The sequence below is a fragment of the Streptomyces aureus genome (assembly GCF_000725495.1).
Lineage (GTDB): Bacteria > Actinomycetota > Actinomycetes > Streptomycetales > Streptomycetaceae > Streptomyces > Streptomyces aureus_B.
Window position 1 is genome coordinate 1 of record NZ_JNZD01000001.1, and the last position, 56,814, is coordinate 56,814.

A 56,814-nucleotide genomic window follows, 5' to 3' on the forward strand; every position below is an offset into this window, starting at 1 on the left:
GCCGCGCGGGGGGGGGGGGGGGGGGGGGGGGGGGGGGGGGGGGGGGGACACCGGGGATCAGGGGACGGAACGCGGCGTGCTGGAGCTCCGGAACGCGGGGCCGGGGGGCCGCGAGGGGGCGAGGCCAGGGGCGGGAGGGCCGGGCAGGGGGCAAGGAGCGGAAAGGGAACGCTCCGGAGCAAACCGGAGCCGAGCCGCATCCGCGGCGCCCCGGCCGAGCGGCGTCCACGGCGTGCCCCGAAGGTGTGAACCCGGCGGCCGGTACGTACGTGTCACAAGAGGGCAGACTCCTGCGGAACCGCGTGGTCTCGCACAGGGCTGCGAGGCCGTCCCGCGCGCTGCGGGAGGACCACCGGGGCCTCCGGCCGGACCGGCGACCCTCATAGGTCTAAACCAATTTCGGGTCGGCCCTTGTCACCGGGCTCCCGGTCTGATGAGCTGTGGCCTGGGACACAACGGACACCCTGGGAAAGGGAGATGTCGTGAGCAACGAAAGCCTGGCCAACCTGCTGAAGGAAGAGCGCAGGTTCGCGCCGCCCGCCGACCTGGCGGCGAACGCCAATGTCACCGCGGAGGCGTATGAGCAGGCCAAGGCTGACAGGCTCGGCTTCTGGGCCGAGCAGGCCCGTCGGCTGACCTGGGCCACCGAGCCGACCGAGACACTGGACTGGTCCAACCCGCCGTTCGCGAAGTGGTTCGCCGACGGGAAGCTGAACGTCGCGTACAACTGCGTGGACCGCCATGTCGAGGCCGGGAACGGCGACCGCGTCGCCATCCACTTCGAGGGTGAGCCGGGCGACAGCCGGGCCATCACCTACGCCGAGCTCAAGGACGAGGTCTCGAAGGCCGCGAACGCCCTCACCGAGCTCGGGATCGGCAAGGGCGACCGGGTCGCCGTCTACCTGCCGATGATCCCCGAGGCCGTCGTCGCGATGCTGGCCTGCGCCCGTATCGGCGCCGCCCACTCGGTGGTCTTCGGCGGGTTCTCCGCCGACGCGATCGCCACCCGCATCCAGGACGCCGACGCCAAGCTGGTCATCACCGCCGACGGCGGTTACCGGCGCGGCAAGCCGTCCGCGCTCAAGCCCGCCGTCGACGACGCGGTGAGCCGGGTCGACGGCGTCGACAAGGTGCTGGTCGTGCGCCGCACGGGCGAGGACGTCGACTGGACCGAGGGCTGCGACGTGTGGTGGCACGACATCGTCGACCGCCAGTCGGCCGAGCACGCCCCCGAGGCGTTCGACGCCGAGCAGCCGCTGTTCATCCTCTACACCTCCGGGACCACCGGGAAGCCGAAGGGCATCCTGCACACCTCGGGCGGCTACCTCACGCAGGCCTCGTACACCCACAACGCCGTCTTCGACCTCAAGCCGGAGACCGACGTGTACTGGTGCACGGCCGACATCGGCTGGGTCACCGGGCACTCGTACATCACGTACGGGCCGCTCTCGAACGGCGCGACGCAGGTCATGTACGAGGGGACCCCGGACACGCCCCACCAGGGCCGGTTCTGGGAGATCGTGCAGAAGTACGGGGTGACGATCCTCTACACGGCGCCCACGGCCATCCGCACGTTCATGAAGTGGGGCGACGACATCCCCGCGAAGTTCGACCTCACCTCGCTGCGGGTGCTCGGGTCGGTCGGCGAGCCGATCAACCCCGAGGCGTGGATCTGGTACCGCAAGCACATCGGCGGGGACCGGACCCCGATCGTCGACACCTGGTGGCAGACCGAGACCGGCGCGATGATGATCTCGCCGCTGCCCGGCGTCACCGAGACGAAGCCGGGCTCGGCGCAGCGGGCGCTGCCCGGCATCTCGGCCACGGTCGTCGACGACGAGGCGAACGAGGTGCCCGACGGCGGTGGCGGCTACCTCGTGCTGACCGAGCCGTGGCCGTCGATGCTCCGCACGATCTGGGGCGACGACCAGCGGTTCCTCGACACGTACTGGTCCCGCTTCGAGGGCAAGTACTTCGCCGGTGACGGCGCCAAGAAGGACGACGACGGTGACGTCTGGCTGCTCGGGCGCGTCGACGACGTGATGCTCGTGTCCGGGCACAACATCTCGACGACCGAGGTCGAGTCGGCCCTCGTCTCCCACCCGGCGGTCGCCGAGGCGGCCGTCGTGGGCGCCGCGGACGAGACCACCGGACAGGCCATCGTCGCCTTCGTCATCCTGCGCGGGACGGCTTCCGCCGAGGACGAGGGACTGGTGGCGGAGCTGCGCAACCACGTGGGCACCACCCTCGGTCCCATCGCCAAGCCGAAGCGGGTCCTTCCGGTGGCCGAGCTGCCGAAGACCCGGTCCGGGAAGATCATGCGCCGTCTGCTGCGTGACGTCGCCGAGAACCGTGAACTCGGTGACGTCACGACGCTGACCGACAGCACCGTCATGGATCTGATCCAGGCGAAGCTGCCGGCCGCGCCCAGCGAGGACTGAGGCGGGACCATCCCGCCGGCCCGGCCCTGAGGGGTGCGGGAGCACGCCCACCGTGCTCCCGCACCCCTCACCCTTTTCCGGGCGCGCTCGCGCCCCCGCACTCCTCCTCAGATTCCGCGGCCCCCGTGCTCCCGCACCCCTCCTCCGATTCCGCGGCCCACCCCCACCCCACCGAACACCAGGGCCCATCCCCGCAGCCCGCAGTCCGCGGCCAGCGCCCCGCGGCCGCCCCGCAGCCCGGAAACCCACCCGCGCCCCCACACCCCGCACCCCCCACGGCCGCGCCGCCCCGCCTCCCCCTCCGCCGGACGGCCCCTCCCGCAGGCCCCGCCGCCGGTTCCGTCGTAGCGTGAAGATCCCCCACCGAGCCGGCCGCATCATGGGTAAAGTGAGCAAAGCGTCAAAGACGCGACAAGATCGTTCATGGTGTGCCGGGAAGTCTGGTCGGCGAGTGCTTCGCCCTGCCTGCTCGACCGGAGGTTCTCCCCGTGGCCGCGCCCCCCAGCACCACCCCGCGCAAGTTCCTCGGCCTGATGTCCCTGCCGGAACGGAACTTCGTGGCGGACGCGCTGCGCACCGAGACCGTGGGCGGAGTACTCCTGCTGATCGCCGCGGTCGCCGCGCTGATCTGGGCGAACACCCTTCCGCACAGCTATGAGGCCGTCTCCCACTTCCACTTCGGACCGGCCGCCCTCGGACTCGACCTGTCCGTGGAGCACTGGGCGGCCGACGGACTGCTGGCCATCTTCTTCTTCGTCGCCGGCATCGAGCTGAAGCGCGAACTGGTGGCCGGGGACCTCAAGGACCCCAAGGCCGCCGCGCTGCCCGTCGTCGCCGCCGCCTGCGGCATGGCCGTTCCCGCGTTCGTCTACGTCCTGACGAACCTGTCCGGCGGCGGCTCGCTCGAGGGCTGGGCCGTCCCCACGGCCACCGACATCGCCTTCGCACTCGCCGTGCTCGCCGTGATCGGGACGTCGTTGCCGTCCGCCCTGCGGGCCTTCCTGCTCACCCTCGCCGTCGTCGACGACCTGTTCGCGATCCTGATCATCGCGGTCTTCTTCACCTCCTCCATCAACTTCGCGGCGCTCGGCGGCTCCGTCGTCGGCCTCGGCCTCTTCTGGCTGCTGCTGCGCAGGGAAGTGCGCGGCTGGTACGTGTACGTCCCGCTGGCGGTGGTCATCTGGGCCCTGATGTACAACAGCGGGATCCACGCCACGATCGCCGGTGTCGCCATGGGCCTGATGCTGCGCTGCCATCAGCGCGAGGGCGAGGAGCACTCCCCGGGCGAGCACATCGAGCACGTCGTACGACCCGTGTCGGCGGGGCTCGCCGTCCCGCTGTTCGCCCTGTTCAGCGCCGGCGTCTCGGTCTCGGGCGGCGCGATCCACGACGTGTTCACCCGGCCGGAGACGCTCGGCGTGGTGCTCGGGCTCGTCGTCGGCAAGGCGGTGGGTATCTTCGGCGGAACCTGGCTGACCGCGCGGTTCACCCGGGCCTCGCTCAGCGACGACCTGGAATGGGCGGACGTCGTCGCCGTCGCCACCCTCGCCGGGATCGGCTTCACCGTCTCCCTGCTCATCGGCGAGCTGGCCTTCGCGGGCAACACGAGCCTCACCGACGAGACCAAGGCCGCCGTCCTCATCGGCTCGTTCATCGCGGCCGTCCTCGCCACGGCGCTGCTGAAGATACGCAACGCCAAGTACCGCGCGCTGTGCGAGGCCGAGGAGCTCGACGAGGACCACGACGGCATCCCCGACATCTACGAGCGGGACAACCCGGCGTACCACCTGCGCATGGCCGCCATCCACGAGCGGAAGGCCGCGGAGCACCGCAGGCTTGCCGAAGTGGCGGGTGGGGCAAGCGAGGGGGACGACGGTCCGGCATGATCTGACAGGACCGTACAAACTCATGCAGAAGAGGGAGACCGCGATGAGCGCACCCGACGGGACGCCGGTCGGTGCCGAACGCAGTATCGGCCAGTTGGTCGCCGCGGCGACGACCGAGATGTCCGCGCTGGTGCACGACGAGATCGCGCTGGCGAAGGCTCAGCTCAAGCAGGACGTCAAGCGCGGCGCGGTCAGCGGCGGCGCGTTCTCGGCGGCCGGAATGGTGCTGATCTTCTCCCTGCCGATGCTCAGCTTCGCCCTCGCGTACGGCATCCGGACCTGGAGCGACTGGAATCTCGCGATCTGCTTCCTGCTGTCGTTCGCGGCGAACGTGCTGGTCGCGGTGGTGCTGGCGCTGATCGGACTGCTCTTCGCGAAGAAGGCCAAGAAGGGCCAGGGGCCGCAGAAGGTGGCCGCCTCGATGAAGGAGACGGCGGGTGTTCTGCAGAACGCCAAGCCGCACCCCCGGCCCGAGCCGGTCGAGGACGCCGTCAAGGCTGTGGCACGCTCATCCTCATGACGGACCCCGCCACACCTTCGGCGCAACCCACCTCGGTCGTACGGATCGACCTTCCCGGCGGCAGAAAAGTCACGCACCGGGACGTGGCCGCCAATGGCGCGCGCTTCCACATCGCCGAGCTCGGCGACGGGCCGCTCGTGCTGCTGCTGCACGGCTTCCCGCAGTTCTGGTGGGCCTGGCGCCACCAGCTCGTCGCGCTCGCCGACGCCGGTTTCCGGGCCGTGGCCATGGACCTGCGGGGCGTCGGGGGCAGTGACCGCACCCCGCGCGGTTACGACCCCGCCAACCTCGCGCTGGACATCACCGGGGTCGTGCGTTCGCTCGGCGAGCCCGACGCCGCCCTGGTCGGACACGACCTCGGCGGCTATCTGGCGTGGACGGCGGCCGCCATGCGGCCCAAGCTCGTCCGCCGGCTCGCGGTGTCGTCCATGCCGCACCCGCGGCGCTGGCGTTCGGCGATGCTCTCCGACGTCCGGCAGACGACGGCGGGCTCGTACATCTGGGGATTCCAGCGCCCCTGGATCCCGGAGCGTCAACTCGTCGCCGACGAAGCCGCTCTGGTGGGCCGTCTGGTCAGCGACTGGTCGGGGCCCCGGCAGCCCGACGAGGAGGTCCTGGAGACCTACCGCCGGGCCATGCGGATCCCCTCGACCGCGCACTGCTCCATCGAGCCGTACCGCTGGATGGTGCGGTCCATGGCGCGCCCCGACGGCATCCAGTTCAACCGGCGCATGAAGCGGCCGGTGCGGGTGCCGACGCTGCATCTGCACGGCTCTCTCGATCCGGTGATGCGGACGCGGAGCGCGGCGGGATCCGGGGAGTACGTCGAAGCTCCGTACCGCTGGCGGCTGTTCGACGGGCTCGGCCACTTCCCGCACGAAGAGGATCCGGTCGCTTTCTCGACCGAACTGATCAACTGGCTGAAGGATCCGGAACCGGATCGATGAGACTCCGGTCACCCCGGTGTGACCGCGCGATCGCGCCCGGTGCACCGCCCGGAACGGAGACCGCGAACACCTGTACTACGAACGGCCACTTGCCCGGCGCATAGGCCAATTGACGGGCCGGGGCGAGGTTATCGACCTTCGGGCAGGGGCAGACGTCGGGGTATGGGCTGGACGCACGACTACAGTGACGCAGCACGCGATCGCCGCTCGGCCACGGGGCCGGGCTCTCGCCGAGGGGGCTCCCCGCAATGGGCGGGAACGGATCCGCGTGTGGGCATTCCGCACATCCTGCGGCGCCGGGCCCGCTGGGTCTCCGTACGGCTGCGCCATCCGCGCGGCTGAGACCCCACCACCCACTCCCGCCGGCGGCCGGAACCCCGTCCGTCGGCCTGGAACAGGGCTGCCGCCGTCCCGGCGGCGGAGACACCGCTCCCGTCAGAGTGCGCAGCTGTCGCTGTTCACCTGCTGGTTCGCCGTACGCCCCTTGGCGATGTCCTGACGGACCTCGTCCGCGGTGAGGGCGTAGCCGGTCTCGGCGTCGTCGAGCGACTTCGCGAAGACCACGCCGTACACCTTGCCGTCGGGGGTCAGCAGCGGTCCGCCGGAGTTGCCCTGACGGACCGTCGCGTACAGCGAGTAGACGTCGCGGCGGACGGTCTTGCGGTGGTAGATGTCCGGTCCGTTGGCCGTGATGCGGCCCCGGACGCGCGCGGGCTGGATGTTGTACGAGCCGTTCTGCGGGAACCCGGCGACGATCGCGCTGTCGCCGCTGGCCGCGTCGGTGCTGCTGAACCGCAGCGCGGGCGCCTTCAGGTTCGGCACGTCGAGTACGGCGATGTCGCGCTCCCAGTCGTACAGGACGACCTTGGCGTCGTACTTCTTGCCCTCGCCGCCTATCTGGACGGTGGGTTCGTCGACTCCGCCGACCACGTGCGCGTTGGTCATGACGCGGCGGTCGCTGAAGACGAAGCCGGTGCCTTCGAGGACCTTGCCGCAACTCTGGGCGGTGCCCATGACCTTGACGATGGAGTGCTGCGAGCGGGTGGCGACGGGGCTGGCGGCGAGCTGGGGGTCGGGCGGCCGGACCTCGGTGATGGGCTCGTTGGCGAACGGGCTGAAGACCTGCGGGAAGCCGTTCTGGGCGAGGACCGAGGAGAAGTCGGCGAACCAGGTGTTGGCCTGGTTGGGCAGCGCGCGGGAGACCCCGAGGAGCACCTTGGAGTTGCGGACCTCCTTGCCCAGCGTCGGCAGCGTGGTGCCGGCGAGGGCCGAGCCGATCAGCCAGGCGACGAGCAGCATCGCCACGACGTTCACCAGGGCGCCGCCGGTCGCGTCCAGGGCTCTGGCCGGGGACCACGTGATGTACCGGCGGAGCTTGTTGCCGAGGTGGGTGGTGAGGGCCTGGCCGACGGATGCGCAGACGATCACGACGACGACGGCGACGACGGCGGCCGTCGTGCTCACCTTGCTGTCGTCGGTCGTCCAGCTCCAGACGACCGGGAGCAGATAGACGGCGACGAGACCACCGCCCAGGAATCCGATCACCGACAGGACGCCGACGACGAAGCCCTGGCGATAGCCCACGATCGCGAACCACACGGCGGCGACCAGCAACAGGATGTCCAGCACATTCACGAAGGTCACCTTGTCACGAGCGCCAGTCGAGCGGGACCTGCTTCTCGCGGTCCCACGGACGCTCCCAGCCCGCGAAGTGAAGGATCTTGTCGATCACTCCGGCCGTAAAACCCCAGACCAGGGCCGATTCGACCAGAAATGCCGGGCCTCTGTGACCGCTGGGATGCACGGTGGTCGCGCGATTGGCGGGGTCCGTGAGATCCACCACGGGGACGGTGAAGACCCGGGCCGTCTCACCTGGGTCGACGACTCCGACGGGCGTCGGGCGGCGCCACCAGCCGAGGACCGGTGTGACCACGAAACGGCTCACCGGGATGTACAGCCGGGGCAGGACGCCGAAGAGCTGGACTCCGCTCGGGTCGAGGCCGGTCTCCTCCTCGGCCTCGCGCAGGGCCGCGTTCAGCGGCCCGTCGGTGGCCGGGTCGCCGTCCTCCGGGTCGAGGGCGCCCCCGGGGAAGGAGGGCTGTCCGGCGTGCGACCTGAGGGTGCCCGCCCGCTCCATGAGCAGCAGCTCGGGACCGCGCGGGCCCTCGCCGAACAGGATGAGCACCGCGGACTGTCGGCCCGCGCCGTTGGCCGGCGGCAGAAAGCGGCTCAGCTGGAGCGGCTCCACGGTCTCCGCGACCTGCGCGACCGGCCCCAGCCAGCCGGGCAGCCCGTCCTTGCTGAGCATCGGCCCGCCCTGCGTGTTGCCCGTGTCCTGTGTGTCGCCCGCGTGCTTCATCGCCACCCCCGTTCTGCTCTTCCCAACGCCCGCCGGGACCGTGTTCGTTCCGTCATCCGGCGCCCAACGGGGGCGCGGGCCTGCCGCCGGCGTCCAGATAGGACTGCGGGGGATTGAGGCGCTGTCCGGGGAACCCGCCCTTCTCGTACTTCAGGAGCTTCGTCGCCTTCTCGGGGTCGGTCTCGCCCTCCCCGTACGCCGGGCAGAGCGGCGCGATGGGGCAGGCGCCGCAGGCGGGCTTGCGGGCGTGGCAGATGCGGCGGCCGTGGAAGATCACGTGGTGCGACAGCATCGTCCACTCGCTCTTCGGGAAGAGCTCGCCCACGGCCTTCTCGATCTTGTCCGGCTCGGTCTCGGCAGTCCACTGCCAGCGGCGCACCAGCCGCTGGAAATGGGTGTCGACGGTGATCCCCGGCCGCCCGAAGGCGTTGCCGAGGACGACGAAGGCGGTCTTGCGGCCCACTCCGGGCAGTTTCACGAGGTCTTCGAGGCGACCGGGCACCTCGCCCCCGAAATCGTCCCTCAGGGCCCTGGAGAGCCCTATGACGGACTTGGTCTTGGCCCGGAAGAACCCGGTCGGGCGCAGGATCTCCTCGACCTCCTCCGGGTCGGCCGCGGCGAGGTCCTCGGGGGTCGGGTACCGGGCGAAGAGCGCCGGAGTCGTCTGGTTCACCCGCAGGTCGGTCGTCTGCGCGGACAGGACCGTGGCGACGACGAGCTGGAAGGGGTTCTCGAAGTCCAGCTCGGGGTGGGCGTACGGATACACCTCGGCGAGCTCGCGGTTGATGCGGCGGGCCCTGCGGACGAGCGCGGTACGCGACTCGTTGCGCGGCGGCGCGGGGGCGGCTGGCACCGTCTTCTTGGCGGCCTTCCTGGCCGCGCCCGCACCGCTCGCCGCACTCTTGGACGCGCCCTGGCCGGCCACCGCCTTCTTGGACGCCCTGGCACCGCCGACCGCCTTCTTCGACACGGCTTTCTTCGACACGGCTTTTTCCGACACAGCTTTCTTCGACGCAGCCTTCACGGGAACGACCTTCTCGGCAGCGGCCTTCGTCGCCGGCGAAGCCTTCTTGGCGGGCGTCACCTTCTTGGCGGGTGTCACCTTCTTGGCGGTTCGGCCGGCGGTCTTCTTCGCGCCGCTCCCCCTCGGTGCGCCGGACGACGCCGGTGCAGCCTCGGACGCCGCTCCGGGCAGCGCTTCCACCGCTGCCGGCTTCGTTGCTTTTGTCGGCTCTTCGGCTCCGTCGGGGGCCTGTTCGCCCACAGCGGAATCGCGACGTACGGCCACCCGCCCAGCCCCCTTGGCCTGTGCTCTCACCGGCGATTTGGACACCCGGCCAGCCTAAAGCCCGGCACGGACATCCGCCCCGGACCCTGAAGATCGGCCCCCAATTGGCCCCCTGCCGCACTCGTTGGGACGCCAGTGCGGCAGACTTGTGACTGATCACACTGTTTGGACCGTCCGGCAAGATGGGGAACACGGTCCCCTGGTACCAAGGGGGAGCAAGATCCCCTGAGCAGGCCGACAAGGAGAGAACTCGTGGACGACGTTCTGCGGCGCGCCCCGCTCTTCGCGGCGCTCGATGACGAGCAGGCCGCGGAGCTCCGCGCCTCCATGAGTGAGGTGACACTCGCGCGAGGCGACGCCCTCTTCCATGAGGGCGACCCCGGCGACCGCCTCTATGTGGTCACCGAGGGCAAGGTGAAGCTCCACCGCACCTCCCCCGACGGGCGCGAGAACATGCTCGCCGTCCTCGGCCCCGGCGAGCTGATCGGCGAGCTGTCGCTGTTCGACCCGGGCCCGCGCACGGCGACCGCCACCGCGCTGACCGAGGTCAAGCTGCTCGGCCTCGGCCACGGCGACCTCCAGCCCTGGCTGAACGCGCGGCCCGAGGTGGCCGCGGCCCTGCTGCGCGCCGTCGCCCGGCGCCTGCGCAAGACCAACGACCAGATGTCCGACCTGGTCTTCTCGGACGTGCCCGGCCGTGTCGCGCGCGCCCTTCTCGACCTGTCGCGCCGCTTCGGCGTGCAGTCCGAAGAGGGCATCCACGTCGTGCACGACCTCACCCAGGAGGAGCTGGCCCAGCTCGTCGGCGCCTCCCGGGAGACCGTCAACAAGGCGCTCGCCGACTTCGCCGGCCGCGGCTGGCTCCGCCTGGAGGCCCGCGCGGTGATCCTCCTGGACGTGGAGCGGCTCGCCAAGCGCTCGCGCTGACGCCTCAGCCCGTACGACGACGGGGTCCCTCCTCCCACGAGGCGGGACCCCGTCGTCGTGTCCCCGCCCTCCCGCACCCCGGCTCGTCACCCGTCACCCGTCCGGAGCAGCGCCCACCGACGGACTCACGCCCCAGCCCCACAACTCACCACCCCGTGCGGCCCTCCCTTCCCTCCCGCCTCCCGCCTCCCGTAAATGATCAGCGGGACGGCACCCCGGCCCGGCAGAGTGGCCGGATGACCGCACAGGGGCGGGGCCGAGGGCTCGACGCAGAGGGATACATCGAACGCGAGGGATCACTCGCGCGCGTGCCGGAGGCATTCCGGCCCGTCGTCGCGGCGGCCCGGGACCGCCTCCGTGACGTCTTCGGTGCGCGGCTGGACGGCGCGTACGTCTACGGCTCGATCCCGCGCGGCACCGCGCGGGAGGGCCGCTCCGACCTCGACCTGCTGCTGTCCCTGCACGACGGGCCGACCGAGGCGGACCGCGCCGACGCCCGCGTGCTGGAAGCGGCGCTGGATCAGGAGTTCGCGGAGATCGACGGCGTGGGAACGCTGCTGTTCAGCCGTGCGCGGCTGCTGAGCGACCTGGAGAGGCACGATCTCGGCTGGTTCGTCGCCTGCCTGTGCACGCCGCTCCTGGGCGAGGACCTGGCCGGGCGTCTTCCCCGCTACCGTCCCGACGCCCTGCTGGCCCGCGAGACGAACGGCGACCTCGCCCTCCTGCTGCCCCGCTGGCGCGAGCGGATCGCCGCGGCCGAGGACACCGACGAGGCCAGACGCCCGCTGGTCCGCTCGATGTCCCGGCACCTCGTTCGCACCGGCTTCACCCTCGTCATGCCGCGCTGGAACGGCTGGACCAGCGATCTCGGGGAGATGGCCGGGGCGTTCGGCGCGTACTACCCGGAGCGGGCCTCCGAGATGCGCGAGGCGGCCACGGCAGGACACGAGCCGACCGGCGACCCGGCCGTGCTCCACTCGTACGCGCACGACCTGGGCCCTTGGCTCGCCAGGGAGTACATACGCGTGCACGGCGTAAAGGCACCCCGCCCCTGAGGACCCGCTCTGGCCCCCCAGAACGCCACCCAGGACTACCGCGCCCGCCCCGTCCCCCCGGGATCAGCCGTCCCCTTTGATGAGCCTTAGATGAGCCCGTGCTCGCGCAGATAGTCGATCTGCGCCCGTACGGACAGCTCGGCCGCGGGCCACAGCGACCGGTCCACGTCCGCGTAGACGTGGGCGACGACCTCTTCCGGAGCCCGTAGGCCGTTCTCGACGGCGGTCTCGACCTGGGCGAGCCGGTGGGCGCGATGGGCGAGATAGAACTCGACCGCGCCCTGTGCGTCGTCGAGGACCGGCCCGTGACCGGGCAGCACGGTGTGCACGCCGTCGTCGACCGTCAGCGAGCGCAGCCGCCGCAGCGAGTCGAGGTAGTCGCCCAGACGCCCGTCAGGATGGGCCACCACGGTCGTACCGCGCCCCAGGACGGTGTCCCCGGTCAGCACGGCCCGATCGGCCGGGAGATGGAAGCACAGCGAGTCCGCGGTGTGCCCGGGCGTCGACACGACCCGCAGTTCGAGCCCGCCGAGGCTGATCACGTCTCCGGCGGCCAGTCCTTCGTCCCCGAGCCGCAGCGCGGGGTCCAGGGCGCGCACGGCCGTCCCCGACAGCTCGGCGAAGCGTGAGGCGCCCTCCGCGTGATCGGGGTGCCCGTGCGTGAGCAGGGTCAGCGCGACGCGCTTGCCGGCCTTCTCGGCCGTGTCCAGGACGGTGCGCAGGTGTCCGTCGTCCAGGGGGCCGGGGTCGATGACGACCGCGAGCTCGGAGTCCGGCTCGGACACGATCCAGGTGTTGGTGCCGTCGAGGGTCATCGCGGAGGCGTTGGGGGCGAGGACGTTCACCGCGCGGGCGGTGGCCGGACCGGAGAGGACCGCGTCTCGCGGCTGGCCGGGAAGGGCTGCTGCGTCGGTCATCCGGATGCACCGCCGGTCGGGATGTGCTTGGTGAACTCGTCGTGCCCGGGCCAGGTCAGGACGACCTCGTCGCCCTCCAGGCGCGCCTCGGCGAGGACCGGGGTCATGTCACGGGCGGCCGCGCCGGCGAGGGCGTCGGCGGAGCGCTCGTACTCCACGAGCCCGCGCAGGGTGGCGATGGTGGGCGGCATCATCACCAGCTCGCCCTTGTCGTAGCCGGCCGCCGCGTCGGCGGGGCGGATCCACACCGTGCGGTCGGCCTCCGTGGAGGCGTTCCGGGTGCGCTGGCCCTCCGGGAGGACGGCCAGGAAGAACCACGTGTCGTAGCGCCGGGACTCGAACTCAGGGGTGATCCAGCGGGCCCAGGCTCCGAGCAGGTCCGAGCGGAGCACGAGCCCCCTGCGGTCGAGGAACTCGGCGAACGAAAGGTCCCTGGCGACCAGGGCCGCCCGGTCCGCCTCCCAGTCCTCGCCCGTGGTGTCGCCGACCACGCTGTCCGGGCTGGGGCCGGCGAGCAGGACGCCCGCCTCCTCGTAGGTCTCCCGTACGGCCGCGCAGACGATGGCCTGGGCGGAGTTCTCGTCCACACCGAGCCGCTCTGCCCACCACGCGCGCGTGGGCCCGGCCCAGCGGATCTGCTGCTCGTCGTCGCGCGGGTCCACGCCGCCGCCCGGATACGCGTACGCGCCTCCGGCGAAGGCCATGGAGGCGCGCCGGCGCAGCATGTGGACCACCGGGCCGGCCTCGCTGTCCTTGACCAGCATCACCGTGGCGGCGCGCCGGGGTACGACCGGCGTCAGCGTGCCCTCGGCGAGCGCCCGAATCCGCTCCGGCCACTCTGCCGGAAACCACTGCCCATTCCCCATGGCCGGAGGCTATCCCGAGCCGGGCGGATGTTCGAGGCCCCACCGCCCCACAAGCACTTTTCGCCCCCGCAGCCCCCACCCGACCCGGACCGGGCGGCTCTGCCGGAGGGGCTGACATCACGCCGGTGAGGGACTGAACTCAAGCCACCGCGCACCTGCACCCGGGATCCGGCGCGAGGGGCTGAAACCCAGCCACGATCCACCGGCACCCGGCGATCCGGCGCGCAGCCCACGGCGTCAACCACCATGCACCCGCAGTCGGCCGCGCTCGCGAGGGGCCGTGCCGGTGCATCGATGCCCGTCGCCACCGACGTCCACCACTACGTCCGACGGCGACGGGCTGATGCACCGGCACGGCCCCGACCCACCCACCGGACCGGTGGCAGGGCCGGGGCCGCCCGACAGACCTACGCCTGAGTGAGCTCCACCTGGATCTCGACCTCGACCGGCGCGTCCAGCGGAAGCACCGCCACGCCGACCGCGCTGCGCGCGTGCACACCCTTGTCGCCGAGGACCGCGCCCAGCAGCTCACTCGCACCGTTCAGCACACCCGGCTGCCCGGTGAAGTCCGAAGCCGAGGCCACGAACCCCACGACCTTGACGACACGCGCGATGCGGTCGAGGTCGCCCACGACCGACTTCACCGCCGCCAGGGCGTTCAGCGCGCACGTACGGGCCAGTTCCTTGGCCTCCTCGGCCGTGACCTCGGCCCCCACCTTCCCGGTGACCGGAAGCTTCCCGTCCACCATAGGAAGCTGCCCGGCGGTGTACACGTACACGCCCGACTGCACGGCGGGCTGGTACGCGGCCAGCGGCGGAACGACGCCGGGAAGGGTCAGTCCCAGCTCGGCGAGCTTCGCCTCGACAGCCCCGCTCATGCGGACTTCTCGCGCTTCAGGTAGGCCACGAGCTGCTCGGGGTTGTTGGGGCCGGGCACGACCTGGACGAGCTCCCAGCCGTCCTCGCCCCAGGTGTCCAGAATCTGCTTCGTGGCGTGGACGAGCAGCGGCACGGTGGCGTATTCCCATTTGGTCATGTGGCCGACTGTATCCGCTGCCGACCACAGCCTCTTGCCCTGCCACCCACCCGAGCCGACCACGTGAACCGACCGGCGTCCGCACCCATCCCGACCACCCTCTCCGTCCGGATCCGACCGCCCCGCCCACCCGCCGCCACGCCGCAGACGGCACCACTTGTCCACAGCCTCCTGCTTACTCCGGCGGCGGACTGGTTAGGCTCGAATACGTGAGCAGGCTCCAGGTCGTCAGCGGCAAGGGCGGTACCGGCAAGACCACGGTGGCCGCGGCCCTCGCGCTCGCCCTCGCGACCGAGGGCAAGCGCGCCCTTCTGGTCGAGGTCGAGGGCAGGCAGGGCATCGCGCAGCTCTTCGAGACAGAAGCGCTGCCCTACGAGGAGCGGAAGATCGCCGTCGCTCCGGGGGGCGGGGAGGTGTACGCCCTCGCCATCGACCCCGAACTGGCGCTGCTGGACTACCTCCAGATGTTCTACAAACTGGGCGGCGCTGGCCGCGCCCTGAAGAAGCTGGGCGCGATCGACTTCGCGACCACGATCGCGCCCGGTCTGCGGGACGTGCTCCTGACCGGCAAGGCCTGCGAGGCGGTGCGCCGCAAGGAGAAGAGCGGCCGCTTCACGTACGACTACGTGGTGATGGACGCGCCCCCCACGGGCCGCATCACCCGCTTCCTGAACGTGAACGACGAGGTCGCCGGCCTCGCGAAGATCGGCCCGATACACAATCAGGCCCAGGCCGTCATGCGCGTCCTCAAGTCGCCGGAGACGGCGGTCCACCTGGTGACGCTGCTGGAGGAAATGCCCGTACAGGAGACCGCGGACGGGATCGCGGAGCTGCGTGCCGCGAAGCTCCCCGTGGGCCGGATCATCGTGAACATGGTGCGCCCGGCACTCCTGGACGGCGTCGACCTGAAGCTGGCCGAGACCGCCTCCCGTTCGGCGATCGCGAAGTCGCTCTCCTCGGCCGGCCTCGGCGGAGCGCGCCGCGGCGGGCTCGCCGAGCGCCTGGTGGACCCGCTCCTCCAGCAGGCCGGGGAGTACGCCGAGCGGTACACCCTGGAGACCGAGCAGCGGAGCGTACTGGCCGAACAGGCCCTGCCGCTGCACGAACTCCCGCTGCTCGCCGAGGGCATGGATCTGGCGGGCCTGTACGAACTGGCCGCACAGCTGCGTAAGCAAGGGATGTCATGAGTCTGGACCCGGCCCGCGTCCTCGATCTCGACCCGCTGCTCGACGACCCGCAGACCCGCATCGTGGTGTGCTGCGGCTCGGGCGGCGTCGGCAAGACGACCACGGCGGCGGCCCTCGGGCTGCGGGCCGCGGAGCGCGGCCGCAAGGTGGTCGTGCTCACCATCGACCCCGCGCGCAGGCTCGCGCAGTCGATGGGGATCGACTCCCTCGACAACACTCCGCGCCGGGTGAAGGGCGTGGAGGGGAGCGGCGAGCTGCACGCCATGATGCTCGACATGAAGCGCACCTTCGACGAGGTGGTCGAGGCGCACGCGGAAGGGGACCGGGCGGCGGCCATCCTCAACAACCCGTTCTACCAGTCGCTTTCGGCGGGCTTCGCGGGCACGCAGGAATACATGGCGATGGAGAAGCTGGGCCAGTTGCGGGCGCGCGACGAGTGGGACCTGATCGTGGTCGACACACCGCCGTCCAGGTCCGCGCTGGATTTCCTGGACGCGCCGAAGCGGCTCGGTTCGTTCCTCGACGGGCGGCTGATCCGGCTGCTGACGGCGCCGGCGAAGCTGGGCGGCCGGGCGGGCATGAAGTTCCTGAACGTCGGGATGTCGATGATGACGGGCACCCTGGGCAAGCTGCTCGGGGGCCAGCTCCTCAAGGACGTGCAGACGTTCGTGGCGGCCATGGACACCACCTTCGGCGGCTTCCGGACCCGGGCGGACGCCACGTACAAGCTGCTCCAGGCGCCCGGTACGGCGTTCCTGGTGGTGGCGGCGCCCGAGCGGGACGCGCTGCGCGAGGCCGCGTACTTCGTGGAGCGGCTGGCCGCGGAGAAGATGCCGTTCGCCGGTCTGGTGCTGAACCGGGTGCACGGCAGCGGGGCCGCGCAGCTGTCCGCCGAGCGGGCGCTCGCCGCCGCGGAGGACCTCGATTCCGTCGAGTCGGAGCATCCCGACCCGGCCGCCACGGAGAACGCGGAACCCGGCACCGCCGAGAACGCCGACTCCACCACCGCGGAGAACGCCGAGGCCGACACCGCGGACGCCGCCGCTCCGGACGACGTGGACGACCCCGATTCCGCCACCGCAGAAAATCTTGCCGGCGCCCGCATTGTGGATCAGGCGGACGGGAAAGCTGGACTTCGTAACTCTCCCGGCACGTACGGCAGTTCAGAATCACCGACTTCCGGTGCATCAGCTCCTGACGAAGGCTCCCCCGCCATCACGGACAGGACAGCCGGTACGGGCCGCACCACCGCAACGGACCACACGACCGCTACGGACAAGCCCGCCGCCACGGACCCCGAGCGTTCCATCGACCAGCTCACCGCGGGCCTGCTGAGGCTCCACGCCGAGCGCATGCAGCTGCTCTCCCGCGAGCAGCGCACGCGTGACCGCTTCGCCGCGCGGCACCCCGAGGTGCCGGTGGCGGAGGTCGCCGCGCTGCCCGGCGACGTGCACGATCTCGCGGGGCTGCGGGACATCGGGAACCGGCTCGCGGCCCACCGGCCGGAGCTTCCCGAAAGCTGACGGAGCCCCTGAAGGAGCACCTGCGAGGACACCCACCGAGACGAACCGCGACAGGGCATCCGAGCAGACCGCAGAAAGCCCTCGGAGACCGGAGAAACCCTCCGGAGCCCGGAGAAGGATCAGCAGCCCGAAGAAGGCTCAGGAGCGCGCGAGCGGGGATGCTCGACGGAGCCCCTGAGGCGACGCCTCACGCCCCGCTCGGCCCCGCGACCGCCGGACGGGCCCGTCCAGGGGCCCGCACGCGTCCGAGGGGCCCGAGAGCGGCGTCCTGGCCGCGGTGGGCGAACTCCCCTCAGCCCACGGCCGCGTAGCGCTCGTACACCTCTTCCTCGTCGAGAGGCAGCAGGCCCGCTCCGCGCTCGTACTCCGTACGCGCGGTCTCGAGCAGGCGCCGCCACGAAGTGACGGTCGGTCGCCGGCGCAACAGCGCCCGGCGTTCGCGCTCGGTCATGCCACCCCACACACCGAATTCGACGCGGTTGTCGAGCGCGTCGGCGAGGCACTCCGTGCGAACCGGACATCCGGTGCACACTGCCTTCGCCCTGTTCTGCGCTGCTCCTTGAACGAACAGTTCATCCGGATCGGTAGTGCGGCAGGCCGCCTGCGCACTCCAGTCGGTTACCCAGCCCATACCGGCGCCGTCCTCTCCCGAATCGAGGCTCCCCCACGGCGGCAGCGGCATATTCACCGCCGCCAGTTGAGGACGTTACGGAAGGTGGGCACAGCGCAACACCCCCTTCGGGCCCAATCTTGAATGGCCCGAACGGACTATGCGTAAGCGGCAGATCACCCGGGGGAGTGAGCCGAGGACATGCGTGACCATCCCGGCAATCCGGGACATTTGGGTCGAGTCACATCGGGCGTCACGTGACACACGAGGTTGATTCGGACACGTGCTCCACAGGAGCGCGGAACCTCCGGAACGATTCGGGGTCGCCGGACGTATTGATACGTGGTCGCACTGCTGTGACAGTTGAGAGCAGCTTAGGCCAAGGCATATACGCGTGTCCGGCGAATGAGAACGTAGGCTGCCCTCATGCCAAAGAAGCGCTCGGGCGGTGGTCTGACCACCACGCAGCAGGCCGCCAAGTTCCTCGGTGTCAGCGTGCTCGCGGGTGCCGTCATGGCCGGAATCGCGCTGCCCGCCGCGGGCGCGCTCGGTCTGGCGGCCAAGGGGTCGGTCCAGGGGTTCGATGACATTCCGGACAATCTGAAGAGTCCGTCGCTGAGCCAGCGGACGACGATCCTGGACAGCAAGGGCGGTCAGATCGCGACCGTCTACTCGCGCGACCGCACGGTGGTCGACCTCAAGGACATCTCGCCCTACATGCAGAAGGCGATCGTCGCGATCGAGGACTCGCGCTTCTACCAGCACGGCGCGATCGACCTGAAGGGCATCCTGCGCGCGGTCAACCAGAACGCGCAGAACGGCGGCGTGGCCCAGGGTGCCTCCACCCTGACCCAGCAGCTGGTGAAGAACTACTTCGTGGAGGAGGCCGGCGACGACCCGACCAAGGTCGCCCAGGCCACCCAGCAGACCATCGGCCGCAAGGTCCGCGAGCTCAAGTACGCGATCCAGCTGGAAGAGAAGCTGGGCAAGAAGAAGATCCTCGAGAACTACCTGAACATCACGTTCTTCGGGGAGCAGGCGTACGGCATCGAGGCGGCCTCCCAGCGCTACTTCTCCAAGCCCGCCAAGAAGCTGAAGCTCCAGGAGGCGGCGCTGCTCGCGGGCATCGTCCAGTCGCCGAGCCGGTACGACCCGGTCAACGACGAGGAGGAGGCCCTCAAGCGCCGCAACACCGTGCTGCAGCGCATGGCCGAGGTGCACGACATCTCCCAGGAGCAGGCCGACGCCGCCAAGGAGACCAAGCTCGGGCTGCACGTCAGCCAGCCGAAGAACGGCTGCATCACGGCCATCAAGGGCGCCGCGTTCTTCTGCAAGTACGTGGAGAAGGTGTTCCTGAGCGATCCGGTCTTCGGCAAGACCAAGGAGGACCGGGCCAAGGTCTGGAACCAGGGCGGCCTGACGATCCGTACGACGCTGGACCCGCAGTCCCAGGCGTCGATCCAGTCGTCCCTGAAGCAGCACGTCTACAAGTCCGACAAGGTCGCCGCGGCGGCCACCCTGGTCGAACCCGGCACGGGCAAGATCCTCGGGATGGGCCAGTCGAAGCCGTACGGCTACGGCAAGAACGAGACCGAGTACAACTACTCGGTCAACTACGACATGGGCGGCTCGAACTTCGGCTTCCCGACCGGTTCGACGTTCAAGCCGTTCGTGGCCGCGGCCGCGCTGGAGCAGGGCCGGCCGGCGACGCAGCAGTACTCCTCGCCGAACTCGATGCTGTACCCCAGCCCCGTGCAGACCTGCAGCAGCAAGCCCTGGACGAACCAGTACAACGAGCGGGTGCCGAACGAGAGCGAGTCCGAGAAGGGCCCGTACCAGCTGAAGGAGGCGATGGCCAAGTCGGTCAACACCTACTTCGTGCAGATGATCTCCGACATCGGCCTGTGCCCGGTGATGAACCAGATCCAGAAGCTCGGTGTGGTCCAGGGCAACGGCGACAAGCTCCCCGAGGTGCCCTCCATCGCCCTGGGTGCCAAGGGCATCTCGCCGCTCACCATGGCCACGGCCTACGCGGCCTTCGCCTCCCGCGGCATGTACTGCACGCCGGTCGCCATCGAGTCGATCAGCCAGCAGATCGGCGGCCACGAGAAGTCCCTGGACGTGCCCAAGTCGACCTGTTCGCGGGCCATGTCCGAGACGACCGCGGACACCGTCAACAGCCTCCTGAGCGGCGTGATCGACTCCGGTACGGGCCAGCAGGCCGGTCTCACCGACCGCGCCAACGCCGGTAAGACGGGTACGACCGACGAGCGCAAGAACGCCTGGTTCGTCGGCTACACCCCGAACCTCTCCGGCGCCGTCTGGGTCGGCAGCGCCACCCAGCGGGTCCACATGGTGAACATCCAGATCGGCGGCGTCTGGCAGGCGAAGGTGTACGGCGGTCAGGTCCCCGGACCGATCTGGCGGGACCTGATGACCGGCGCCCTCTCGGGCAAGGACGCCCCGTCCTTCAACCTGGTCAACATCCCCGACCCGGACAAGAACCAGGACAAGGGCCAGGACGACGACGGCAACAACGGCCGCGGGCGCCACGGCGGCCGGGGGAACAACAACACCACCAACGGCGGCACGATCAGCGGCCAGTCCGACGGCGGGGTGACGTTCCCGACGCCTTCCTTCTCGTTCCCCGACGGCTTCATCCAGGGCAACACGAACAACGGCAACGGGAACGGCGGCCAGCGCTGACCCCGACGCCGGGAGCGCCGACGCGAACACCGGAACGCCCCGTGGGCCAGGACTCGATCCTGGCCCACGGGGCGTTCGGCGTTTGGGTGGTGCGGCATACCGGCTCGGTGGCGCGCCGGTACGCGGGTGATCGCGTCGCGCGGCGGTGACGCCACGGGCCCGGTCGGGGTCCGCCAGAGCCCACCGGGGTCTCCCTGACCCTGCCGGGGCAGCCGGTGCGTTCCGGGGTGGGCCGTCAGCCCGCGAGCAGCTGCTTCACGGCTGCGGCGACGCGGCCGCCCTCGGCCTGCCCGGCCACCTTCGGGTTCACGATCTTCATGACGGCACCCATCGCGCGCGGGCCCTCGGCACCGGCCGCCTTGGCCTCTTCGACGGCCTGGGCGACGATCGCGCGAAGCTCGTCGTCGGACAGCTGCTTGGGCAGGTAGACGGCGAGGATCTCGCCCTCCGCCTTCTCCCGCTCGGCCTGCTCGGCACGCCCGCCCTGCGTGAAGGCCTCGGCCGCCTCACGACGCTTCTTGGCCTCGCGGGCGATCACCTTCTGCACCTCGTCGTCGGAGAGTTCGCGCTTGGTCTTGCCCGCGACCTCCTCGTTGGTGATGGCGGAGAGGGTGAGCCGGAGCGTCGAGGAGCGGAGCTCGTCGCGCCCCTTGATCGCGGCGTTGAGGTCTTCCTGCAACTTCGACTTGAGCGTGGTCATGCCGCCAAGTGTCGCAGGTGCGGTGACACGGACGCCTGTTGATTTCGCGGTGTGCCCGGCGGGGCCCCGGGAACCGCCCGGAACCGCTCCTTCCCCCAGGGCCCCGTGCGGGCTTCCGGGCTGTCCACAGCCGGGTGAGAGCGCTCGCCGGAGTCTGACACGATGGGCGTATGCGCGCGCGATACGGAGTACCCCTGGGAATCACGGCGGTGGGCGCCGCCGGTCTGCTGTACTCGGCGGGGTTCGAGGCCCGTTCCTTCCGCCTGCGGCGGGTGACCGTCCCGGTCCTGCCGCCGGGGATGCGGCCGCTGCGCATTCTCCAGGTCTCCGACATCCACATGGTGAGCGGACAGCGCAAGAAGCAGCGCTGGCTGCGCTCGCTGGCCGGGCTGCGCCCCGACTTCGTGATCAACACCGGGGACAACCTCTCGGACCCGGAGGGCGTGCCGGAGGTGCTGGACGCGCTCGGCCCCCTGATGCAGTTCCCGGGCGCCTACGTCTTCGGTTCGAACGACTACTACGGCCCCACGCTCCGTAACCCCGCCCGGTACCTGTTCGAGAAGGCAGCGGGCCGGCACGGACTGAACGGCAACAAGCCGGTCGTGGGCGCCGTCCACAACCCGTGGGAGGACCTGCGGGACGGCTTCGACACCGCGGGCTGGCTGAACCTGACCAACACCCGGGGCACACTGAAGATCGACGGCGCGGCGATCGAGCTGACCGGCGTCGACGACCCGCACATCAAGCGTGACCGCTACGCGCGCGTGGCCGGCGGCCCGTCCGAGTCCGCCGACTTCTCGATGGGCGTGGTGCACGCCCCGTACCTGCGCAGCCTGGACGCGTTCACCGCCGACGGTTACCCCCTGATCCTGGCCGGCCACACCCACGGCGGCCAGATCTGCCTCCCCTTCTACGGCGCCTTCGTCACCAACTGCGACCTCGACACGGACCGCGTCAAGGGACTCTCCCGGCACACGGCGGAGGGCCGGACGTCGTACATGCACGTCTCGGCGGGCTGCGGCGCGAGCCGCTACACCCCGGTCCGCTTCGCCTGCCCGCCGGAGGCGTCGCTGCTGACGCTGGTGGAGCGGGCGTAAGGGGATCTCGGGACCGAGATCCCCGAGCCCCGGGCCCTCGGTTCGGATCCACTCCCCCTCCCGTAACCCGCCCAGTCGACCCATATCGCCCAAATGCCCCGCTCCGCTTAGCGTGAGGGCATGATCAACCGCATGCCCAGGGACATACCCGATCTCCCTGCGATACCGGGCATCCTCCCGACGAACCGCTCCTTCGTGCCCGCGACGGCGGTGGTGGCTCCCGCCCGTCGCCCGGCCACGGCGGTCTACCGCCTCCTGGTGGCCCTCGCCGCGGCGACGGGCGTGGCGATCGAGATCAAGCTGGGCACCCCGGTCCGGGTGCTGAGCTACTTCACGATCCAGACCAATCTGCTGGTCGCGGTGGTCTTCGCGGCCTCGGCCCGCCGGGCCTGGTCGGCCCGCAGACCCCTCCCCGGGGCCCTGACCGGCGGCACCCTGATGTACATCACGATCACGGGCCTCGTCTATCACCTGCTCCTGGCGAACGAGGCGACCCCGTTCTCCATGACCGGAGGCGACGACACGCTCGCCGGCTGGCACGCGGTGGCCAACCAGCTGCTCCACACGGTCACACCGATCGCCGTGGTCCTGGACTGGTTCCTACTGACCCGCCCGACCCCGCTGGCGCTGCGCAACGCGGCGACCTGGATGATCTACCCGCTCGCCTATCTGGCCTTCTGCCTGGCCCGCGGCGCGATGCTCACGGCCGGCACCCCGGCGCGCTACCTCTACCCCTTCGTCGACGTGGACCGGCACGGCTACGGAGGCATCCTCGGCAACACCGCCATCCTGGGCGTCGCCTTCTACCTCCTGGCCCTCCTCGTCGTCGTCCTCGACCACTGGCGCCCCGACCCGGTCAGGCGCCGCGTCCGACGCCAGGAAACCGGATTTCGTCTCAGGCCACCGGTGGGCTAAAGTAAACGACGTCGCCGCGAGAGCAGCGACAATCGGGGTGTAGCGCAGCTTGGCAGCGCGCTTCGTTCGGGACGAAGAGGTCGTGGGTTCAAATCCCGCCACCCCGACAGCTGAGTAGCAGGTCAGAGGGCCCTTACCGGATCGGTAGGGGCCCTCTGGCGTTGCTGTGTGTCTCAGCGCGTGGCTATCGGGCTCTGAGCGTCTGGGACCCGTGGCGGTCGAGGTCCGACAATGCCTCCTTGGGCCGGTGCGCGAGTCCGGGAAATACAGATGCTCACCCTCGGCCCGGGCAGGCACGATCTCTGCATGTCGACCGATGTCAATGGACTAATCGAATGCCGGCCGGGGGCCCGTCTGTGGGTCCCGACGACGAGGACTCCATATGGGTGGAGGGCATCGACCTCTTCCTCCTCGACATGGGCAACGCCTACGACGGCCTGGCCTGCCTCTTCGGAGTGCGGAACTCCTTCGGCTTCCGTCCCCTGGCCGAAGATCGTGGGTTTCCGGACGACGCCTCGGATGAGTTGCGGCGCAGGGTCGCCGGCTGGGGCGGCCCCCACACTGTGTACGGGGCCACCTGGCTGACCTGGGCGGAGCTGGACGCCACGGACTGGCATGAGACCGACGCCTCGGGGACACGGACCCGTGCGTCGGCCGCGGGTACCGATACTGGCTGGGGCCCCGTCTGGAGCGTCATGCGTATCCTCGGCGAGCTCCACGGAGCCGAGAACGTACGCCTTGTCGTCTGGTTCGACTGACTCGTCGACCAGGAGCTGATGGCCGGGCCGGCCTTCCGCGTGGAGGAGTCGAGACTCAGGGCGGCTGGGCTGATGGCCGATATCGTGACTGGCTGACCGTCACGTACGTTCCTTGGAAAAGAAGTTCAGGATGCACATCCTGGAAGATCCGTCCGAGCTCTCGGCACGGGCGCAGGACTTCCTGTCTCGCACAGCCCGGCGGGAGTATCCACCTCGATTCGGACTGCCCATCGAACTCTGGCGCGTACGCGACCGCATCGGGAAACTCGTCCCCGCTCCCATGGACCTCATCATCCGGTGCGAGGGGTTCGAGCAGCGGTTCGGGGGCCTGCGCTACGAGGTGCGCCGTAGCGCGGTCGTGCACGGGGAGCGGTACGAGACCAGCCGTGGGTGGGAGTTCGACCACCTCGGTCCGCGGACGGCGGCGTGGCAGGACCCGGGAGGTGGCTGGTACTTCGAATGGACCGGCGAGCGGGTGGCGAAGCCGTGCCGGGACCTGATCCACACCGACGGGACCGTGGGCACCGACATCGACGGCGGCAGTCCCTACCTCCGCATCGCCCCCTCGCTCCTGCATCTGATCGAATCGCACGCCCTCATGGACGCCGTCGCGACGTGGACGCAATGGCCCGTGGACTGCCTGGCCGTGTCGGCCCTCGAACTCCTCGACGGCCTGGTGGTGGTGCCCGAAGCCTCATGGGGTTCCTCACGGTGGCGGCTGTCGGACACCGTTGCCGTCATGGACTACGACAGCTGGGACCACGAGAATCCGCACCGCCGGACCCTCGTCTGGTCGCGCGCAGAGGCCGGTCACCGTCAAGTGCAGGCGCTTCTGGACGGATCGCGTACGGCGATCAGGGCGACGGTCTGACCCTCGGCGGCACAACCTCGTAGCGGGCGCCGCGCGCGGGCGCTCCCTGGCTCGCGGTTCCGGACTACGAGCGCAGCCCGAGGTGGCTGTGCAACAGGGCCGCGGCAGGCACGTCCGCCTTGGCCGACGCGGGCTTGGCCAGGTCGACCAGTCGGGCCCTGAGTTCGGTGGCATCCTCGCCCAGCACGATCGCGCTGAGCACGAGTTCCAGCATCACGGCGCTATGGGCGTCCGACGTTCCCCCGTAGCGATCCGGATCGGATTCGACCATGGCGCCGAGAATCATCAGGCCGCCTCCGTCGGCCGGGCCGAACGCCGCTTCGAAGATCCCGAAACCGGTCCAGCTGCGATGCACGTAGACGACGCTGTCCTCCGTGAACACATCCCACTTCTCATCCATGTCCCGCGCCTCATAGCCGAGTTGGATTCGGCCCCACTCCTCGTTCGTCCACTTCCGGGTGGGCAGGACGGCCATCGGGCGGGGTGCGGAGAGGGGGAGGAGGTCATGAAACGACGACCTGGTCACACGTTCGTCAGCGGGCATGGTCGGATCGTACGGACACGGCGAGCGGTCGGGCTCCAAGAACTTCCGACGGGGACCGCGAACTGCCCAGGCCCGCGCGGCCTGAGGTGGTGTCAGACCCGGTGCCTACACTCGCACCCCATGTCCTCTCAGAAGCAGACCGTGCGTTCGTTCGACGAGCAGTTGTCGGTCGTTGACGCACTGATCGTTCAGGCTTTTCCCGAGGGGAAGCAGGACATCAGGACGGAGCACGGCTGGAGCGGGCGCGGGTTTCACATCGGCGTTCTGCGGGAGACGCGGGACTTCTGGGAGGACCGGAGCGCCGAAGTGGTCGAGCCCGCGGTGCAGGAACTGGAGGACGACCTCTCGGTGCTGGCCGCCGCCCTGACCGGGCGTTGGGGCGAGCCGACGGCGGTCGACCTGTGGCCGTACCTCGGATTCGACGACCCCGACTATCCCGACAACGAACCCGCACCCGAGCCGTTGAGCACCTTGTGCGGCCTCGCCGTCACCATGCAGGCGTGGCGGATACCGTCCACCGGCCGCTGGCTCGGACTGACCGTCGGGCAGGCCGACCGTGAGTTCCCGTTCGAACTGCTCGTCGCTGTCGGCGAGGAGTTCTCGTTCCCGCGGTGAGCTGCGGCCCAGCTCACCGAGTCGAGCGCCCGGGCACAGCGGAGTGGGGGTTCGGGAACGGCCGCGGTCCGCTCGACGTCAGCACAAAGGGCGGGCCGATGTGGTTCAGAGGGGGATGCGGGGATGGGGAGCAGTGAGGACTACGCGAGGACCAGTGACCGGCTGATCGGTTGCGGGTGTCTGGCCGGACTCGCCCTCGCGCTGTTCGCCACCATCGGCTTCCCTCTCCTGATCGTGCTGGCGGACCGCTTCGGCTCCCGCTAGGCGGGGAAAGCGGTGTCCCGGGGCGGGTGCCGTGTCGGCGGGGGTCACTACGATCACCGGCATGGACTGGCTGGAGCGGGCCGCGCGGCTGAGGCAGTGGAGCCGGGACGGGGTACGGGCGCCGCACAAGCCGTTGCTGCTGCTGTACGCGCTGGGCCGATTCCAGGCGGATGCCGCGGGCGAGCTGCCGTACACCTCGGTGGAGGCCGACCTCAAGCAACTGCTGCTGGAGTACGGCCCGCCGCGCGCGACCTCGCCCGCCTATCCCTTCCATCACCTGGTCAGCGACGGGGTGTGGGAGGTGCGCACCGACCGCGGCGTCGGCAGCCCGGGCACCGGCGTACGGGAGCTGCGGGCCGGCGGGGCCACCGGGCGGCTGGCCCCCGACCTTCGGGCGGCGCTCCGGCGGGACCCCTCGCTGCTCGGCCGTATGGCGAGGGTGCTGCTGGATCTGCATTTCCCGGCGTCGCTCCACCAGGACCTGTGCGACGCCGTCGGGCTGGAACTGGAGCCGGATTCGGCGCCGAGCGCCGCCCCGGCAGCGGCGGGCAGGCGGCGGGACCCGCGGATGCGGGAGATGGTGCTGACCGCGTACGAGTACCGGTGCGCTTTCTGCGGCTTCGACGGCATGATCGGCACGGTGCCCGTCGGACTGGAGGCGGCACATGTGCGCTGGTGGGCCTTCGACGGCCCGGACCGCGTCGACAACGGACTGTGCCTCTGCTCGCTGCATCACAAACTCTTCGACAAGGGCGTCCTCGGCATGGCCGACAGCCACCGCGTCATGGTCTCCCAGCGGTTCATCGGCCGCGGCCGGGCCGCCCAGGAGCAGGTCACGGCACTCGCGGGCCGGCCGCTGATCGGCCCGCAGCCCGGCACCCCGCCCGTCGCGACGGCCCACCGCTCCTGGCACACGCGTCAGGTCTTCCATGGGGGCTCGCGGCCCGCCGCGGCGGCAAAAAGCCAGAGGACAGGGCGATTTGAAGGGTGATCAGCGGGTGGCTCGGCTCGCGGCCGGGGGAAACGGCGAGGCCAGCTGCGGGTTCTGCTCGGGCGCCCCTGGGTGGTTCTCCTGGTGACCGGTCGTGGACGCGTCCGGTGGCGGTGGAACCGGGCCCGTTCGTGGGGCAGTCTTCTTTCTCGTGGGGAATCTTCCGTCTCAGAGCGCGCCGGGTGACTCGGCCGAGCACATGGTGGTGGCCGGGGACGACGCCCTGGCCCATCGGCTGGCCGCCGAGCTGCGCGGGGTGTACGGCGAGCGGGTGACGCTCGTGGTGCCGCCCGCCCAGCGCGGTGTCCAGTTGCCCGTCGTCGGGCGGGCCCGGGCCACGGCCCTGTTCGACCGGGTGTCCGCAGCCGTGAACCGGGCCTCCGGGAACGGCAACGGGGGCGGGAACGGGGGCGGGACCGCGGGTGCTCCGGGCGGGGGTGACGAGCCGTCCGGGTCCGAGCGGGTCGTCGAGGCCGCCGAACTCACCGAGAGCGCGCTCGCCTTCGCGGGCGTCGAACGAGCCACCGCGCTCGCCCTCGTCTACGACGACGACGAGACGAACATCCGTGCCGCGCTCACCGCCCGGCGGCTCAACCCGCGGATCCGGCTGGTCCTTCGGCTCTACAACCGGCGTCTCGGTCAGCACATCGAGGCCCTTCTCGACCAGGCGTCCGCCCTGGCGGCCGCCGCGGCCGCGGGCGACGGCACACCCGGCGCCGGCGGCCCGGCCGGTGGCGCCCCGGGGGCGGGTGGTTCCCGCGCCGGCGGGAACTCCGCGGCCTTCGACGCCTCGACCACCGTGCTGTCCGACGCCGACACCGCCGCACCCGCGCTCGCCGCGACCGCCGTCGCCGGCACCAGCAAGGTCGTCCAGACCGACGGGCTGATGCTGCGCGCGGTGGAGCGCACACCGCCCGGTCCCGGCCAGGTCGCCGATCCGGGGCTGTGCACACTGGCGTTGCTGTCCGCCACGACCAACGACCCGGCCGGCGCCGACGGTTCGGAGGGCAGCGGCGCTCAGGGTCCCCAACTCCTGCCCGACGAGCGGGCGGTGGCCGCCGCCACCGGACGCGGCATCGTCGTCCTGGAGAACGTCTCGTACTCCGGTCCCGAACTCGGCTCGGGCCGGGGCGTCGTGCCCTGGTTCGGCTCGCTGCTGTCCCGGCGGCTGCGCTGGTCGTTCGCGGGACTCGTCGCGTGTGTGATCGGGCTCGCCGTGGCCTCGATGCTGGTCACCGGAGCGCATCCGCTCCAGGCGACCTATCTGACGCTGCTCGACCTCTTCGCCATCAACGATCCGGCCATCGGGAAGCCGCTCGGACGCCAGATCCTCCAACTCTGCTCGGGCATGGTCGGGTTGCTGCTGCTGCCGGTGCTGCTCGCCGCCGTGCTGGAGGCGCTCGGGACCTTCCGCGGCGGGACCGCCCTGCGCAGGCCGCCCCGGGGGCTGTCCGGGCACGTGGTCCTGCTCGGCGTCGGCAAGATCGGCACACGGGTGCTGGCGCGGCTGCGCGAGCTGCGCATTCCCGTGGTGTGCGTGGAGGCCGACCCCGACGCCCGTGGGCTCGCGCTGGCCCGGAGGCTGCGCGTGCCCGTGGTGCTGGGTGACGTCACGCAGGAGGGGGTGCTGGAGGCCGCCAAGGTCCACCGGGCGCACGCGCTGCTGGCGCTGACCAGCGCGGACACGTTGAACCTGGAGGCCGTCCTCTCCGCACGGACCCTGCGGCCCGATCTGCGGGTCGTCCTGCGGCTGTACGACGACGACTTCGCGACCGCCGTCTACCGCACCCTGCGATCCGCGCACCCCGGGGCGCTGACCCGGAGCCGCAGCGTGTCCCATCTGGCCGCGCCCGCGTTCGCCGGAGCGATGCTCGGACGGCAGATCCTCGGGGCGATCCCGGTCGAGCGGCGGGTGCTGCTGTTCGCCGCGGTGGACGTGGGCGGGCATACGCAGCTGGAAGGGCGCACCGTCGGGGAGGCGTTCCGGGCGGGGTCGTGGCGCGTGCTCGCGCTGGACACGGCGACGCCCGAGGAGCGCCGGGCCGCCGCGGCCTCCGCCCCGGGCGGTCCCCGGCTGGTGTGGGACCTGCCCTCCACCTACGTCCTGCGGCCCGAGGACCGCGTGGTCCTCGCCGCCACCCGGCGGGGCCTGGCGGAACTGCTGGGCCGGCGCCCCCGGCAGCGGACGGGCGCGTAGTCCCCGACGGAGCTGCAACGGGCGGGGGGATCCCCGTCCTGGGGTCCTGCGTCAGAGCCCCAGGACGGGATGCCCCGGGACCAGCGCTCCCGGGACCCCACGCCCGTGGCGCCCCGGCACCGCCCGCCCCGACCCTTCCCTCGTGTCACGCGCCCAAGTGCCGCTCCGCGAAGTCCAGTTCCAGGCGGACCTGCTTGATGCGTTCGTCGACGACCAGGGAGCCGTGGCCCGCGTCGTAGCGGTAGACCTCGTGGACGGCCTCGCGGGCGGCGAGACGGCTCACGTAGTTGTCGATCTGGCGGATGGGGCAGCGGGGGTCGTTGACGCCGGCGGAGATGTAGACGGGGACCTTGACCGCGTCGACGTAGGTCAGCGGGGAGGACGCCTCGAAGCGTTCGGGCACCTCCTCGGGGGTGCCGCCGAGGAGCGTGCGGTCCATGGCCTTCAGCGCCTCCATCTCGTCGTGATACGCCGTGACGTAGTCGGCGACCGGGACGGCGGCGATGCCGAGGGCCCACGCGTCGGGCTGGGTGCCGACGCCGAGGAGGGTGAGGTAACCGCCCCAGGAACCGCCGGTGAGGATCAGCCGCTCGGGGTCGGCGAGGCCTGAGGTGACGGCCCATTCGCGGACCGCCGCGATGTCCTCCAGCTCGATGAGGCCGACCCGGTGCTTGAGCGCGTCGGTCCAGGCGCGGCCGTATCCCGTGGAGCCGCGGTAGTTGACCCGGACGACCGCGTAGCCGTGGTCGACCCAGGCCGCCGGGCCCGCCGCGAAGGCGTCGCTGTCGTGCCAGGTGGGGCCGCCGTGGATCTCGAAGACGGTGGGCAGCGGGCCGGTGGCGCCGGCCGGCTTCTGGATCAGGGCGTGGACGCGGCCGCCGGGTCCCTCGACCCAGACGTCCTCCACGGGCACGGATCCCGGGGACTTCTCACCGGGCGGGTCCAGGACGATCTCGCCGGTCGTCGACCGGACGGCCGAGGGCTCGGCGGCCGAGGACCACAGGTACTCCACGGTCCCGTCCGGGCGGGCCGTCGCCCCGGAGACCGTGCCGGGCGGGGTGGCGACCTCGGTCAGGGCGCCGGAGGCGAGGTCGTAGCGCCACAGGTCGCTGCGCGCCTCGAAGCCGTGGACGATCAGCAGGGCCGAGCCGTCCGGATACCACTCGGCGGCCACGTCGCCGGGAAGATCGAGCCCCAGGTCGGTCTGCTCGCCCGTCGACACGTCCCACACGAGGGGTTCCCAGCGGCCGCGCCGCTGGTGCCCGATGAGCAGCCGGCTGTCCCCGTCCACGGGGGCGAAGCCCAGCACCTCGAGGCCCAGCTCGACCGTGCCGCCCTCGGTGTCGTCGAGCTCGGCGACCGCGGAACCGTCCGGGCGCAGCACCCTGAGCGCCGAGTGCATGGCGTCGCCGTGCTCGGTGTGCTCGACGGCGATCAGGGAGCCGTCGTGCGAGAGGTCGCCGACGCCGGCGGACTCGCGGTGCCGGTAGATCTCCACCGGGGGCTCGCCGGCGCGGGCCACGTGGATCGTCGATCCGTCGTCGTCGGTCGAGCGGCCGACGACGGCGGTGCGCCCGTCGCGCCCGATGGCCAGGCCCGCCGGGTAGGAGGCGTCGAGACCGGGGACGGCCGGCTCGTCGACGGCGCCCGCGACCAGGGGGGCGTCGAAGGGGCGACGCCGCCAGACGCCGAACTCGTCCCCGTCCTTGTCGTCGAACCACCAGATCCACGCGCCGTCGGGCGAGAGCACGCCGTCCGTCGTGCCGTTCGCCCGGTGCGTGACCTGGCGCTGCTCGCCCGTCTCTCGATCCCACGCGTACAGCTCGTACGTCCCCGTCGCGTTCGAGACGAACAGGGAGCGGTGCGGGGCGTCCTCCGCCCAGTCCGGCAGCGACACCCGCGGTGCCCGGAAGCGCTTCTCCCAGTCGGGCATGTCGGGCTGCTGCGGCTCGGTGGACCTGGTGCTCTCAGTCATGGCCCCATACTGCCTGGCCCGGCCCCATTCGCGCCGACGAGGTCCCCAGCCTGTGGACAACCTCTCCGCCCCCGCGGGCCGCACCGGCCGCCGGGGCAGGTGCACCGCGGCGCGAGCGCGTTCCGGGACGGGCGACGGTTCCGGCCCGCCCGCGAGGGCGTGTGCGCGGGCCGGAGGCGTTGTCAGTGGTCCGCCCGCAGGGGCGTGTGCGCAGGTCGGAGCCGTTGTCAGTGGCGGGGTGCAGACTTTTTCGCATGACCGATCTACGCGAGGCCGTCGAGCGTTACTGGGCCCACGCGGACGCCAGGGACTGGGAGGCGTTCGCGGAACTGCTGGCCGAGGACGTCGTCTACACCCTGCCGCAGACGCGGGAGCGCATCAGCGGCAGGGAGCGGTACGTCGAGTTCAACCGCGAGTACCCGGGCGACTGGCACGTCCGGATCGAACGGGTCGTGGCCGAGCCAGGCCAGGCCGTCACCTGGACCCAGGTCACGGTGGGCCTGGAGGAGATGCACGCCATCACGTTCTTCACGGCGGACGCCCACGGCCGCATCGCCACGGTGACGGACTTCTGGCCCGAGCCGTACGAGCCCCCGGCCGGCCGGGACCACCTGGCCGAGCGGTACTGAGCGGGCCCCACGGCCGAGTCCCGCACGGCCGCCCCGTACCGTGGACGGCGTGTACCGGTTCCTGCTGACGCCCCGCTGGTGGGGGATCAACGTCTTCGTGCTGTTGGCCATCCCCTTCTGCATCTTCATGGGGTCGTGGCAGTTGGGGCGCTTCGAGGACCGGGTGCACGACCACCGGACCGCGCAGGCGGCGGCTTCCACCGCCGAGACCGAGCCCGCCCGGCCGCTGGCCGCGATGCTGCCCGTGACCACGCAGACCTCCGGGAAGCAGACCACCGCCAAGGGCCGGTACGGCAAGCAGCTCCTCGTGCCGGACCGGGAACTGGACGGCAGGAGCGGGTACTACGTGCTGACGCTGCTGCGGGTCGACGGCGGCAAGGCGCTGCCCGTCGTCCGCGGCTGGCTGCCCGGTACGGCGGACGCGGCGAAGGCCCCGGCCCCGCCCGCCGGCGAGGTCACGGTCACGGGCGCGCTCCAGGCGTCCGAGAGTCCCGGGTCGAACGGCGTCAGCGCGGCCGGAGGGCTCCCCGCCGGACAGACGGCCGCGATCAGCGCGGCCTCCCTCGTGAACCTCGTGCCGTACACCCCGTACGACGCCTGGATCACGCTCGACAAGGCCGACGCCGGGATGAAGGCGGTGCCTCCGGCCGCGCCGGACAACACCGGCCTCGACCTCAAGGCGTTCCAGAACCTCGGCTACACCGGCGAGTGGTTCGTCTTCGCGGGCTTCGTCCTCTTCATGTGGTTCCGGCTGCTGCGCCGCGAGGTGGAGTTCGTCCGCGACGCCGAGCTGGGACTGCTCCCCGAGGCCGAGGGCACGCCCGGCACCCCGGAGGAGCCCTCCGATTCCGAGGACGCCGGCAGCACGCCGTCGACGCCGTCCGCCGCCTCCTGACAAAAGCGGGCGGCCCGGGGAGCGGGACTTCGCTCCCCGGGCCGCCTCGCACCGGATGCCGGGTCCCCCGGACCCACGCGTCAGGACGTCGTCAGGATCCCGGTGTGGTAGACCGTGCCCGCGCAGGCGTTGGGCACGGTGACCGACGCCACCGCACCGCCCGAGGCCGCCGTGCTGGAGACGACGACGCTGCCGTCCTGCGTGCCGTCCTCGACGAGCAGCTGCGGCGCGGGGTTGGCCACCGCCGCGTCCGTGGTCGTACCGCCGGTGTCGCCGGTGCCCTGGGTCGGGGTGGGGTCCGGCGAGGGTTCCACCTCGGTCGGGCACGTCGACGAGGGCACCCAGGCGAACTTCACCACGTACGAGGTGCCCGGCTGGAGCACCAGCGAGGTGACCTCCGTGGAGGGGTCGGGCAGCCCGCTCGCCGCGTCGCCGCCCACGTGCGTGGCCACGCCGACCTTGGCGGGGTCCGCCGCGCCCTGGGCGGTCGCGTTGACCGTGCCGGCGCCGGTGACCGTGCAGGCGGTGGCGGAGACGTTCGAGACGGTGAAGGAGCCGTAGACCGCGCCGGTGGAGTCCGGTGCGGCGGCGGTGCCGGAGGCTCCGCCGAGCTGGTCGATCGTGCAGGTGGGGGCCGCCGAGGCGGAGGCCGTGGGGTCGGCGCCGCCCGTGACGGAGCCGTTCCCGCCCTTGTCCTTGTCGCCCGGCGCCTTGGTGCTGCCGTCGGAGCCGCCGTCCTTGGAGGTGCCGGAGGAGCCGCCGCCGTTCTTGCCGGAGCCGCCGTCCGAGCCCTTGTCCTGGCCCTGGCCGCCCTGGGCCTGGGAGGCGTTGGCCGCCATGGACGGGTCGGGGTTCGAGCCCGAGGAGTTCGAGACGTGCACGAACGCCGGGATCGCCGTGCCCATGAACAGGGCCGCCGCAGCCATGCCGACCAGGGCCTGACGCTTGCGGGCCCGCCGGGCCGGTACCGCCCGGCGCAGATGGTCCAGGGTGCCGTCGGTGGGTTCGATCTCCTGAACGGCCTGGTGCAGCAGCCGGCGCAGTGCCAGCTCGTCGCTGCCGAGCCCTTCGGGTCCCAGTCCGTCCATGTCCGGTGTTCCGGGCTGTTCGTCGGGGCCGTGGTTCACATTTCCGTTCCCAGCGTGCGATTGCTTGTGCTCGTGTTCGGGGCGTCCCTCGTCCTCGGGCCGCCGCAGTTCGTCGTCGCCACTCATGCCGAGGCCCCCATGGCGACGCGCAGCGCGGCGATGCCCCGCGAGCCGTACGCCTTCACCGAGCCGAGCGAGACGCCGAGCGTCTCGGCGACCTGGGCCTCGGTCATGTCCGCGAAGTAGCGGAGGACCAGGACCTCGCGCTGACGGCGCTGGAGTCCCTTCATCGCCTTGATCAGCGCGTCCCGCTCCAGCTGGTCGTACGCGCCTTCCTCGGCGCTCGCCATGTCGGGCATCGGCTTGGAGAGGAGCTTGAGGCCGAGGATGCGGCGGCGCAGCGCCGAACGCGACAGGTTGACGACGGTCTGCCGCAGGTAGGCCAGCGTCTTCTCCGGGTCCCGTACGCGTTTGCGCGCCGAGTGCACCCGGATGAAGGCCTCCTGGACGACGTCCTCGCAGGAGGCCGTGTCGTCGAGGAGGAGCGCCGCGAGACCGAGGAGCGAGCGGTAGTGCGCCCGGTAGGTCTCGGTCAGATGGTCGACGGTCGTGCCCGCCGCCAGGCTGTCCTGGGCGCCGTCACGCTGATTCGGGATGCGGGCGGGCCGCGCTGAGGGCATGGGCGCGATCACCGGCATGCCGCCGGGCGCGCCGGGGCTGCGGAGTCGGCGGGGTGGACGCAGGGCCATGCCCCTCGTCTGGACCGCGGTGAATTCGAGTACCTCTGCCACGCCAGTTGGACACGCGTCCCCCCGGCAGGGTTGTACGCGACGGGCATCACATTCTCGCCGGATTTCACACCGGACGGGGTCCCGTGTCCCGAAACACCCCCCGGAGCCACCGCCGTTACGCCCTCTCGCGCGCGCGACAGTGCATCAGATGCCCTCATGCGTAACAGCTCTTCTCCTGTGCCCAATGCTCTGCCGCCCCCCGGACGCCCCTGAATGGCGAGGGCGAAGACGCTCCCCGACACTCGCGCGGTTGCGCGGGACGACAGCGAAATCTTCGAACGCCGATACGAGTACGTTCAAGTGGTCAGGACCATTAAGTTGATCACTGAACCGGCAAAGATCCTACAAACCTACCCGCTCGGGAGCATCGGAATTACCGCCGGAGAGCGCCGGGGCAGGATCCTCACAGCGCTTTGACCAGGCAGAAGGTCGGATACCCGGCCCGTCCTACGGTGCTCGGGTGAGTTCCGCCGCCACCAGCTCGGCGATCTGGGCGGTGTTCAGGGCGGCACCCTTGCGCAGGTTGTCCCCGCACACGAACAGTTCGAGCGCGGTCGGGTCGTCGAGGGCCCGGCGGACCCGGCCCACCCAGGTCGGATCGGTGCCGACCACGTCCGCGGGCGTGGGGAACTCGCCGGCGGCGGGGTTGTCGAAGAGGACGACACCGGGCGCGGTGGCCAGGATCTCCCGGGCCTTGTCGACCGTCACCTCGTCCTGGAAGCGGGCGTGCACGGTCAGGGAGTGCGTGGTGACCACGGGGACGCGGACGCAGGTCACGGCGACCTTCAGCCGGGGCAGCCCGAGGATCTTGCGCGTCTCGTCGCGCACCTTCATCTCCTCCGAGGACCAGCCGTCCTCGGCGAGCGACCCGGCCCAGGGCACCACGTTCAGGGCGACCGGCTCCGGGAAGGGGCCCGTGTCGTCGCCCACGGCCCGGCGGACGTCACCGGGGCTGTTGCCCAGCTCCGTGCCCGCGACCAGGGACATCTGCCGGCGCAGGGTGTCGATACCGGCGCGGCCCGCGCCGCTGACGGCCTGGTACGAGGAGACGACGAGTTCCCGCAGCCCGAACTCGGCGTGCAGCGCGCCCAGCGCCACGATCATGGACAGGGTCGTGCAGTTCGGGTTGGCGACGATCCCGCGCGGGCGCACCCGGGCGGCGTGCGGGTTCACCTCGGGCACGACGAGGGGCACCTCCGGGTCCATCCGGAAGGCACAGGAGTTGTCGACCACGACGGCGCCCTTGGCGGCGGCGATCGGCGCCCACTGGGCGGCCACCTCGTCCGGGACGTCGAACATGGCGACGTCGACCCCGTCGAAGGCGTCCTCCGACAGGGCCGTCACCTCGACCTCCACACCGCGCACGGCCAGCTTGCGGCCGGCCGAGCGCGGGGAGGCGATCAGTCGGATCTCACCCCAGATGTCCGCGTGCTGGGACAGGATCTGGAGCATGACCGTGCCGACGGCTCCGGTCGCTCCCACGACCGCGAGCGTCGGTCGTCGGGTCATCGCCCGGTGCCTCCGTAGACGACGGCCTCGTCGCTGTCGGAGTCGAGCCCGAAGGCGCTGTGCACGGCGCGGACGGCGTCGTTGACGTCGTCGGCACGGGTGACCACCGAGATGCGGATCTCGGAGGTCGAGATCAGCTCGATGTTGACCCCGGCGTCGGTGAGGGCCTCGAAGAAGCCGGCCGTGACACCCGGGTTGGTCTTCATGCCGGCGCCGACGAGCGAGATCTTGCCGATCTGGTCGTCGTAGCGCAGCGACTCGAAGCCGATCACGCTCTTCGCCTTCTCCAGGGCGTCGATGGCCTTGCGGCCCTCGGTCTTGGGGAGGGTGAAGGAGATGTCCGTCAGGCCCGTCGTGGCCGCCGACACGTTCTGCACGATCATGTCGATGTTGATCTCGGCGTCGGCGATGGCGCGGAAGATCGAGGCGGCCTCGCCCGGCTTGTCCGGGACGCCGACGACCGTGACCTTGGCCTCGGAGGTGTCGTGAGCGACACCGGAGATGATGGCCTGCTCCACCTTCTGGTCCCCTTGCTGCTGAGTCTTCTGAACGAGCGGTTCGCTGCTGACCCAGGTGCCCTGGAGTCCACTGAAGGACGACCGGACGTGGATCGGGATGTTGTAGCGGCGGGCGTATTCCACACAGCGGTGGAGCAGCACCTTGGAGCCGGAGGCGGCGAGCTCCAGCATGTCCTCGAAGGCGATCCAGTCGATCTTCTTCGCCTTCTTCACCACGCGCGGGTCGGCGGTGAACACGCCGTCCACGTCGGTGTAGATCTCGCACACCTCGGCGTCGAGCGCCGCGGCCAGCGCGACGGCCGTGGTGTCGGAGCCGCCGCGGCCCAGCGTGGTGATGTCCTTCTTGTCCTGCGAGACGCCCTGGAAGCCGGCGACGATGGCGATGTTGCCCTCGTCGAGCGCCGTACGGATACGGCCCGGGGTGACGTCGATGATCCGCGCTTTGTTGTGGACCGAGTCGGTGATGACGCCTGCCTGGCTGCCGGTGAAGCTCTGGGCGCTGTGGCCCAGATTTTTGATCGCCATGGCCAGCAGGGCCATGGAGATCCGCTCTCCGGCGGTCAGCAGCATGTCGAACTCGCGTCCGCTGGGCATCGGAGATACCTGCTCGGCGAGATCGATCAGCTCGTCCGTCGTGTCGCCCATCGCGGAAACGACGACGACCACCTGGTGGCCGTTCTTCTTCGCTTCCACGATCCGCTTGGCGACGCGCTTGATGCCCTCGGCATCGGCTACGGAGGAACCTCCGTACTTCTGCACGACAAGGCCCACGTGCGCTCCTCGCTCAGTCCGTCTCGGCACCGCACTACTGCGGTCGGCTCAGTCTAACGAGCGGCCGGAATTCCCTTCCGGGGTATCGCATCGTGAGATGTCCCGCTCACGAGCTGATCACTCCGGGCTGTCAGGTCCACAGGGAGGTCCGGCCGCTCCGAGAGCGCACCTGCCCGTACCGGAACCCCGTCACTCGGAACGTGCCCCAGCTCACACGGCGGACGGGCGAAAGCCGGCCGTGCCCACGGGCGGGAGGGCGGACCCGCGGAGGGGCGGGAGGGCGGCCGGACCCGCGGACGGGCGGACGGCAGCCGCGCCCGCCGGCGGGCGGAGGACGGCGGGGCGGTTACTTGACCGTGCGCAGGCCGAGCGGCCCGGCGATCTCCTCCGCCATCACCTTGCCGGCCTCCTCGGCGAGCACTTCCTCGCCGAGGTCCTGGTCGGTGTCGAGGCCGTTCAGCTCCTCCAGGGGCTGGTTCAGCCGCACATGGGCCACCACGGACTGCAGGGCGCGCAGCGTCGCGGAGGCGGTGGAGCCCCAGTTCGAGAAGTAGGAGAACTGCCACCACCACAGGGCCTCGGTGGTGCGGCCCGCGCGGTAGTGGGCCATGCCGTGGCGCAGGTCGGTGATGACGTCGGCGAGGTCGTCCGAGATACGGGCCGGGACCGGGGCCTTGCGGGGCTCGTACGGGTCGAAGACCTCGGAGTAGACGTCGATCGGCTCCAGCATCACGGCGAGGCGCTCGCGCAGCTCGTCCACGTCCGCCTCCGGGCCGAGGTCCGGCTCGTAGCGCTCCTCGGGGACGATGTCCTCGTGCGCGCCGAGACGGCCGCCGGCCAGCAGGAGCTGGGACACCTCCAGCAGGAGGAAGGGCACGGCCGAGTCCGGCTCGTCGCCCTTGGCCACCTCGGTGACGGCGACCAGGAAGCTCTCCACCTGGTCCGCGATCTGGACCACGAAGTCGTCGGGGTCCGGACTGGTCTCGTGCAGCGTGGCGTCAGACATCTAGAAGTCGTCTCCCCTCGAAGGCGCGGCCGAGTGTGACCTCGTCCGCGTATTCCAGGTCGCCACCCACCGGGAGGCCGCTGGCCAGGCGGGTGACCTTGAGGCCCATGGGCTTGATCATGCGGGCGAGATACGTGGCCGTGGCCTCGCCCTCCAGGTTCGGGTCCGTGGCCAGGATGAGCTCGGTGACCGCGCCGTCGGCCAGCCGGGCCAGGAGCTCCCTGATCCGCAGGTCGTCCGGGCCGACGCCCTCGATCGGGCTGATCGCGCCGCCGAGCACGTGGTACTTGCCCCGGAACTCGCGGGTCCGCTCGATCGCGACGACGTCCTTCGGCTCCTCCACCACACAGATCACCGTGAGGTCCCGGCGCGGGTCGCGGCAGATGTTGCACAGTTCCTCCTGCGCCACGTTGCCGCAGGTCGCGCAGAAGCGGACCTTCGCCTTGACCTCCATCAGGGCCTGGGCGAGCCGGCGGACGTCCGTCGGCTCGGCCTGGAGGATGTGGAAGGCGATCCGCTGCGCGCTCTTGGGACCGACGCCGGGGAGCCGCCCCAGTTCGTCGATGAGGTCCTGAACAACGCCTTCGTACAACGGACTGCCTTTCCGAGTGCTGCGGTACCGCCTGGTCCCGTCCTGCTGTTTCTTCCTGGTGCGTACGGTAGTTGGATGCCGCCGGTCTTAGAAAGGCAGACCGGGGATGCCGCTTCCGCCGCCGAGCCCCTGGGTGAGCGGGCCGAGGGTCCGCTGCTGGAGCGCCTGCGCGTTCTCGTTCGCCGCGTGGACGGCCGCGACGATCAGGTCGGCGAGCGTCTCGGTGTCCTCGGGGTCGACCGCCTTCGGGTCGATCACCAGCGCGCGGAGCTCTCCGGAACCCGTCACGGTCGCCTTCACGAGGCCACCGCCCGCCTGGCCGCCGACCTCCGTGCGCGCCAGCTCCTCCTGCGCGTTCGCCAGGTCCTGCTGCATCTTCTGGGCCTGCTGCAGCAGCTGCTGCATGTTGGGCTGGCCACCACCGGGAATCACGATCAGCTCCTGGTCTCGAGTACGGCTGTCCGAGCGCCTTTTCCTGTCCAGCACGAGCCTACGTGGTCGGCGGGCCCGTCGCCCAAGCACTCTTTCGAGTGACATCTCCGCGCCTCCTATACCTGATCAAGGCCCACTTCCGGGCGGAAAAGCCGGTAAACCCGGTCCATCGCCACCCATTGGGCGGTAGGAAGGGTCCGGCGCATCCGCACCACGTGTCACAGGACGTCACGCGGTGTCAGCGCCGTCACCGCCGTCACGTCGTCCGTCATCGCCGTCGTCCATCACCGTCGTCAACTAGGGAGTGCCGGGTGAGTCAGCCGGAGATGCAGCCGGAGGGGCCGCTCCAGGACGGGCGGGGCGAGGGCGTGCCGGGACTGCGGCCGGGCGACCTGACCGGCAGGCCGTTCCCGCTCGGCGACTGGGGGGAGCCCGCCGAGCGGCTCCACGAGCTCTACCGCTGGGTGGAGCAGGGCGCGCTCGACACGGCCGCCTGGTACCTCTCCGACCGGGTGTGGAAGCGGCGGGCGGCGCGCGCGCTGCGGTGCGGTGCCTCGCTGGGGGCGGCGGCCGGGGCGGCGCTGCCGCTGCTCGACCTCACCGGGTCGGTGCGCCATGCGGCTCCGTGGGGATATCTGGCACTGCTGCTCGCGGTCTCCTGTGTCGCCGTCGATCGCTTCTTCGGCGTGACCTCCGGATGGATAAGGGACGTGGCCACCGCGCAGGCCGTGCAGCGGCGGCTCCAGGCCCTGCAGTTCGACTGGGCGTCCGAGAGTGTCCGGGAGGTCCTCGGCCCCGCCGAGGGAACGGCCAGCGAGGCGGCCGACCGGTGCATCGGGGTGCTGCGGAGGTTCTCCGAGGACATCACGGAGCTGGTGCGCACCGAGACGGCGGACTGGATGGTGGAGTTCCGCACCGGACCGGCTCCGCTGGGGATCCAGTCGTCGGCGGCGGGATCGCCCCGGCCCGACGGTCCGCCCCTGAACGGACGTGTCCCGCTGCCCCCGGGAACCCGCCCGAACATGCCCCGCCAGCGCCCGCCCGAGCCCCGGTAGGCGCCCGGGCGCTGCCCCGCATCGGCCGGCCCGGGGCGCATCGGCCTCAGCCGGCCGGAGGGCCACCGCGTCGGCCGGCCGGGGGCGCCACCACCTCAACCGCCCGGGGACGCCACCGCCTCAGCCCGCCCCGCAGATCCTCAGCCCCACCGGTGTCCCGCACGGGAGGTGGCCGTGGGTGCGGACGACGTCCTGGCCGCTGCCCCGGCTGATGTAGGAGAGGAAGCTGGAGGCCAGGGAGTCCGCGGGCGGCTGACCGTAGGTGTAGGCGTACTCGATCTCTCGGTACGGGTAGTCCGTGGTGCCGTGCTCCAGGTCATCGACCGAGGCGGCGTGACCGTCGAGACCGATCCGGTGCAGGCCCTCGTGCCCGGTGGCGTCGTTGAGCTCGCTGTACCCGATCGCGCCGGGCAGCCTCGCGACCGTGGCCAGCACCTGGTCCGTGGAGTCGAGTTCGCACCGCACGACCGGTGCCGTCGCGTCGTCCTTGTGGACGCAGTCCAGCGAGGAGTTGGCGATCTCGCCGCGCCCCAGCACCCGGCGCTGGAACACCTGCCGCGTACCGGAGTTGGCGTCCCGGCTGACCAGGAGGACGGGCCGGTCGGGGCCGCCGAGCTCCTTCCAGTTCCGGATGTCGCCGCGGTACAGCCGCCGTACGTCGGTCAGCGACAGGTCGCGGACCGGGACCGCGTCGTTGACGACCAGCGTGAAGACCGACACCGCGACCCGGTTCTCCCGCAGGCGCGGGAAGTCGCCCGGCTTGGGGCCGTCGGAGAACGCGACGAGGGCCGGGGACCCCTTCTTCGACGCCCGCCCCGCCGCGTCGAGTTCGCGCACCCCGGCCGTGCTGCCGTGGGCGTCCACCGTGATCGTGGCGCCCTGGCAGTCGTGCTCGTACTTCGCGGCGAGTTCGCGCGCCACCGGTTCGAAGGCGGTCGAGCCGGTGATGGCCAGCGTGCCGCGCTCGCAGCCGATCGGGGGCGGGGTGCCGTCGCGCAGCACGACGAGCAGGGCGAGCGTGACGACGCACACCGTCAGCAGCACGGTGAACAGCCGCGCGGCCCGGCTGAACAGCGGCGGCTGGTCGTCGGGGGTCGTGCTGCGGTTGGGCCGGACCTCGCCGTCCCGGATGCCGCCGACGATGCGTACCGGGCATCCCACGTCACCACCGGACAGCAGGACGAGCAGCTTGAAGTGCTCGCCCCGGTTGAGCGGGACCCGGGGGATGCGCAGCGTGCCGTTCTCGTAGCTGAGACCGGCGGCCGGGGTGAAGTGGTCCATCAGATGGTCGGTGCCGGGCGGCTGGGTCACCGACACACCGCGGATGGTGCGGTCGGTGAACACCGCTGTCAGACCGTGCCGTTCACGGCTCGTGTAGTCGTCCCCGGCGATGCTCTGCGAGCCGTCGTTCTCGATCCGCAGCAGGACGAGCGTGGCGTCCGACATCCCGGGCGTCTCGTCGAACAGCCCGAGCCGTACGTTCGCGCGCCCCGAGCGGACTCCGTCGCCGATGGGGTTGTCCATCTGCACGCGGTAGCCGACGGTCTTGCGGCGCGGCACCCTCCGCTCGTACCAGACCATCACGGCGGAGGAGACGACACCGATGACGGCGGTCCCGACGGCCACGACGTTCTCTGCGCTCAGCCACTCCACGTGAGCCACTCCCCCGAGCACTGCCCTGCGGTGCGGTCACCGTACGGCCCCGGCCGGGAACGGCCCACATACGGGAGGTGAACTTCGACGGCCGTGCGCGGGCACGGCCGCCGGCGCTCAGCCGCTCCGCGTGTAGGTCAGCTCGGCCTCGGCGGCCGAGCCGGTCTTGGCCCGCCGCAGCCGGCCGTCCGGCAGCAGCGTGACCTCGGAGGACGCACCCGGCTTGCAGGACGGCGGCGCGCCGACGGTGACCTGGGACGGGCCGATCTCCAGCGGCCCGCTCGCCCCCGGGGCCGCGGAGAGGGCCGCCTCGAAGACGCAGTGGTAGCTGCTGCCGTCCGCCGTGACCGTCAGCACGGTGTCCCCGACCTCGCCCTGCTGGATGGTCATCCGGCGGGTGTGGTGACCCGACTCGTTGTCGATGACCGCGTCCCAGGTGCCGAGGAACGCCTGCGGGATCGTGCCGCCCGGCGTCGTCACGGGGCTCGGGGAGCCCGCGGGGGTGGTGACCGGCGGCTGCGACGTGGTCTGGTCCGGTGTCGCCCGGTCCGAGGCCGACGTGGACGACTTGGGGTCGTCCTGGCCTCCCCCGCCGCCCTTGCCGTTGAGCAGCGCGAACACGCTGCCGCCCGCGCCGAGCGCGACGACCAGGGCCACGACGACGAGGAGCGCGGTGGAACGGCCGTTGCGCCGCGCCGGCTCCGGGCCGAGCGGGACCACACCGGGACCGTACGGCGGGGTCGGGCCGTAGGGCGGGGTCGCGCCGCCGGGACCGTACGGGTTGGCGGCGACGCCCGGCCCGTACGGGGGCGTCGCACCGTAGGGGGGCGGGGTCGCGCCGTGGGGCGGAGGGGTCGCGCCCCAGCCGGCCTGCGGATAGCCGTACGCGGGGTGGGCCGGGCCCTGGCCGGGGACCCCCGGGTGCTGCGGCGGGTAGCCGTAGGCCGGATGCGGGCCGGCCGGCGCCGGGGGCGGGGTCTGGCCCTGGCCCGCGACCACCGTCGGGAGGTGGTTCACCGGGCCCGGCTGCCCGGGGGCGGGCGGGGCCGGCGAACCCTCGGCGGGCGCGTGCTCCGGGGACGCCTCGGCGGACGCGGCCGGCGCCGAGGACGAGGCGGAGGGCGTCGAGGAGGAGGCGGAGGACGAGGAGGCGGGGGCGGCGGACGGCGGCTTGGAGAAGTCCGGGGTGGCCGCCGCCGGGGGTCCCGGCGGCAGGGCGGGCAGCGCGCCGGGCGCCGGGGCGCCGGGCGGGAGCCGCGGCGGTCCCTGGTCGGGGTTCTCCGTGTCGAGCAGCTTCACCGCGTGCCGGCCGAGCTGGGCGACCAGCGAGCCGGGCAGCCAGGGATCGAGGGTGCGTCCCTCCGCGACCGTGTCCTCGGCGCCCGTGCGCTCCAGGATCTCCTCGAGGGACGGCCGGGCCGCGGGATCCTTGCGCAGACAGTCCCGCACCAGGTCGGCGAGCCCCTCGGGCACCCCCGTCAGATCCGGGTCCTCCTGCGCGATGCGGAACATCATGGCGTGCACACCGCTGTTGGCCGCGCCGAACGGAAGGGTCCCGGTGGCCGCGTACGACAGGACCGAGCCGAGGCAGAAGACGTCGCACGCGGGCGTGACCCGGTCGCCGCGGACCTGCTCGGGAGCCATGAACCCGGGGGAGCCGACGAGTGCCCCGGTGTGGGTCAGACCGCCGTCGGTCACCGTCTCCAGCGCCCGGGCGATGCCGAAGTCGATGACGCGCGGGCCGTCGATGGTGACGAGGACGTTGGAGGGCTTGAGGTCGCGGTGGATGAGGCCCGCCGCGTGGATGTCCGCCAGCGCGTGCGCGAGGCCCGCGGCGAGGATGCGCACGGAACGCTCGGGCAGGGCGCCGTGGTCGCGCCCGACGACGGCCTGCAGCGAGGGACCGGCGACATAGCCGGTGGCCACCCACGGGATCGGGGCCTCGGTGTCCGCGTCCAGGACGGGCGCGGTCCACAGCCCGCCGACCCGCCGGGCGGCCCGCACCTCCTGACGGAAGCGGGCCCGGAACTCCTCCTGCTCCGCGAGTTCGGGCCGGACGAGCTTGACCGCTACGGTGCGCCCCCGGTCGGACCGCGCGAGATAGACGTGGCCCATCCCTCCGGCGCCGAGCCGCGCCAGCAGCCGGTACGCCCCGATCTCCTGCGGATCCCCCGCCCCCAGCTTCTCCATGGCAGTGCCCACCCTCCCCCATATGTGTGCAACAGACCGAGGATAGTGCGCTGTGCGGGGGAGGCGGGCGGGGCGGTGTCCACGGTTCCGTCACGACCGGTGCCGTTTTGGTAACGGGCGCCGCCGCCGTCCCCTGCGCCCCCGGCGGGGGTCACGCCGAGCGGGCACCTGGCGTGCGCTCCGGCGCGCGCGGCGGCGGTGCGCGCCCTGGCCGAGCCCGACGGCGCCCCGGCCAAGCCCGACAGACTGTCGCGGAAAGCCCCCGACCGCAGACAGGACGCCGATATCGCGCCCGGTCCGGTGACACCTACGCTTCGCCGCATGACCCCTCAGCCCAACCCCCAGGCCGGCGCCGCCGTGAAGGCCGCGGACCGCGCGCACGTTTTCCACTCATGGTCCGCGCAGGAGCTCATCGACCCGCTCGCCGTCGCCGGCGCGGAGGGGTCGTACTTCTGGGACTACGAAGGCAGGCGCTACCTGGACTTCACCAGTGGGCTCGTCTTCACCAACATCGGCTACCAGCACCCGAAGGTCGTCGCCGCGATCCAGGAGCAGGCCGCGACCCTGTCCACGTTCGCGCCCGCCTTCGCGGTCGAGGCGCGTTCCGAGGCGGCCCGGCTGATCGCCGAGCGGACCCCGGGCGACCTGGACAAGATCTTCTTCACCAACGGCGGCGCGGAGGCCGTCGAGAACGCCACGCGCATGGCCCGGCTGCACACCGGCCGTCCGAAGGTGCTCTCCGCCTACCGCTCGTACCACGGCGCCACCTCCACGGCGATCAACCTCACCGGTGACCCGCGGCGCTGGCCGAACGACATCGGCGCGGCCGGTGTCGTGCACTTCTGGGCGCCGTTCCTGTACCGCAGCCCCTTCCACTCCGACAGCGAGCAGCAGGAGTGCGAGCGCGCGCTCCAGCACCTGGAGGACACGATCGCCTTCGAGGGCCCCGCGACGATCGCGGCCCTCATCCTGGAGACGATCCCGGGCACCGCGGGCATCATGACGCCGCCGCCCGGCTACCTCGCCGGCGTGCGGGAGATCTGCGACCGGTACGGGATCGTCTTCGTCCTGGACGAGGTCATGGCCGGGTTCGGCCGGACCGGCAAGTGGTTCGCGGCGGACCACTACGAGGTGGTGCCGGACCTGATGACCTTCGCCAAGGGCGTGAACTCCGGCTATGTGCCGCTGGGCGGTGTGGCGATCTCCGGCGCCATCGCCGAGACCTTCGCCCGGCGGCCCTACCCGGGCGGGCTGACCTACTCCGGGCACCCGCTGGCCTGCGCCGCCGCCGTCGCGACGATCAACGTGATGGAGGAGGAGGGGATCGTCGGCCAGGCGGCCGCGATCGGCGAGACCGTCCTCGGCCCGGGGCTGCGCGCGCTGGCCGAGCGGCACCCCAGTGTCGGCGAGGTCCGCGGCACGGGCGTCTTCTGGGCGCTGGAGCTGGTGAGGAACCGGGAGACCCGGGAGCCGCTGGTCCCGTACAACGCCGCGGGCGAGGCGAACGCGCCGATGGCGGCGTTCGGCGCGGCCGCCAAGGCGCGGGGTCTGTGGCCCTTCATCAACATGAACCGCACCCATGTCGTCCCGCCCTGCAACATCACCGAGGCCGAGGCCAAGGAGGGTCTGGCGGCCCTGGACGAGGCGCTGTCGGTGGCGGACGAGCACACGGTGTGAGGCCGTAGGGGTCCGCGCCCCGTGGGGGCCGGCCGCGCCGAGGTCCCGCGCCCCTTCGGGGGTGCCGGGCCGTCGGCCGGCCGGCCCCCACGGCGTATGGTGGCCTGCTCGTGGAGATACGCGAGTAGACACACGCACCCACCCACACGACGGGGAGTGAGACCACCACCATGGCCGGGACCGGCGGCAGCGGCGCCGTAACACGCAGCACCCTGCGGCAGCAGATCGCGGACGCGCTCCGTGACGAGGTGCTCGGGGGCCGTCTCCGGCCGGGCCAGGAGTTCACGGTGAAGGAGATCGCCGAGCAGTACGGCGTCTCGGCCACCCCGGTCCGCGAGGCCCTGGTCGACCTGTCGGCCCAGGGGCTGCTGGACGCCGACCAGCACCGCGGCTTCCGTGTCCACGAGTACTCCGGTGCCGACTACCGGGGCATGATCGAGGCACGCAGCCTGATCACCGAGGGCATGTTCCAGCACCTCGTGGCCAGCGGGATGCCGCAGGCCGACGACCCCGGCGCGCTCGCCGCCCTCGCGGCCGTACGGCGCCGCGGCGAGGAGGCCCAGCGCGCGGCCACCGCCGGCGACCTGAACATCCTCATCGGCTACGACCTGCGCTACTGGCGCGAGCTGAGCAACCTGTTCGGCAACAGCTATCTCGCCGACTTCCTGCACCGGATGCGGGTCCAGTCGTGGGTCTGCACGGTCCAGCACCTGCGTCACGTCTCCGACCTCAGGGGCCATCTGTGGTCCGGCCACACCCAGCTCGTGGACGCGCTGGCGCGCCGCGACGCCGACGGGGCGCGGGCGATCGTGACGGCGTACAACGAGCACGCGCTCACCCTGATCGAGCGTCTCGACGCCCCCTGAGCCGCGAGCCCGGGAACGGACCGCACGTGTCCGGTGTTTGAGGACACCGCGCCGGGGCGATCGGGGGGATGGGGGCGCGGCCCGGGGGCGACCGGCCCGGCCACCCGCGGGCCCACTTGCGCACCGGCCTCTTCACAGGACCGCCCTGCGCATTACGCTGCCCTGACCACCCTGCACCCCAAGGAGCAAGAGGAGCCGTCTGTTGGCCTGTGACCTGTGGTTGGTCCCGCTCGTCGACGTGCTGTGCCACACCCCCGACAACCCCTTCGCCGAGGAACTCGCGCTCTACGACAAGGTGCTCGCCGAGGCCGGACTCCCGCCGGTGCCGGTGTACGCGTACATGCCCGGCCTGTCGGGCGACGTGGCCCCGGTCGCCGGTTTCGACTACGACGCGCTGCACTTCCTGCGCCGCGCCTATCTGCTCCAGATGTGCGGGCTCGCGGTGGCGCCGGTCGACGAACTCGGCGGTGACTACGAGCAGTTGCTGGAGATGTTCGAGACGAACGCCCAGCAGTCCCATCTGGTCTGGCACTACGACCACGCGGGCGCCTACCTCCCGGTGGAGTTCCCGCACCCGCTGGCCAACGACGAACTCCTCGCGGGCGGAGGGCCGCTGGGCTCGTCCCAGGCGCTCCTGCGGGAACTCGAGTTCGTGGCACCCTCGATCGGTATCGACCCGGCCAACCCCCCGGCGCCGCCGCAGCCCCCGAGCGCCCCGACGGAGCTGGAGGAGCCCGCCGCTCCGGCCCCCTACGACTCCAGCCCGTTCGCCCGCGAGCGCCATGTGTGGCTCGGCCTGCACGCGGCCGCGACCCGGAGCCTCGCCCAGGGCTCGATGATCGTGTTCAGCTGATCCGGACGTCGCCCGGTGCGGGGCACGCTCCCGTGGCCCCGCACCCCGGTCCGGCTCTCGGCCGAGCCGGGACAGCCCCTTCTGGAGATCGTCCGGATTCCCCCCGTCCCCTGCCCACTCCGGAGTCCGGGGCGGGCAGGGGCACCGGACCCGGCAGCGCGGGGAGGCGGCACGGGCACGGCGGCATCGGGGCGGTGGTGCGGACACGGCGAACATCGGGACGATGGCGCGGGGGCGGTGACGCAGGGGCGGGTCAGAAGACGGGCGTGCCGTCCTGCGTCAGCCTCCAGTTGGCGACGGCGAAGTCGGCCGGGTCCAGAGTGCCCTTGGACGTCACGTAGTCGATCATCAGCTGGCGGATCTCGTTGGTGGAGCTGTACGCGATGTCGGCGGCCGCGATGTGCGGGTAGCCGCTGCCGCCGTTGGCCCGGTAGTTGTTGACGGCGACGACAAAGACCTGGCCGTCGGCGACCGGGGCGCCGCCGTAGGAGAGGTTCTTGATCCGTGATCCCTCCGGCTGCGCGATGTCGATCTCGTACGAGACGCCCGCCGCCGTGTCGTACATGTAGTCCCAGAAGCTGTTGGCGTTGGTGAGGGTGGCGGTGTCCACCGCCGTGCCGGAGGGGACCTGGTGGTAGTACTTCGCCGCGTACTCCAGGTAGTCCTTGAGCTGGGCGCCCGTGAGCTTCTTGCCGTACAGGGTGTTGTCGTAGATGTAGAGCCCGGCGACGTCGCGGATGGTCACGTCGCCCCGGGGGATGTCGGCGGTGCGGCTGAAGGGCGCGGCGACGGAGATCAGGGGCAGGGCCGCGTCGGCCGTGGACAGGCCGGTGGCGACGGCGGCCATCTGGACCTGGTGGATGAAGTCCATGACGGGGACGTCCTTCCAGCACGCCTCCGCCGCCGAGAGGTCGGCGGTGCAGGTGCCGACCGGCGTGTTGACGTACTTCACCACCAGGTCGTGGTCCGCCTTGAGCAGCCGGGTGATCTCGGCGTCCTCCTGGACGGCGTTGGTGTTGAGGGTCTGCGCCTTGGTGCTCGTCACTTTCCACTGGCCGCGGACGAGTTCGAGCTCGAAGTCGAAGACGGTCAGCCGCATGCCGTAGCAGTAGGGCTCGGACAGGACGACGTCCTTGCCCGTCTCGGTGTTGGTGACCGTGTACGAGGAGACCTCGGTGTGGGTGTGGCCCACGAGGATCGCGTCGATGCCGGGGACCTGCTGGGCGACGAGGTTGGAGGCGTTCTCCACGTACGGGAGCTCGCTGCCGTACGACGAACTGCCGTCCAGGCCCGAGTGGTCGGTGAGGAACACGACGTCGCAGCCGAGCGCGCGCATCCTCGGCACGTACTTCCTCGCCTGCTCGACCAGCCCGGTGAACGCCATCTTCCCGGCGACGTTGTCCTTGTCCCACAGGGCGATCCCGGGGTTGGTCAGACCGAGGATGCCGACCTTGATGTCCGGTGCGCCGGGGACCCGGATCCGCTTCACGGTGTACGGGCGGAAGGCGGGACGCAGGGTCTTCGCGTCCAGGGCGTTCGCGCCGAGCAGCGGGAAGTGGCACTGCCGCTCGAATCTGCGCAGCGTCTCGATGCCGTAGTTGAACTCGTGGTTGCCCAGCGCGGCGGCGTCGTAGCGCATGGCGTTCATCGCGATCGCCATCGGGTGCACCGGACCGCGCTTGCCGTCGGCGCCGACGATGGGGTCGACCCGTGCGTAGTAGTAGGCCAGCGAGGTGCCCTGGATGATGTCGCCGGCGTCGACGAGCAGGACCCGGTCCTCGCCCTTGGCGGCCCGCTGCTGCTCGACGAGGGTCGCCACGCGCGCGACGCCGACCGAGTTGCCCTTGGCGTCCTTGTACGCCGCGTCCGTGTAGTAGTCCCAGTCGAAGACGTGGCTGTGCAGGTCGGTGGTGCCCAGGATCGAGAACGACCAGGTGCGCGGCGGCTTGTGGGGCCCCCGGTCCGCGGCCTGCGCCGGGGCCGCCGCGACCGTGCCGGCTGCGGCGACGGCCGCACCGGTGACGGCCGACTTCTTCACGAACTCCCGGCGGTTCAGGGGAGGGAGGGGCATACGGGCTCCTGGGACTGGGGTGGCGGGGGGGACGCGCCGTGCGGGCCGTACGGGCCGCGCGGGACTACACGCGTAGAGCGTGGTCGTCCGCTCGCGCCTCCGGAACCAGGAGGAGCCCATCTCCCGGTCAATTAAAGGTCAGTTCGCGATGCCGGTGCGCGCCAGTGCGCGCTTGTGCGTGCTGGTGCGTGCCGAGGAACGGGAAACGGGTGTGCCCCCGGCCGACGGCCGGGGGCACACCCGTTGGAACCTGCTGCGCCGGAACCCGTCCGGACGCGCTCCGGACTAGATGAACGAGTTGATCTCGATCGTCTCGGTGCGGCCCGGGCCGACGCCGATCGCGGAGATCGGGGCGCCCGACATCTCCTCCAGCGCCTTGACGTAGGCCTGCGCGTTCTTCGGGAGGTCACCGAAGGTCTTCGCCTTGGTGATGTCCTCCGACCAGCCGGGCAGGGTCTCGTAGACCGGCTTCGCGTGGTGGAAGTCGGTCTGGGAGTACGGGAGTTCCTCGACGCGCTTGCCGTCGATCTCGTACGCCACGCAGACCGGGATCTCCTCCCAGCCGGTCAGGACGTCCAGCTTGGTGAGGAAGAAGTCGGTCAGGCCGTTCACGCGGGTCGCGTAGCGGGCGATGACCGCGTCGAACCAGCCGCAGCGCCGGTCACGGCCGGTCGTCACACCGCGCTCGCCGCCGATGCGCCGCAGCGCCTCGCCGTCCGCGTCGAACAGCTCGGTCGGGAACGGACCCGAGCCGACCCGGGTGGTGTACGCCTTGAGGATGCCGATGACCCGGCTGATCTTGGTCGGGCCGACGCCGGCACCCGTGCAGGCGCCGCCCGCGGTCGGGTTCGACGACGTCACGAACGGATAGGTGCCGTGGTCGATGTCCAGGAGCGTGCCCTGGCCGCCCTCGAAGAGCACGACCTTGTCCTGCTCCAGCGCCTGGTTGAGGATCAGCACGGTGTCCGCGACGTACGGCTCGAGCCGGTCCGCGTAGCCCAGCAGCTCCTCGACGACCTGGCTCGCCTCGATGGCGCGACGGTTGTAGAGCTTGGTGAGCAGCTGGTTCTTGACCTCCAGGGCCGCCTCGACCTTCTGGGTGAGGATCGACTCGTCGTAGAGGTCCTGGACGCGGATGCCCACGCGGTTGATCTTGTCCGCGTATGTCGGACCGATTCCGCGCCCGGTGGTGCCGATCTTCCGCTTTCCGAGGAAGCGTTCCGTCACCTTGTCGACAGTGACGTTGTAAGGCGTGATGATGTGAGCGTTTCCGCTGATCAGCAGCTTGGAGGTGTCGACGCCGCGCTCGTTGAGTCCGTTCAGCTCGGAGAACAGGACGGACGGGTCGACGACGACTCCGTTTCCGATCACCGGAGTGCACTCCGGCGTGAGGATTCCGGAAGGGAGGAGGTGGAGGGCGTATTTCTGATCGCCCACGACTACCGTGTGGCCGGCGTTGTTGCCGCCCTGGTAGCGCACCACATAGTCCACGGATCCACCGAGCAGGTCGGTGGCCTTTCCCTTGCCTTCGTCACCCCACTGAGCACCGAGCAGCACAAGTGCGGGCACAGGCGTACACCCCTTCCGGGCGGGGCATGTCCAAGGTCGGGGACGTACGCGGCCGTGGCTACGGCTGCGCACACCGGCGACCACCATTGGCCGCGACCGTCGGACCGGATGCCCCGGAATAGACGAAGCCCCTGGCGCAAAGGCGCAAGGGGCTCTTGCAGAAAGATGCTACCCGAGGAAGCGAGGCAGGACCGAGGTGGCGGCTTCCGACCAGCTCCTGGTGGTCATCGACCCGGTCGCCCGGCGGACGGACGGCGAGTCCGTCCGGATCGCGAAAGACGTGCTCAGCGCAGGTGCGGCGACCAAGGTGTGCCTCCCGGAGGGGCCCGAGGAATTCGCCCGGGCGCTGATCCGCCGGGGTGCCCGCCGCCCCGTGGTCATCGGTGACGACGGAGCCCTGCTGCGGGCGGTGTCCCTGCTGCACCGGCGGCGGGAACTCGCGGCCTGCGCGCTGTCCTTCGTGCCCGTGGGCGGCGCGGGGTCGCTGTCCGGTGCGCTCGGCGTGCCGACGGGTGCCGTCGCGGCGGCCAGGGCGGTCCTGGAGGGGGCCGAACGGCGGCTCGACCTGCTCGTGGACGACAGCGACGGCGTGGTCCTCGGCGCGCTGAGCATCCCGTCGCTGCCGGCCCGGCCGTCCGCTCCGGTCCCCGCGGGAGTGTCCGGGCAGGCGGAGGGCGGCCATCCGTGGCTGCGCACCTGCCAGTCCCTGGTGCGGACCCTCGCCTCGCGGCCCTCCCGGCTCGCCGCGGCGCCCGCGACCGGCCCCTCCCGGCTGCGGATCGAGGTCGACGGGGTGTGCGTGGTGGATCTGGACCAGCCCGTGGAGGCCGTGTCCGTGACCCCGGGCGCGTCGGGAACGGGCGCCGAGATCGAGGTCCGCGCGGTGTCCGCGGCGGCCGGGTCCTCGCCCCTGCGGCTGCTCGGCCACAAGGTCACCGTCTCCGGCTCCGACTTCCGCTACCGCGCGGACTCCGTGGTGAGCGGCCCGGTCCGGACCCGGACGTGGACCGTACGGGAGTCGGCCTGGAGCCTGACGCTTCCGGCGGCGACCTGAGGCGGGGGCGTCAGGCGTCGTCGCCGAACAGGGTTTCCCGGTGGGCGCGCCAGCGTTCCATCATCGCGGCGACCTCGCCGTCGACGAACTCGAAGAACGCGAGGGTCTCGGAGAGCCTCCGGCCGGCCGGGGTCGCGGAACCGAGGGAGTCGACACCGGCGCGCAGGGCCCCCTCCCAGCGCTTGATCACGGCGTCGCGGTTGGTCAGCGCCTCGTACCACTGGTTGCTGTGCACGCGGTAGCGCTCGCGCCGTGAGCCGGGTTCCCGCTCGCGGCCCACCATGTGCTGCTGGGCGAGGTAGCGCACCGCGCCGGAGACGGCGGCGGGGCTGACCTGCAGCTGTTCGCCGAGTTCGGCGGAGGTCAGGGCGCCGGAGTCGGAGGCCAGCAGGGCGGCGAAGACACGGGCGGGCATCCGCTGCATCCCGGCCTCGACGAGCTGGGCCGCGAAGCCCTCGACGAACTGCGAGACCGCCTCCGGGTCCCGCTCTCCCGTACGCGCTTCCGCCATCTGCCGATCATCTCCCCTGCTCAGGCGTCGCCGTCGAGTGTATCGAGGATTTATACGTTTCCTTAACTTCACAAATTTCTGAAGGAAGCGTACGTTCGGGCCATGACGAAGGCAATCAGCGTCGCCGGACTGCACAAGTCGTTCGGCAGGACGCACGCACTGGACGGCCTGGACCTGGAGGTCGCGGCCGGTGAGGTGCACGGCTTCCTCGGGCCCAACGGCTCGGGCAAGTCCACCACCATCCGGGTCCTGCTGGGCCTGCTGCGCGCCGACGCGGGCACGGCCCGGATGCTGGACATGGACCCCTGGGCGGACGCGGTCGAACTGCACCGCCGGGTCGCCTACGTCCCCGGCGACGTCACCCTGTGGCGCAACCTCTCCGGCGGCGAGGTCATCGACCTCTACGGCCGGCTGCACGACGGGGGCCGCTCCCGGCGCGGCGGAGCGGGCGGAGGACCGGGCGGCGGGCGGACCGGCGGCCTCGACCCGGCACGGCGCGCCGACCTGATCGAGCGCTTCGAACTGGACCCCACCAAGAAGGGGCGCACCTACTCGAAGGGCAACCGCCAGAAGGTCGCCCTCGTCGCCGCCTTCGCCTCCGACGTCGACGTGCTCATCCTGGACGAGCCGACCTCGGGCCTCGACCCGCTGATGGAAGAGGTCTTCCAGAGTTGCGTCCGCGAGGAACGCGACCGGGGCCGCACGATCCTGCTGTCCTCGCACATCCTGAGCGAGGTCGAGGAACTCTGCGACCGCGTCAGCATCATCCGGGGCGGCCGGACCGTCGAGAGCGGCACCCTCGCCGACCTGCGCCACCTCACCCGGACCAGCGTCACCGCCGAGCTCGCCGGCCCGCCGAACGGACTGGCGTCACTGCCCGGCGTCCACGGCCTCGACGTCCAGGAGGCCGGGGTCCGGCACGACGGCGTCCGCTGCAAGGTCCGGTTCCAGGCCGACACCGACCGGCTGGACGCCGTCCTCAGGTCGCTGACCGACTCCGGCGTACGGTCCCTGACCTCGACCCCGCCGACCCTGGAGGAGCTGTTCCTGCGCCACTACCAGGACGAGGACCGGCCCGGCCCGGCCGACGGAAATGGGAAGACGGTGGCCCGATGACCGCCACGACCGCTCCGGCGCCCGGCGCCTTCGCCGCACGCGCCGGGGGCTCCCGTCCGCTGGCCGGCACCGGAACCCTGCTGCGCTTCGCACTGCGCCGCGACCGCGTGACGATGCCGCTGTGGGTCGGCGTCATCGCGCTGATGGTGCTCTCCCTGCCGGCCTCGCTGAAGTCCGTCTACAGCACCCCGGCCGAACGCGCCGACCTGGCCCGGCAGATGCTCGCCAACAGTTCGCTGCGCGCCACCTACGGACCGGTCTTCGGCGACTCGCTCGGCGGGCTCACCGCCTGGCGCATCGGCGGCTACGCGGGCGTGCTCGCCGCCGTCATGAGCCTGATCGTCGTCGTCCGGCACACCCGGGACGAGGAGGAGAGCGGGCGGCAGGAGCTCGTCTCCGCCGCGATGGTCGGGCGGCGCGCCCCGCTGACCGCCGCCCTGCTCGCGGCGCTCGTCGCCAACGGCGTCCTCACCGTGCTCGTCGCGGGCGGCCTCGCCGGCCAGGGCGCCTCCGGGGCCCTGGCGCTGGGGCTCGCGATCGGCGCGACGGGAATGGTCTTCGCGACCATGGCCGCGATCGTCGCCCAGTTCACCCAGAGCGCGCGGCTCGCCAAGGGGCTGACGGGCGGCCTCGTCGGCGCCGCCTTCGTCCTCAGGGCCGCGGGCGACTCCGCGACCGACGACGGCTCGTCGGTGCTGACCTGGCTCTCGCCGGTCGGCTGGCTGGAGAACGTCCGCGCCTTCGCGGACGAACGCTGGTGGGTCCTGCTGCTGTTCGCCGCGGCCGTCGCCGCCCAGGGCGCCGTCGCCTACGTGCTGGCCGGGCGCCGCGACATGGGCATGAGCTTCCTGCCCACCCGGCCGGGTCCCGCGACCGGCCGCCTCGGCACCGCCGGAGCACTGGCCTGGCGGCTCCAGCGCGGCGCGGTCCTCGGCTGGAGCCTCGGCTTCCTCGCGGCCGGCGCCGCGTTCGGCGGCATCACGAAGGGGGCCGCGGATCTGGTCGGCGGCAACGCCAAGACCCGGGAGATCATCGAGCGGATGGGCGGGCAGGCCGGGATCACCGACGCGTTCCTGGCCACGATGGTGAGCATGCTGGGCATGGTCGCCGCCCTCTACGTCGTCTCCTCCGTCCTCAGGCTGCACGGCGAGGAGACCTCGCAGCGCGCCGAGCCCCTGCTCGCGGCCGCCGTCGGCCGGCTGCGCTGGGCGGGCGGGCACCTCGTCCTCGCCTTCGGCGGCACGGTCCTGATCATGCTGCTCGGCGGTCTCGGCCTCGCGCTCGGCTACGGCGCCGAGTACGGCGCCGTCCTCGGCGCCTGTCTGGTCCAGGTCCCGGCGGTGTGGACCCTCGGCGGGCTCGCCGTCCTGCTGTACGGCCTCTCGCCCCGGATCGCCCCCGGTGCCTGGGCCGCGGCGGGCCTGGCCCTGCTCCTCGGCTGGATCGGCCCCGCCCTCGACCTCCCCCAGCCCGTCATGGACCTCTCGCCCTTCGGTCATCTGCCGAGGCTGCCGGGCGGCACGATGACCTGGACACCGGTCGTCGTCCTCACCGCGCTCGCGGTGGCCCTGACGGCGGCGGGCCTGACAGCCCTGCGCCGCCGCGACCTGGCGACATGAGCGAAGCCCGCCCGGCGCTGCGGCCACTGCCGCTGCCGCTGCCGCCGGGCGGGTGCGGTCGCGGGCCCGGACTCGGACGCGGGCCCGGATCCGGACCCGGGCCCGGACCCGGACCTGGGGACCCGGAAACCCGGGGAGGCCCGGGGCCTCGGGTGCAGTGAGCGCCCTGGGCCGGACGAGGCGAGCGCCCCGGGCCGGGCAGGGTGGGTGCCTGCGGCGCGGGTGCGGTGAGCACCCTCGGCCCGGGCGCGATGAGTGCCCGCAGCGCGGGTGCGGCGAGCGTCCACGGCCCAGGTGCGGTGAGCGTCCACGGCCCAGGCGTGGTGAGCACCCCCGGCCCGGGCGCGGTGAGCGTAAACGGCCCAGGTGCGGCGAGCACCCCCGGCCCGGGCGCGGCGAGCGTCCACGGCCCGGGCGCGGTGAGCACCCCCGGCCCGGGCGCGGTGAGCGTCCTCAGATCTCGACCGGCAGGCCCTCCAGGCCGCGGATCACGAAGTTCGGCTTGCGGACGGGCTCCTCGGCGAGCCGCAGACCCGGCGCCTTCGTCAGCAGCGCGCCCATGGACGCGGCCAGTTCGATCCGGGCCAGCGGGGCGCCGATGCAGTAGTGGATGCCCGCGCTGAAGGAGATGTGCGGGTTCTCGGCCCGGGACAGGTCCAGCGTGTCCGGGGCCGCGAACACCTCGGCGTCACGGTTGGCGGAGCCGAAGAGCAGCGCGATCTCCGCACCCCGCGGCACGGTCGTCCCGTCGATCTCGATCTCGTCCAGCACCCAGCGCTCGAACATCTGGAGCGGGGTGTCGTAGCGCATCAGCTCCTCCACCGCGGTGGGGATCAGCGCGTGGTCCGCGCGCAGCCTCGCCAGCTGCTCCGGGTGCCGGAACAGGGTCCACCAGCCCGTCACGGTGGCGTTGACCGTGGCCTCGTGCCCGGCGTTCAGCAGCAGCACGCAGGTGGAGATCATCTCCTGCTCGGTGAGCCGGTCGCCCTCGTCGTGCGCCGCGATGAGCCCGGAGATCAGATCGTCCCCCGGCTCCTTGCGGCGCGCCTCGATCAGCCCGCGCAGATACTCGGTGAACTCGACCGAGGCCCGCACCGCCTTGTGTGCCACGTCCTCCGACGGGTTCAGCTCGTACATCCCGCAGATGTCCGCCG

General features: G+C 71.6%; 51 protein-coding genes and 1 tRNA gene (1 of these 52 only partly in view). 28 read left to right on the plus strand and 24 right to left on the minus strand.

The annotated features are described in order from the left end of the window. The first annotated feature begins 440 nt into the window (after positions 1–440). From acs to IO36_RS47860, 5 genes are all read left to right on the plus strand, one after another. The gene (gene acs, locus IO36_RS00005) at positions 441–2,441 is read left to right on the plus strand and encodes an acetate--CoA ligase (RefSeq protein WP_078942903.1); all 2,001 of its coding nucleotides are present in this window, start codon (positions 441–443) and stop codon (positions 2,439–2,441) included. A 533-nt stretch (positions 2,442–2,974) separates the two neighbouring features. Next, positions 2,975–4,327: a Na+/H+ antiporter NhaA gene (gene nhaA / locus IO36_RS00010; RefSeq protein WP_425535503.1), complete on the plus strand. Its 1,353-nt coding sequence runs from the start codon at positions 2,975–2,977 to the stop codon at positions 4,325–4,327. A gap of 43 nt (positions 4,328–4,370) precedes the next feature. Further along, positions 4,371–4,847, plus strand: a complete 477-nt coding sequence (locus IO36_RS00015; protein ID WP_037615264.1) for a phage holin family protein — start codon at positions 4,371–4,373, stop codon at positions 4,845–4,847. Then, positions 4,844–5,794 carry an alpha/beta fold hydrolase gene (locus tag IO36_RS00020; RefSeq protein ID WP_037614512.1) on the plus strand — a complete coding sequence of 317 codons (951 nt, stop codon included), beginning with the start codon at positions 4,844–4,846 and terminating at the stop codon, positions 5,792–5,794. Before IO36_RS00015 ends, IO36_RS00020 begins: the two co-directional genes overlap by 4 nt. Before the next feature lie 162 nt (positions 5,795–5,956). Next, on the plus strand, positions 5,957–6,136 hold the full coding sequence (locus IO36_RS47860; protein ID WP_078942904.1) for a hypothetical protein: 180 nt from the start codon (positions 5,957–5,959) through the stop codon (positions 6,134–6,136). 93 nt (positions 6,137–6,229) lie between these two features. On the opposite strand, the gene IO36_RS00025 is transcribed toward IO36_RS47860, so the two are convergent. Genes IO36_RS00025 through nth form a run of 3 tightly spaced genes read right to left on the minus strand, consistent with a single transcriptional unit; the run spans position 6,230 to position 9,417 of the window. After that, positions 6,230–7,429 carry a MarP family serine protease gene (locus tag IO36_RS00025; protein WP_037615266.1) on the minus strand — a complete coding sequence of 400 codons (1,200 nt, stop codon included), beginning with the start codon at positions 7,427–7,429 and terminating at the stop codon, positions 6,230–6,232. 13 nt (positions 7,430–7,442) lie between these two features. Continuing rightward, complete coding sequence (locus tag IO36_RS00030) at positions 7,443–8,153, minus strand: NUDIX hydrolase (RefSeq protein ID WP_051899857.1); 711 nt, start codon at positions 8,151–8,153, stop codon at positions 7,443–7,445. 52 nt (positions 8,154–8,205) lie between these two features. Next, positions 8,206–9,417: an endonuclease III gene (gene nth, locus IO36_RS00035; RefSeq protein WP_425535504.1), complete on the minus strand. Its 1,212-nt coding sequence runs from the start codon at positions 9,415–9,417 to the stop codon at positions 8,206–8,208. Between the two features lie 276 nt (positions 9,418–9,693). Here nth and IO36_RS00045 point away from each other — a divergent pair, with 276 nt between their 5' ends. Together IO36_RS00045 and IO36_RS00050 are read left to right on the plus strand one after the other, a co-directional pair. Next, complete coding sequence (locus IO36_RS00045; protein WP_006382668.1) at positions 9,694–10,368, plus strand: Crp/Fnr family transcriptional regulator; 675 nt, start codon at positions 9,694–9,696, stop codon at positions 10,366–10,368. Positions 10,369–10,604: 236 nt separating this feature from the next. After that, positions 10,605–11,423, plus strand: a complete 819-nt coding sequence (locus IO36_RS00050; RefSeq protein WP_037614517.1) for a nucleotidyltransferase domain-containing protein — start codon at positions 10,605–10,607, stop codon at positions 11,421–11,423. An 86-nt stretch (positions 11,424–11,509) separates the two neighbouring features. Here the strand turns inward: IO36_RS00050 and IO36_RS00055 are convergent, their stop codons facing one another. The 4 genes from IO36_RS00055 to IO36_RS45640 form a co-directional block, all read right to left on the minus strand. Continuing rightward, positions 11,510–12,340, minus strand: a complete 831-nt coding sequence (locus IO36_RS00055; RefSeq protein WP_037614520.1) for an MBL fold metallo-hydrolase — start codon at positions 12,338–12,340, stop codon at positions 11,510–11,512. After that, on the minus strand, positions 12,337–13,206 hold the full coding sequence (locus IO36_RS00060; RefSeq protein ID WP_037614524.1) for an NUDIX hydrolase: 870 nt from the start codon (positions 13,204–13,206) through the stop codon (positions 12,337–12,339). The genes IO36_RS00055 and IO36_RS00060 overlap by 4 nt, the downstream gene beginning before the upstream one ends. A gap of 407 nt (positions 13,207–13,613) precedes the next feature. Continuing rightward, on the minus strand, positions 13,614–14,084 hold the full coding sequence (locus tag IO36_RS00065; RefSeq protein WP_037614526.1) for a RidA family protein: 471 nt from the start codon (positions 14,082–14,084) through the stop codon (positions 13,614–13,616). Continuing rightward, entirely contained in the window at positions 14,081–14,242 is a 162-nt protein-coding gene (locus IO36_RS45640) for a Sp36 family protein (protein WP_075033571.1), read from the minus strand. Before IO36_RS45640 ends, IO36_RS00065 begins: the two co-directional genes overlap by 4 nt. A gap of 209 nt (positions 14,243–14,451) precedes the next feature. Between IO36_RS45640 and IO36_RS00070 the strand changes: the two genes are divergently transcribed. Further along, a complete protein-coding gene (locus IO36_RS00070) occupies positions 14,452–15,429 on the plus strand; it encodes an ATPase BagA (protein ID WP_037614529.1) in 978 nt (325 codons plus the stop codon). Further along, entirely contained in the window at positions 15,426–16,952 is a 1,527-nt protein-coding gene (locus tag IO36_RS00075; protein ID WP_037614533.1) for an ATPase BagB, read from the plus strand. Before IO36_RS00070 ends, IO36_RS00075 begins: the two co-directional genes overlap by 4 nt. 292 nt (positions 16,953–17,244) lie before the next feature. Here IO36_RS00075 and wblA read toward each other — a convergent pair whose 3' ends face one another. Further along, positions 17,245–17,583 carry a transcriptional regulator WblA gene (gene wblA, locus IO36_RS00080; protein WP_028799159.1) on the minus strand — a complete coding sequence of 113 codons (339 nt, stop codon included), beginning with the start codon at positions 17,581–17,583 and terminating at the stop codon, positions 17,245–17,247. A 405-nt stretch (positions 17,584–17,988) separates the two neighbouring features. Here wblA and IO36_RS00085 point away from each other — a divergent pair, with 405 nt between their 5' ends. Then, the gene (locus IO36_RS00085) at positions 17,989–20,268 is read left to right on the plus strand and encodes a transglycosylase domain-containing protein (protein ID WP_037614536.1); all 2,280 of its coding nucleotides are present in this window, start codon (positions 17,989–17,991) and stop codon (positions 20,266–20,268) included. A gap of 235 nt (positions 20,269–20,503) precedes the next feature. Here IO36_RS00085 and IO36_RS00090 read toward each other — a convergent pair whose 3' ends face one another. Then, complete coding sequence (locus tag IO36_RS00090; RefSeq protein WP_037614538.1) at positions 20,504–20,968, minus strand: GatB/YqeY domain-containing protein; 465 nt, start codon at positions 20,966–20,968, stop codon at positions 20,504–20,506. Positions 20,969–21,138: 170 nt separating this feature from the next. On the opposite strand from IO36_RS00090, the gene IO36_RS00095 reads away from it, so the two are divergent. The 5 genes from IO36_RS00095 to IO36_RS00115 all read left to right on the plus strand — a co-directional run bounded on the left by IO36_RS00095 (position 21,139) and on the right by IO36_RS00115 (position 24,609). Then, entirely contained in the window at positions 21,139–22,065 is a 927-nt protein-coding gene (locus IO36_RS00095; RefSeq protein WP_037614540.1) for a metallophosphoesterase, read from the plus strand. Positions 22,066–22,185: 120 nt separating this feature from the next. Beyond that, a complete protein-coding gene (locus IO36_RS00100) occupies positions 22,186–22,980 on the plus strand; it encodes a Pr6Pr family membrane protein (RefSeq protein WP_037614542.1) in 795 nt (264 codons plus the stop codon). A gap of 33 nt (positions 22,981–23,013) precedes the next feature. Next, positions 23,014–23,087: transfer RNA gene (locus tag IO36_RS00105), tRNA-Pro, on the plus strand. A 249-nt stretch (positions 23,088–23,336) separates the two neighbouring features. Then, complete coding sequence (locus tag IO36_RS00110) at positions 23,337–23,738, plus strand: hypothetical protein (RefSeq protein WP_245173063.1); 402 nt, start codon at positions 23,337–23,339, stop codon at positions 23,736–23,738. Between the two features lie 130 nt (positions 23,739–23,868). Then, positions 23,869–24,609: a hypothetical protein gene (locus tag IO36_RS00115; protein WP_037614544.1), complete on the plus strand. Its 741-nt coding sequence runs from the start codon at positions 23,869–23,871 to the stop codon at positions 24,607–24,609. 64 nt (positions 24,610–24,673) lie between these two features. Here IO36_RS00115 and IO36_RS00120 read toward each other — a convergent pair whose 3' ends face one another. Beyond that, the gene (locus tag IO36_RS00120; RefSeq protein ID WP_245173064.1) at positions 24,674–25,153 is read right to left on the minus strand and encodes a hypothetical protein; all 480 of its coding nucleotides are present in this window, start codon (positions 25,151–25,153) and stop codon (positions 24,674–24,676) included. A 120-nt stretch (positions 25,154–25,273) separates the two neighbouring features. Between IO36_RS00120 and IO36_RS00125 the strand changes: the two genes are divergently transcribed. The 4 genes from IO36_RS00125 (at position 25,274) to IO36_RS00135 (ending at position 29,220) form a co-directional block, all read left to right on the plus strand. Beyond that, positions 25,274–25,768: a hypothetical protein gene (locus IO36_RS00125; RefSeq protein WP_037614550.1), complete on the plus strand. Its 495-nt coding sequence runs from the start codon at positions 25,274–25,276 to the stop codon at positions 25,766–25,768. A 123-nt stretch (positions 25,769–25,891) separates the two neighbouring features. Next, positions 25,892–26,032, plus strand: coding sequence for a hypothetical protein (locus IO36_RS46610; RefSeq protein WP_158997158.1), 141 nt, complete (start codon positions 25,892–25,894; stop codon positions 26,030–26,032). Between the two features lie 61 nt (positions 26,033–26,093). Further along, complete coding sequence (locus IO36_RS00130; protein ID WP_037614552.1) at positions 26,094–27,023, plus strand: phosphorothioated DNA-binding restriction endonuclease; 930 nt, start codon at positions 26,094–26,096, stop codon at positions 27,021–27,023. Positions 27,024–27,222: 199 nt separating this feature from the next. After that, positions 27,223–29,220: an NAD-binding protein gene (locus IO36_RS00135; RefSeq protein WP_037614553.1), complete on the plus strand. Its 1,998-nt coding sequence runs from the start codon at positions 27,223–27,225 to the stop codon at positions 29,218–29,220. A gap of 145 nt (positions 29,221–29,365) precedes the next feature. Here the strand turns inward: IO36_RS00135 and IO36_RS00140 are convergent, their stop codons facing one another. Continuing rightward, positions 29,366–31,195: a S9 family peptidase gene (locus tag IO36_RS00140; RefSeq protein ID WP_037614554.1), complete on the minus strand. Its 1,830-nt coding sequence runs from the start codon at positions 31,193–31,195 to the stop codon at positions 29,366–29,368. 254 nt (positions 31,196–31,449) lie between these two features. Between IO36_RS00140 and IO36_RS00145 the strand changes: the two genes are divergently transcribed. Both IO36_RS00145 and IO36_RS00150 read left to right on the plus strand, forming a co-directional pair. Beyond that, complete coding sequence (locus IO36_RS00145) at positions 31,450–31,824, plus strand: nuclear transport factor 2 family protein (protein WP_037614555.1); 375 nt, start codon at positions 31,450–31,452, stop codon at positions 31,822–31,824. A gap of 49 nt (positions 31,825–31,873) precedes the next feature. Beyond that, complete coding sequence (locus tag IO36_RS00150; RefSeq protein WP_078942953.1) at positions 31,874–32,719, plus strand: SURF1 family protein; 846 nt, start codon at positions 31,874–31,876, stop codon at positions 32,717–32,719. An 80-nt stretch (positions 32,720–32,799) separates the two neighbouring features. Here the strand turns inward: IO36_RS00150 and IO36_RS00155 are convergent, their stop codons facing one another. From IO36_RS00155 to IO36_RS00190, 7 genes are all read right to left on the minus strand, one after another. After that, a complete protein-coding gene (locus IO36_RS00155; protein WP_245173066.1) occupies positions 32,800–33,933 on the minus strand; it encodes a hypothetical protein in 1,134 nt (377 codons plus the stop codon). Then, positions 33,930–34,556, minus strand: coding sequence for a SigE family RNA polymerase sigma factor (locus IO36_RS00160; protein WP_078942906.1), 627 nt, complete (start codon positions 34,554–34,556; stop codon positions 33,930–33,932). The genes IO36_RS00155 and IO36_RS00160 overlap by 4 nt, the downstream gene beginning before the upstream one ends. A gap of 489 nt (positions 34,557–35,045) precedes the next feature. Then, positions 35,046–36,107 (minus strand): aspartate-semialdehyde dehydrogenase, encoded by a 1,062-nt coding sequence (locus IO36_RS00170; RefSeq protein WP_037614561.1) that lies wholly within the window; start codon positions 36,105–36,107, stop codon positions 35,046–35,048. Further along, positions 36,104–37,396, minus strand: a complete 1,293-nt coding sequence (locus IO36_RS00175; RefSeq protein ID WP_037614563.1) for an aspartate kinase — start codon at positions 37,394–37,396, stop codon at positions 36,104–36,106. Before IO36_RS00175 ends, IO36_RS00170 begins: the two co-directional genes overlap by 4 nt. A gap of 346 nt (positions 37,397–37,742) precedes the next feature. Next, the gene (locus IO36_RS00180; protein ID WP_037614565.1) at positions 37,743–38,402 is read right to left on the minus strand and encodes a DUF5063 domain-containing protein; all 660 of its coding nucleotides are present in this window, start codon (positions 38,400–38,402) and stop codon (positions 37,743–37,745) included. Further along, positions 38,395–38,994, minus strand: coding sequence for a recombination mediator RecR (gene recR / locus IO36_RS00185; RefSeq protein WP_037614569.1), 600 nt, complete (start codon positions 38,992–38,994; stop codon positions 38,395–38,397). The genes IO36_RS00180 and recR overlap by 8 nt, the downstream gene beginning before the upstream one ends. A gap of 87 nt (positions 38,995–39,081) precedes the next feature. Then, entirely contained in the window at positions 39,082–39,426 is a 345-nt protein-coding gene (locus IO36_RS00190) for a YbaB/EbfC family nucleoid-associated protein (protein WP_078942907.1), read from the minus strand. A 311-nt stretch (positions 39,427–39,737) separates the two neighbouring features. On the opposite strand from IO36_RS00190, the gene IO36_RS00195 reads away from it, so the two are divergent. Continuing rightward, positions 39,738–40,481: an SLATT domain-containing protein gene (locus IO36_RS00195; RefSeq protein WP_037614574.1), complete on the plus strand. Its 744-nt coding sequence runs from the start codon at positions 39,738–39,740 to the stop codon at positions 40,479–40,481. Between the two features lie 120 nt (positions 40,482–40,601). Here the strand turns inward: IO36_RS00195 and IO36_RS00200 are convergent, their stop codons facing one another. Together IO36_RS00200 and IO36_RS00205 are read right to left on the minus strand one after the other, a co-directional pair. After that, the gene (locus tag IO36_RS00200) at positions 40,602–42,134 is read right to left on the minus strand and encodes a substrate-binding domain-containing protein (RefSeq protein WP_037614575.1); all 1,533 of its coding nucleotides are present in this window, start codon (positions 42,132–42,134) and stop codon (positions 40,602–40,604) included. Between the two features lie 117 nt (positions 42,135–42,251). After that, the gene (locus IO36_RS00205) at positions 42,252–44,324 is read right to left on the minus strand and encodes a serine/threonine-protein kinase (protein WP_037614576.1); all 2,073 of its coding nucleotides are present in this window, start codon (positions 44,322–44,324) and stop codon (positions 42,252–42,254) included. A gap of 321 nt (positions 44,325–44,645) precedes the next feature. On the opposite strand from IO36_RS00205, the gene IO36_RS00210 reads away from it, so the two are divergent. The 3 genes from IO36_RS00210 (at position 44,646) to IO36_RS00220 (ending at position 47,720) form a co-directional block, all read left to right on the plus strand. Beyond that, positions 44,646–46,001: an aspartate aminotransferase family protein gene (locus IO36_RS00210; RefSeq protein WP_037614578.1), complete on the plus strand. Its 1,356-nt coding sequence runs from the start codon at positions 44,646–44,648 to the stop codon at positions 45,999–46,001. Between the two features lie 170 nt (positions 46,002–46,171). After that, positions 46,172–46,867, plus strand: coding sequence for a GntR family transcriptional regulator (locus IO36_RS00215; RefSeq protein ID WP_037614579.1), 696 nt, complete (start codon positions 46,172–46,174; stop codon positions 46,865–46,867). Positions 46,868–47,069: 202 nt separating this feature from the next. Further along, complete coding sequence (locus IO36_RS00220; RefSeq protein ID WP_037614583.1) at positions 47,070–47,720, plus strand: hypothetical protein; 651 nt, start codon at positions 47,070–47,072, stop codon at positions 47,718–47,720. 253 nt (positions 47,721–47,973) lie between these two features. Here IO36_RS00220 and IO36_RS00225 read toward each other — a convergent pair whose 3' ends face one another. Together IO36_RS00225 and IO36_RS00230 are read right to left on the minus strand one after the other, a co-directional pair. Continuing rightward, entirely contained in the window at positions 47,974–49,791 is a 1,818-nt protein-coding gene (locus IO36_RS00225; RefSeq protein ID WP_037614587.1) for a bifunctional metallophosphatase/5'-nucleotidase, read from the minus strand. 285 nt (positions 49,792–50,076) lie between these two features. After that, on the minus strand, positions 50,077–51,360 hold the full coding sequence (locus tag IO36_RS00230) for an adenylosuccinate synthase (RefSeq protein WP_037614590.1): 1,284 nt from the start codon (positions 51,358–51,360) through the stop codon (positions 50,077–50,079). A gap of 196 nt (positions 51,361–51,556) precedes the next feature. Between IO36_RS00230 and IO36_RS00235 the strand changes: the two genes are divergently transcribed. Continuing rightward, positions 51,557–52,414 carry a diacylglycerol kinase family protein gene (locus IO36_RS00235; protein ID WP_037614592.1) on the plus strand — a complete coding sequence of 286 codons (858 nt, stop codon included), beginning with the start codon at positions 51,557–51,559 and terminating at the stop codon, positions 52,412–52,414. A gap of 10 nt (positions 52,415–52,424) precedes the next feature. Here the strand turns inward: IO36_RS00235 and IO36_RS00240 are convergent, their stop codons facing one another. Further along, positions 52,425–52,925, minus strand: a complete 501-nt coding sequence (locus tag IO36_RS00240) for a GbsR/MarR family transcriptional regulator (RefSeq protein ID WP_037614594.1) — start codon at positions 52,923–52,925, stop codon at positions 52,425–52,427. 102 nt (positions 52,926–53,027) lie between these two features. Here IO36_RS00240 and IO36_RS00245 point away from each other — a divergent pair, with 102 nt between their 5' ends. Continuing rightward, positions 53,028–54,041 carry an ABC transporter ATP-binding protein gene (locus IO36_RS00245; RefSeq protein ID WP_037614596.1) on the plus strand — a complete coding sequence of 338 codons (1,014 nt, stop codon included), beginning with the start codon at positions 53,028–53,030 and terminating at the stop codon, positions 54,039–54,041. Next, positions 54,038–55,660 (plus strand): ABC transporter permease, encoded by a 1,623-nt coding sequence (locus tag IO36_RS00250; RefSeq protein WP_037614599.1) that lies wholly within the window; start codon positions 54,038–54,040, stop codon positions 55,658–55,660. The genes IO36_RS00245 and IO36_RS00250 overlap by 4 nt, the downstream gene beginning before the upstream one ends. Before the next feature lie 453 nt (positions 55,661–56,113). Here the strand turns inward: IO36_RS00250 and IO36_RS00255 are convergent, their stop codons facing one another. Further along, a protein-coding gene (locus IO36_RS00255) for a cytochrome P450 (RefSeq protein ID WP_209441126.1) crosses the window boundary here: on the minus strand, positions 56,114–56,814 show its 3' portion. 520 nt of this gene lie beyond the right edge of the window; the window shows 701 of its 1,221 coding nt (coding positions 521–1,221); its start codon lies off the right edge, out of view — the gene reads right to left on this strand; it ends in the stop codon at positions 56,114–56,116.

Bases quoted from the DNA above. Each gene is read 5' to 3' on its own strand.
- IO36_RS00015 (WP_037615264.1), top strand. From the start codon at position 4,371: ATGAGCGCACCCGACGGGACGCCGGTCGGTGCCGAACGCAGTATCGGC.
- IO36_RS00095 (WP_037614540.1), top strand. From the start codon at position 21,139: ATGCGCGCGCGATACGGAGTACCCCTGGGAATCACGGCGGTGGGCGCC.
- IO36_RS00155 (WP_245173066.1), bottom strand. From the start codon at position 33,933: ATGAGTGGCGACGACGAACTGCGGCGGCCCGAGGACGAGGGACGCCCC.
- IO36_RS47860 (WP_078942904.1), top strand. From the start codon at position 5,957: ATGGGCTGGACGCACGACTACAGTGACGCAGCACGCGATCGCCGCTCG.
- IO36_RS00205 (WP_037614576.1), bottom strand. From the start codon at position 44,324: ATGGAGAAGCTGGGGGCGGGGGATCCGCAGGAGATCGGGGCGTACCGG.
- IO36_RS00135 (WP_037614553.1), top strand. From the start codon at position 27,223: ATGGTGGTGGCCGGGGACGACGCCCTGGCCCATCGGCTGGCCGCCGAG.
- IO36_RS45640 (WP_075033571.1), bottom strand. From the start codon at position 14,242: ATGACCAAATGGGAATACGCCACCGTGCCGCTGCTCGTCCACGCCACG.
- IO36_RS00245 (WP_037614596.1), top strand. From the start codon at position 53,028: ATGACGAAGGCAATCAGCGTCGCCGGACTGCACAAGTCGTTCGGCAGG.
- IO36_RS00100 (WP_037614542.1), top strand. From the start codon at position 22,186: ATGATCAACCGCATGCCCAGGGACATACCCGATCTCCCTGCGATACCG.
- IO36_RS00170 (WP_037614561.1), bottom strand. From the start codon at position 36,107: ATGACCCGACGACCGACGCTCGCGGTCGTGGGAGCGACCGGAGCCGTC.
- IO36_RS00030 (WP_051899857.1), bottom strand. From the start codon at position 8,153: ATGAAGCACGCGGGCGACACACAGGACACGGGCAACACGCAGGGCGGG.
- IO36_RS00085 (WP_037614536.1), top strand. From the start codon at position 17,989: ATGCCAAAGAAGCGCTCGGGCGGTGGTCTGACCACCACGCAGCAGGCC.
- IO36_RS00225 (WP_037614587.1), bottom strand. From the start codon at position 49,791: ATGCCCCTCCCTCCCCTGAACCGCCGGGAGTTCGTGAAGAAGTCGGCC.
- IO36_RS00215 (WP_037614579.1), top strand. From the start codon at position 46,172: ATGGCCGGGACCGGCGGCAGCGGCGCCGTAACACGCAGCACCCTGCGG.
- IO36_RS00120 (WP_245173064.1), bottom strand. From the start codon at position 25,153: ATGCCCGCTGACGAACGTGTGACCAGGTCGTCGTTTCATGACCTCCTC.
- IO36_RS00240 (WP_037614594.1), bottom strand. From the start codon at position 52,925: ATGGCGGAAGCGCGTACGGGAGAGCGGGACCCGGAGGCGGTCTCGCAG.
- IO36_RS00210 (WP_037614578.1), top strand. From the start codon at position 44,646: ATGACCCCTCAGCCCAACCCCCAGGCCGGCGCCGCCGTGAAGGCCGCG.
- IO36_RS00145 (WP_037614555.1), top strand. From the start codon at position 31,450: ATGACCGATCTACGCGAGGCCGTCGAGCGTTACTGGGCCCACGCGGAC.
- IO36_RS00115 (WP_037614544.1), top strand. From the start codon at position 23,869: ATGCACATCCTGGAAGATCCGTCCGAGCTCTCGGCACGGGCGCAGGAC.
- IO36_RS00050 (WP_037614517.1), top strand. From the start codon at position 10,605: ATGACCGCACAGGGGCGGGGCCGAGGGCTCGACGCAGAGGGATACATC.
- IO36_RS00130 (WP_037614552.1), top strand. From the start codon at position 26,094: ATGGACTGGCTGGAGCGGGCCGCGCGGCTGAGGCAGTGGAGCCGGGAC.
- IO36_RS00180 (WP_037614565.1), bottom strand. From the start codon at position 38,402: ATGTCTGACGCCACGCTGCACGAGACCAGTCCGGACCCCGACGACTTC.
- IO36_RS00055 (WP_037614520.1), bottom strand. From the start codon at position 12,340: ATGACCGACGCAGCAGCCCTTCCCGGCCAGCCGCGAGACGCGGTCCTC.
- nhaA (WP_425535503.1), top strand. From the start codon at position 2,975: ATGTCCCTGCCGGAACGGAACTTCGTGGCGGACGCGCTGCGCACCGAG.
- IO36_RS00075 (WP_037614533.1), top strand. From the start codon at position 15,426: ATGAGTCTGGACCCGGCCCGCGTCCTCGATCTCGACCCGCTGCTCGAC.
- IO36_RS00125 (WP_037614550.1), top strand. From the start codon at position 25,274: ATGTCCTCTCAGAAGCAGACCGTGCGTTCGTTCGACGAGCAGTTGTCG.
- IO36_RS00090 (WP_037614538.1), bottom strand. From the start codon at position 20,968: ATGACCACGCTCAAGTCGAAGTTGCAGGAAGACCTCAACGCCGCGATC.
- IO36_RS00140 (WP_037614554.1), bottom strand. From the start codon at position 31,195: ATGACTGAGAGCACCAGGTCCACCGAGCCGCAGCAGCCCGACATGCCC.
- IO36_RS00250 (WP_037614599.1), top strand. From the start codon at position 54,038: ATGACCGCCACGACCGCTCCGGCGCCCGGCGCCTTCGCCGCACGCGCC.
- IO36_RS00065 (WP_037614526.1), bottom strand. From the start codon at position 14,084: ATGAGCGGGGCTGTCGAGGCGAAGCTCGCCGAGCTGGGACTGACCCTT.
- IO36_RS00020 (WP_037614512.1), top strand. From the start codon at position 4,844: ATGACGGACCCCGCCACACCTTCGGCGCAACCCACCTCGGTCGTACGG.
- IO36_RS00160 (WP_078942906.1), bottom strand. From the start codon at position 34,556: ATGGCCCTGCGTCCACCCCGCCGACTCCGCAGCCCCGGCGCGCCCGGC.
- IO36_RS46610 (WP_158997158.1), top strand. From the start codon at position 25,892: ATGGGGAGCAGTGAGGACTACGCGAGGACCAGTGACCGGCTGATCGGT.
- wblA (WP_028799159.1), bottom strand. From the start codon at position 17,583: ATGGGCTGGGTAACCGACTGGAGTGCGCAGGCGGCCTGCCGCACTACC.
- IO36_RS00060 (WP_037614524.1), bottom strand. From the start codon at position 13,206: ATGGGGAATGGGCAGTGGTTTCCGGCAGAGTGGCCGGAGCGGATTCGG.